The sequence below is a fragment of the Yinghuangia aomiensis genome (assembly GCF_039542225.1).
Taxonomy (GTDB): domain Bacteria; phylum Actinomycetota; class Actinomycetes; order Streptomycetales; family Streptomycetaceae; genus Yinghuangia; species Yinghuangia aomiensis.
On record NZ_BAABHS010000026.1, the window covers coordinates 57075 to 110772 of the forward strand.

Below are 53698 nucleotides of genomic sequence, written 5' to 3' on the forward strand. Positions count from 1 at the left end.
AGCGATCACGACGCGCACGGCGCTCGCAGCCTCCATCCCGCAACCCGGGACCCCGTGCCCCGACGGGCACCAGTGTCCCGGATCGCGGAGGCTGCGGGGCGCGCAGGCAGCCGCCGGGCGCGGTCCTCCGCGCCCGGCGGCCTGCGGCTACATCGGCAGCGTCACCGTGACGCGGGTCGGTCCGCCCTTCGGGCTGACCACCTTCAGCGTGCCGCCCACGCCCCGGACGCGTTCGGTGAGGCCGGCCAGGCCCGTGCCGTGCGCCGGGTCCGCGCCGCCGCGGCCGTCGTCCTCGACGACCGCCACCAGCCGGTCGCGCTCCGCGTGCACCGCCACCGACGCCCGCGTCGCGCCGCTGTGCTTGGACACGTTCGTCAGCAGCTCGCTCACGCAGTAGTAAGCCGCCTGCTCCACCGGCGCGCTCGGCCGCGTCGGCAGGTCCACGCCGACCGCCACCGGCACCGTGCACTTCGCGGCCACCGCGGACAGCGCCGCGTCCAGGCCGCGGTCGGTAAGCACCGCCGGATGGATGCCCCGCGCGAGGTCGCGCAGTTCGCGCAGCGCCAGCTTCACCTCGTTGTGCGCCTCGACCACCATGCGCTGCGCGCTCTCCGGGTCGTCGGACATCTTCTCCTTGGCCAGGCCCAGGTCCATCGCCAGCGACACCAGCCGGGCCTGCGCCCCGTCGTGCAGGTCGCGCTCGATCCGCCGCATGTCGGACGCCGCGGTGTCGACCGCCGCGCCGCGGCTCTCGGTCAGGTCCTGCACCTGCTGGGACAGGAACGCCGGGCCGAGCAGGCCGCGCACCATCACCCGGTCCACCCACGCGATGCCGCGGATCACCTGCGGGGTGAGGAACAGCAGCAGCACGCCGACCGCGAACGTCGCGGTCACCCACAGCGGGCCGGTCAGGTAGAAGTCGTCGCCGGGCTGCTTGGGCCCGTCGCCCCACAGCATCGCGCCCGGCTGGTCGGCCGACCGGAACAGCGGCTGGGTCGCCGGATAGCTGATGGTCGCCAGCGTCGCCGACCACAGGGTGACCACCGCGGTGAACGTGAGGATGCTCCACGGCAGCATCAGGAACAGGTAGAGCGCGGCGCGCCAGCCCGTGCCGTCGGCCAGACCGCTCTTGATCCAGCCCCACGCGCCGGGCGTCTTCTGCCTGAACCGCTCCGGCCGCGCGACGTCCTCGTCGAGGAGGGCGCGGGCCCGGCCGCGTTCCATCGCGCCCCAGCCGCGGCACGCCAGGACCACCGCCGCGATCAGCGGCAGTCCGAGCAGGAACAGCGGCGTCAGGCCGATGCCCAGCACGACGAACACGACCACGAAGACGAAGCCGAGGATGCCGACGAACAGATTCAGCATCAGATAAATGGACTCGCCCCAGGTCCGCGCGCTGAACGGGGCACGCCAGAAACCGGGGCGCGGCACCGGGGCGCGGAGTGCGCGGCCGGGCACGGTGGTACCAGCTGTCGACATCGGGCGGTCCTCGCTCGGGGAATCTGCGGACGATCCTTGCAGTACCACTCTCGCGGCCGACGGCCGCCGGTCCCATGGCGCACGTCGGTGTTTCCGTAGTGGGGTTGTCCCTACCCACCCTCGTGCACCCGGGTGGCGGCGCGCCACGGCGCGGCCACGGACGGTGCGGACAGGTCAGGGCCAATCCCCCTAGACTCCCGTGCCACGAAGACAACGCAGACAACGCACACGACACGCCAGGGGACGTACCAAGGTGACCGCACACGGCTACTTCAGTACGTACGCACTCGTCGGACTCGTGTTCCTCGTCGGCTGCGCGTTCGTCGCCGCGGCCTTCGCGGCGAACCGGCTGCTGCGGCCGCACGCGCCGTCGACCGAGAAGCTGATGGCGTACGAATGCGGCGTGGACCCGGTGGGCACGGGTTGGGCCCAGACCCACATCCGGTACTACATCTACGCTTACTTGTACGTGATCTTCGCCGTCGACGCGATCTACCTGTTCCCGTGGGCCACCGTGTTCGCGGACCCCGGGTACGGCGCGACGACCCTCGTCGAGATGTTCGTGTTCGTCGGGTTCCTCGCGATCGGACTGCTGTACGCGTGGCGGAAGGGCGTGCTGACGTGGACGTGACGCGGCGCTCACCCGGGCCGGTGGTGCTCCCGGCCCCCAAACTCGGCCCGCTGTCCCGGCTGGCCCCGGACCCGATCCGGCTGGTGCTCAACTGGGGCCGCAAGTATTCGCTGTGGGTCTTCAACTTCGGACTGGCGTGCTGCGCGATCGAGTTCATCGCGACGTCGATGGCCAAGCACGACTTCATCCGGCTCGGCGTGATCCCGTTCGCGCCCGGCCCCCGGCAGGCCGATCTGATGATCGTGTCGGGGACGGTCACGGACAAGATGGCGCCCGCGATCAAGCGGCTGTACGAGCAGATGCCGGAGCCGAAATACGTCATCTCGTTTGGCTCGTGCGCCAACTGCGGCGGTCCCTACTGGGATTCGTACTGCGTGACCAAGGGCGTCGACCAGATCATCCCGGTCGACGTGTACGTGCCCGGCTGCCCGCCGCGGCCCGAGGCGCTGCTCCAGGGCATCCTCAAGCTCCAGGAGAAGATCGCCGGCGAGTCGCTCGCGGACCGGTACCCGGAGCCGGAGGAGGACGCGGACCCGAAGGCGGGGCGCGGCAACCCGGCGCGGGCGAAGTCCGCCGCCCGCGCGCGGCGGGACAGCGGCGCGGTGCTGTCCGAGGCGGACGGGCCCGGCGGGACGCCGGGGCTGCCCGCCGGGGCGTTCCGGCGGGGCCTGGTCGCCCCGCCCGCGGCGCCGGGCGGTGCGGAGTGACGCCCGAGGAGATCCGCGGCGCGCTCGGCGCGGACACCGCGGTGTCCGACGCGTACGGCCTCGCTACCGCGGACGTGCCCGCCGAGGGGTGGATCGCGGCGCTGACGGCGGCGCGCGACACGCTCGGGCTCACCTTCTTCGACTGGCTGACCGCGGTCGACGAATCGGACGCCTTCACCATCGCCGTGCACGTGTGCGCGGCGCCGGGACCGCGGCTGCTGCTGCGCACCCGGGTCCCGCACGACGCGCCGGTGCTGCCGACCGCGACCGGCGTGTTCGCGGGCGCGGGCTGGCACGAACGCGAGACCGCCGAGATGTTCGGCATCACCTTCGAAGGCCACCCGAACCCGGCCCCGCTGCTGCTCCCCGACGGTTTCGAAGGCCACCCGCTCCGCAAGGACTTCGTGCTGGCCTCCCGCGTGGCCAAGCCCTGGCCCGGCGCCAAGGAGCCCGGCGAGTCCGACCACGCCCCGGCCGGCGCCCGCTCCCCGGGCCGCCGCCGGATACTGCCTCCCGGCGTCCCGGACGCCTCCGAGTGGGGCCCGCAGGCCACCCCCCGCCCGGCAGCCCCCGAACCGTCGACGGGCCCGGACACACCCGACGCGCCCGCGCGCCCGGAGCGCCCCCGCCGCACCCGAAGCGCGGGCGAGGGCTCGGCGACCCAGCGGGGGAGCGGCGAGGCACCGCCGCAGCCTCCGACGGCGCCGGAACCCCCGGCCGCCCCGCGGCGCTCCCGCCGCGCGTCGGACGGCTCGGCGAGTCAGGGCGCCACCCCCGGACAACCGCCGGCTCCGGCCGCCCCGACTGCGCACGCCCCGACTCCCGACGTCCCGCCGTCCGGCGGCCCGCCCCGCGGCCGCCGCGCCTCCGACGGCGCCGCGAGCCAACGGGACACTTCGGCGACCCCGGACTCCGGCTCCCCCGCCGAGCCCGCTCCGCCCGACGCCCCCGCCCCCGAACCGTCGGCGCCCGCCGATCCCCGCCGTTCTCGCCGCGCCACCGACGGGTCCGCGACCCAGCGCGGTCCGCAGCCGCCCGCGGATCCCGAGCCCTCTGCCGAACCCGAGTCGCCGCCCGGCCCCGAGGAGGACGCGTGACCTTCCTCGACGTGCTCGTCCGCCTCGTCCTCGTCATGGCCGCCTTTATGGTGCTGCCGCTGCTCATCGGCCAGACCGAGCACAAGGTCATGGGCCACATGCAGGCACGGGTCGGCCCGATCTACGCCGGGGCCTTCCACGGCTGGGCGCAACTGGTCGCCGACGGGGTGAAGTTCGCCCAGAAGGAGGACGTCGTCCCGGCCGGAGCCGACCGGCGGATCTTCAAGCTGGCCCCGGCGATCGCGCTGATCCCGTACCTCGTCGTGCTCATCGCCATCCCGGTCGGGCCCGGCGACCAGGTCGGGCGCGCGATCGACGCCGGGGTGCTGTTCGTGCTCGCGGTCATGGGCATCGGGGTGCTCGGTTCGCTCATGGGCGGCTGGGCGTCCGCCAACAAGTACTCGCTGCTCGGCTCGCTCCGCACCGCCGCGCAGCTGATGTCCTACGAACTCCCCATGCTGCTCGCCGCCGCCAGCGTCGCGATGGCCGCCGGCACCCTGTCGCTCCCCGGCATCCTCGGCCAATGGGAGGCCTGGTGGCTCCCGTGGCAGGCGATCGGCGGCGTGGTCTTCTTCACCGCGGGCCTCGCCGAGCTGCAGCGTCCGCCGTTCGACATGCCGGTCGCCGACTCGGAGATCATCTTCGGCGCGTACACCGAGTACACCGGCCTCCGCTTCGCGCTCTTCCTCCTCGCCGAGTACGCCGGGATCCTCGTCCTGTGTGCCCTCACCACGGTGCTGTTCCTCGGCGGCTGGCACGGCCCCGGCTCGGAGCACCTCGGCTGGCTGTGGACGCTCGTCAAGACCGGGATCCTCGCCTTCGTGGTGATCTGGCTGCGGGTCAGCTACCCGCGGCTGCGCGAGGACCAGCTCCAGAAGCTCGCGTGGACCGGCCTCATCCCGCTCGCGCTCGCGCAATTGGTGCTCACCGGCGTCGTGAGGGTGGCGATCGCATGACCAGGAAGATCCCCGGTTCCGGGCTCGCCAAAGGCCTCGCCGTCACGCTCCGGACCATGACGAAGCGTTCCGTCACCCAGGGCTATCCCGAAGTCGCGCCCGAGCTGCCGCCCCGGTCCCGCGGCGTCATCGCGCTGTTCGAGGAGAACTGCACGGTCTGCATGCTGTGCGCCCGCGAGTGCCCCGACTGGTGCATCTACATCGACTCGCACAAGGAAGTCGTGCCCGCGAAGGAGCCCGGCGCCCGCGACCGCACGCGCAACGTCCTCGACCGCTTCGCCATCGACTTCGCGCTGTGCATGTACTGCGGGATCTGCGTCGAGGTCTGCCCGTTCGACGCCCTCTTCTGGTCGCCCGAGTTCGAATACGCGACCGACGACATCCGCGCGCTGACCCACGAGCGGGACACGCTGCGCGCCTGGATGTGGACCGTGCCCGCGCCGCCCGCGCTCGACGAGCGGGCCGAGGAACCCAAGGAGTTCGCGATGGCCCGCCGCGCGGCGGAGAAACTCGCGAAGGAACGTCAAGCCGGCCCCGGGACGGGGGAGGAGGCGTGACCGCCGTCGCCCGCGCCGCCGCCGACGTCTCCGGCCGCGGCGGCCCCGGCTTCCTGTCCCCGACCGGCGCGGAGATCGCGTTCGTGCTCATCGGCCTGGTCGTGCTCGGCGCCGCGCTGCTGGTGGTGACCACACAGCAGGTCGTGCACGCCGCCCTGTGGCTGGTCGTCACCCTCGGCGGGCTCGCCGCCGAGTACCTGCTGCTGACCGCCGAGTTCATCGCGTGGGTGCAGGTGCTCATCTACATCGGCGCGGTCGTCGTCCTGCTGCTGTTCGGGCTGATGCTCACCCGGGCGCCGATCGGCCGCTCGGCCGACGTGGACGCCCCGCAGCGCTGGCCCGCGCTGCTGGTCGCGACCGCGGCCGGGGCGACGCTGCTCACCGTGGTGGTCGACGCCTTCCACGCCACCTATCTCGACCTCGGCGACACCGCCGACGGCAGCGCCCGCGCCAACGGCGAGAGCCTGTTCCGCACCTGGGTCCTGCCGTTCGAAGTGCTGTCCGTGCTGCTGCTCGCCGCGCTCGTCGGCGCCATCGTGCTCTCCCGCGGCCGGGCCGCGGACCGGACGGAGACCGGGGCGGCCGCGGCCGGCCGGGCTCCCGGAAGACCGGGACGGTGACCGGGATGCACCTCGTCTACCCCCTCGTCCTCGCGGTGCTCCTGTTCGCCATCGGCCTCTACGGCGTCCTCGCCCGCCGCAACGCCGTCCTCGTGCTGATGTCCGTCGAACTCATGCTGAACGCGGTCAACATCAACCTCGTCGCGTTCGACATGTGGCTCCGCGACACCCTGCACGCGGGACAGGCGCTCACGCTGTTCGTCATCACCATCGCCGCCGCCGAGATCGGCCTGGGCCTGGCGATCGTGCTCATGGTGTTCCGCAACCGCGCCACGTCGGACGTCTCCGAGCTGCGCGACCTCGCCGAGCCCGGCATCGGCAAGGGCGCGAACGCCCGGAAGGCCCGAAAGACGGGGTCCCGTCGGATCAAGAGCGAGGCCGCATGATCACCGCCGCGGCACTCGCCACCGGCCTCCCGTTCCTCGCCGCCCTGCTCGGACTCGCCGTCGGCCGCCGGAGCCCCGCCGCCGCCCGCGTCCTCGCCGTCCTCCCGCTCGCCGCGGCCGCCGCACTCGCCATCGGCGTGGCCGCGGCGCACGGCGACGGCGGCGTGACCGAGGAAGGCCCCCGGCTCACCCCGACCGGCGCGCTCGGTATCACGCTGTCGCTGCGCATCGACGGCCTCGCGGCGCTCGTCGGCGCGCTGGTCGCGGTGGTGGCACTGCTCGTGCAGATCTACTCGACGGCCTACATGCGCAAGGACGAGCGGTACTCGTCCTACGCCGCGCTGATCTCGCTGTTCAGCTCGGCGATGCTGCTCGTCGTCTACACCGGCGACCTGCTGGTGCTGCTGCTCGGCTGGGAAGTGATGGGCATCTGCTCGTACTTCCTGATCGGGCACTACTGGGAGACGGAAGTCGCCCGGGCCGCCGCCGTGAAGGCGTTCCTCGTCACCAAGCTGGGCGACGTGCCGTTCCTCATCGGCATCCTCGTGCTCGGCGCGGGCAGCGGCTCGTTCCGCATCGGCGCGATCGTCGACAACGTGCCGCCCAGTGGCTCGGCCTACGTCACCGCGGGCGCGATCCTCATGCTCGGCGGCGTCGCCGGAAAGTCCGCCCAAGTACCGCTGCAGACCTGGCTTCCGGACGCCATGACCGGCCCGACCCCGGTCAGTGCGCTCATCCACGCCGCGACCATGGTCGCCGCGGGCGTGTACGTCGTCGCCCGGCTCTACCCGGTCTACCTCGCCTCCACCGCCGCGCTCATGGTGCTCGCCGTGATGGCCGCGGTCACCATGGTGTTCTCGGCGCTGGCGGCGTTCGCCCAGGACGACCTCAAGCGCGTGCTCGCCTGGTCCACGGTCAGCCAGCTCGCCTACATGACCGGTGGCCTGGCCGCGGGCGGCCGCGACGCCGCGGTGTTCCACCTGCTGACCCACGGGGCCTTCAAGGCCCTGCTGTTCCTCGCCGCGGGCGTGGTCATCCACCTCGCGGGCAGCGGCCGCATCAGCGACATGGGCGGCCTGCGGCACCGGTCCCCGACGGTCTTCTGGACGACGACCGCCGGGCTCGCCGCCCTGGTCGGCGTTCCGCCGCTGTCCGGCTTCTTCAGCAAGGAAGCCGTCATCGGCGCGGCCGAACACACCGCCCTGGACTCCCCCGTGGGAGGACCCCCGGCCGCGGCCGGCTGGCTCGTCCTGATCGCCGCCCTGCTCACCGCGGCCGTCACCGCCGCGTACGCGACCCGGGTGTGGCTGCGCGTGTTCTTCGGCGAAAGCCGCGCCCCGCGCGGCGAACCCGCCAACCACGACGTGCCGGAACGTGCCGCCGAAGCACCGGCACCGCACGGCGAAGTCCCCGCCGCGATGCGCTGGCCGCTCATCGTGCTCGCCGTCCCGACGGTGTTCCTCGGCGTCATCGGGCTGTCCACCGCGTGGCTGCCGGAATGGCTCGGCGACGCCGACGGACGTCCGTACCGCGGCAGCACCGCCGACGCGGGGCTGCTGCTGGAGAACCAGGCCTACTACGACCTCGTGCCGCGCCTCGGCACCTCGCTCGTCGCCGTCGCGCTGCTGGCCCTCGGCGCGGGCGTCGTCTACGCGGTCTGGCGGCGCGACCCCGCCGCCGACCCCGCGCGGCTGCTCGGCCCGGTGCGCGTCCCCGCCGAACGCGGCTTCTACGCCGACCGCTTCCAGAACGCCGCCGTCGTCCGGCCGGTGTGGGCGTTGTCCCGGGTGATCCGCTTCGTCGACACCGCCGTCGTCGACGCCTCCGTGCGCGGCGCCGCGGACGGCGCCTGGCGCACGGGCGGCCGCCTGCGGCGCACGCAGAACGGAAACGTCCAGGTGTACTTGGCCGGCCTGCTCACCGGAATCGTGATCCTCGCGGTGGCCGTGGCGGTGAACGCATGAGGTACATCCTCCTCGCCGCCCTCGCCCTCCCGTTTCTCGGCGCCGCCGTACTGGTGCTGCGCCCGGTAGGCGACCGCGCCGCCCGCCGCTTCGGCGTCGCGGTCACCGGCGCGACGCTCGCGCTGACCGTCGCATTGGCCGCCGGCTTCGACCGGCACGACGCCCGCGGCATGCAGTTCGCCACGGACTGGGTGTGGGCGTCGTCGCTGGACCTGCACTTCCACGTCGGCATCGACGGGATCTCGCTGCCGCTGGTGCTGCTGACCGCGCTGCTGACGTTCCTGGTCGCCGTCCACAGCCTGGGGACAATCCCGGACGGCGGCAGCGCCCGCGCCTACGTCGCCCTCGTGCTGGTGCTGGAGACCGGCGTGCTCGGCACCTTCGCCGCGCTCGACCTGATCCTGTTCTTCCTGTTCTTCGAGGTCGTACTGATCCCCATGTACTTCCTCATCGCCCGCTGGGGCACCCCGGGCGAACGCGGCCCGGCCGCCGTCAAGTTCCTGCTGTACACCGTGCTCGGGTCCGCGGTCATGCTGCTCGGCTTCCTGCTCGTGCAGGCGCACACCGGCACATTCGACATCACCGCGCTCGCCGCCGCGCACGGCAGCGGCATGTCGCGCGGCGTGCAGATCCTCGCGTTCCTCGCGATCGGCCTCGGCCTCGCGGTCAAGGTCCCGATGTGGCCGCTGCACACCTGGCTCCCCGACGCGCACACCGCGGCGCCGACCGGGGGATCGGTGCTGCTCGCCGGAGTGCTGCTCAAGATGGGCACATACGGCCTGATCCGCATCGCCGTCCCCGCCCTGCCCCAAGGCGCCGACGAATTCGCGCCCTACCTGGCCGCGTTCGGCACCGTCGGGATCGTGTACGGCTCGCTGGTCTGCCTCGCGCTGCTGCGCAGCCCGGACGGCGACCTCAAACGGATCATCGCGTACTCGTCGGTCGGCCACATGGGCTTCGCGCTCCTCGGCATCGCGACCCTCACCCCGCAGGGCATCAACGGCGCCCTGTTCGTCAACATCGGCCACGGGCTCGTCACCGGGCTCCTGTTCTTCCTCGCCGGCGCGGTCAAAGACCGCAGCGGCACCGCCCTGCTCGCCCGCATCGGCGGCAGCCTGTACGCCCGCGCCCCGCGCCTCGGCGGCCTGCTCGCGTTCGCCGCGGTGGCCGGACTCGGCCTGCCGGGCCTCGCCGGGTTCTGGGGCGAACTCCTCGCGATGTACGGCGCCTACCAGCCGGCCGCGGGCCTGAGCCACGGCCTCTACTGGGTGCTGCTCGCCGCGGCCGGCACCGGCACGGTGCTGACCGCCGCCTACATGCTCGGCCTGGTCCGCACTGTCTGCGCCGGGCCCGGCCGGCACGCCGACGGCTTCACCCCGCTGCCCGACGTCGGCCGCGTCGATGTCGCGGCCTGGGGCCCGCTGGTAGCGCTGACCGTCGTCGCGGGCCTGTGGCCCGCCTCCGTCCTCGCCGTCACCGATCCGGCCGTCCGCGCACTCCTGGGAGGCGGGGCATGACCCTCGGCTCGGCATCGCTCGTCCAGGGCATCGACTGGGCGGCCATCGCGCCGCCGCTCGCCGTCGCGGCGGCCGCGCTCGCCGTGCTGCTGGCCGACCTGTTCCTGTCCGGGCCGAGCAAGGTGTGGCTCGCGTGGCTGTCGCTCGGGGGCCTCGTCGCCGCGTTGGCGCTGCTGCTGCCGCTGCGCGGGGAGCACCGGGCGACGTTCTGCGCGCCCGGGCCGGAGCCGGGCGGGTGCTCGTACGTCGTCGGCGACTTCACCCTCGTGCTGCAGCTCGTCCTGCTCGGCTCGGCAGCCGTCGTCGTGCTGCTGTCCATGCCGATGACCGCACCGCGGCCGTGGGCCGACGAACACGACGCGGAAGCGGGCGTGCCCGGCGGCGAGTACCACTTCCTGCTGCTCGCGTCGGTGGCCGGCGCGGTCACCCTCGCCGCGGCGCGCGACCTGGTCACGCTGGTCGTGGCGCTGGAGACGCTGTCGCTGCCCGCGTTCGCGCTCATCGGACTGCGGCGCAGCGTCCTCGGCGGCGAAGCGGCGCTCAAGTACTTCCTGATGTCCGTGGCCTCCACCGCCGTGCTGCTGTTCGGCGCGAGCCTGCTCTACGGCGCGACCGGGACGATGTACCTCGACCGCATGGCGGCCGCCCTGTCCGCGGTCGACCCGCAGCTGAAGACGGTTGCCGCGACGGGGGCCGCGCTGACCCTGGCGGGTTTCGCGTTCAAGGTCGCCGCGGTGCCCTTCCACTTCTGGGTGCCGGACACCTACCGCGGCGCCCCCGTGCCGGTGGCCGCCTACCTGTCGGTGGTGTCCAAGACGGCGGGCTTCGCGGGCCTGCTGCTGGTCGCCGGGATCGGACTGCGGCCCTACGCCCACGTGTGGGGGCCCGCGATGGCGGTGCTGGCCGCGCTCACCATGACCGTGGGCAACGTCGTCGCGGTCCGCGTGGCCACCGGCTCCGGCGACGTGGTCCGGTTGCTCGCCTGGTCGTCGATCGCCCAATCGGGCTACGTCTTGGTCCCGTTCGGCACCGCGGCCGGCCACGGCGCGGACCTGGCCGACCGGTTGCCCGCATCGGTCGCCTACCTCGCGGTCTACGCGGTCATGAACCTCGGTGCTTTCGCCGTCGTCACCGCGGTGCTGCGGGACCGCCCGACCGGCGTCCTCGCCGACTACCGCGGCCTGCTGCGCGCCCGGCCGCCGCTGGCCCTGGCGATGGGGTTCTTCCTGCTCTGCCTGGCCGGGCTCCCGCCGGGGCTCATGGGCCTGTTCGCCAAGGTGACCGTCTTCCAGTCGGTCGTCGCGGGCGGCACCGGCTGGCTCGCGGTGGTGATGGCCGTCAACGTCGCCATCGGCCTCTACTACTACCTCGTCTGGACGGCGCAACTCTTCGCACCGCCCGTGCCGTCGGCTCCCGCGGTCGAGGGAACCTTGGGCGCGTCCGGTGCGTTGCGCGTACCGACGCCCTTCGCGGTCGCCATCGGACTGGCGTTCGGACTGGGCGTGGTGCTGTCGGTCGCCCCGCAGATCGTGCTGCGGGTGCTGACAGTGCCGGGGCTGCTGGGCTGACGTAGCTGCCCGCCCGCCCTGCCGCGGCCCGGCCCGCGGCGGGTGCGGCCCGGGTGGCGGAGCCCGCCGACGAGTCAGGCGTGACGCCGCGTCTGTGGGGGAACCATACGATTTGTTCCTTCGTTGATCGGACAACCGATCCGTACGATCCGAGAGGACTCGCCGTGCACCGCCAGCACAACGGGCTGAAGACCGCCGTCCTGCTCGGCGCCCTGTCCGCGGTCATCCTCCTCATCGGCAGCGCCTTCGGGCGGACCGGCCTGATCATCGCGTTCATCGTCGCCCTGGGCACCAACGCCTACGCGTACTTCAACAGCGACAAGATCGCCCTGCGGTCGATGCGCGCCCGCCCGGTCAGCGAGGCGGAGAACCCGGAGCTGTACCGGATCGTCCGCGAGCTGTCGACGCAGTCCCGCCAGCCGATGCCGCGCCTCTACATCTCGCCGACCGAGGCGCCCAACGCCTTCGCCACCGGCCGCAACCCGCGCAACGCCGCGGTCTGCTGCACCACGGGCATCCTGCGCATCCTCGACGAACGCGAACTCCGCGGCGTGCTCGGCCACGAACTCTCGCACGTCTACAACCGCGACATCCTCATCGCGTCCGTCGCCGGCGCGCTGGCCAGCGTGATCATGTTCCTGGTCAACTTCGCGTGGCTCATCCCGATCGGCCGCAGCAACGACGACGACGGCCCCGGCCTCCTCGGCATGCTGCTGATGATGATCCTCGGCCCGATCGCCGCCTCGCTGATCCAACTCGCCATCAGCCGCAGCCGCGAGTACCAGGCCGACGCGTCCGGCGCCCAGCTCACCGGCGACCCGCTCGCCCTCGCCAGCGCGCTGCGCAAGCTCGAGGCCGGCACCCAGGCGCGCCCGCTGCCCGCCGAGCCGAGCATCCAGTCGACCAGCGCGTTCATGATCGCCAACCCGTTCCGGGCCGGCCAGGGCCTGACCAAGATGTTCTCGACCCACCCGCCGATGGCGGAGCGCATCGCCCGTCTGGAGTCGATGGCGGGGCGGTGATCGGTGCGTTGGCCGGGGCGACGGCCGGGCTCCGGCCGGGCTCCGGTCCGGCGGGTGGTCGGGGGGTTGACCCGGTCGGTGGTCGGCGGGGCGGGTTTTCTTCCGGGACCTGCTTGGTCGCGCACTATTCGGGGCATTCCTCACCAGTGCCTGGACGATCACCGACGCGAAAGCCGTGAGGCGCCATGAAGACCGTGCTCAACATCATCTGGCTCGTGCTGTGCGGCTTTTGGATGGCCATCAGCTACGCGGTCGCAGGACTCATCTGCTTCGTGCTGTTCTTCCTGGTGATCACCATCCCGTTCGGCATCGCGGCCTTCCGGATGGCGTCCTACGCCCTGTGGCCGTTCGGCCGCACGGTGGTCCGGAAGCAGTCGGCGGGCGTCGGCTCGATGCTCGGCAACATCCTGTGGATCATCCTGTTCGGCTGGTGGCTCGCCATCGGCCACCTGGTGACCGGCCTTGCCCTGTGCATCACCATCATCGGAATCCCGCTCGGCATTGCCAGCTTCAAGATGATTCCGATCTCTTTGACCCCCTTGGGCCATGACATCGTGTCGGCGAACGGAACCGGCTATGCGACGTACTAGGCACGCAAAACCCCTGGTCAACGCGGTTGGCCGGAACCTGCGGGAGAACGCCCGGCCCTGCAACGGCACGCAGGGGACCCCGGCGGATGCCCGGTGGGGATCACCCTGACAGCCGGGAGCGGAGACGGCCGGGATCGTTTCGTTCGCGATGATGCCGATTCCGATCCCGATCCCGATCCCGGTTCCGATCTCGCCGACGCCGCTGGGCCGCGACATCGTCTCGACCGGGGCCACCTGCGGTCGCTATACGGCTGAGGCGGTCGGGGAGCGGGCTTCGGCGGGCTTGAGTCCCTCTGGTCCCTCGTCTCCGCCGTCTCCGCCTTCTCCATCATCTCCGTTCAGGTCTGGCTGTCGGCTCTGTCGGCGCTGTCGGGTCTGCCGGGTCCCTCGGGAGGGTTCCGTCCGTGTGCCTTCCGGGTGAACGCGTTCCCCGTCCGCTGAACCGCGGCGGCGGAGCTGCCGATAGTCCGCCCATACACCAGTCGCGCCCCCGCCCCGGCGGGGCAGCCGGCCCGGAGGTATGCCGTGACCGCAACCGTGAGCGTCATCGTCCCGACGCGCGACCGCCCGGCGGCGCTCGCCGACGCGCTGCGCAGCATCGTCCTGCAGGACGTGCCCGGAACGGAGATCGTGGTCGTCAACGACGGCGGGGGAGACATCGCCGCGGCGTTGCCGCTGGGCGCGCCGGGCGTGACGGTCCGCGTCGTCTCCCACCCGCGGCCGCGCGGCCAGGGCGCGGCACGGAACGCCGGGCTCGAACTGGCGTCCGGCCGGTTCGTGGCGTTCCTGGACGACGACGACCTGTACCTGCCCGGCCACCTGGACCGCGCGCTGACCGCGCTCGACGCGTCCGGCGCGGACGTGATGTACGCGGACTGCCTGCTGGCGGGCGGCCGGTGCGAGCCCGGGAAGCTGCCGGAGGCGTCGCCGTACCGCTACGACTTCGCGTTCGACCCGGGCGTCCTCGCGGTGGCGAACTTCGTGCCGACGTCCGCGGTGGTGTGCCGCAACCCGGCGGTGCACGGGCCCGCGTCGTGGTTCCGCTTCGACCCGGAACTCCCGGTCCTCGTCGACTGGTCGCTGTGGCTCCGGCTGATCCACGACCGCGGCTGGTGCTTCGAACGCGTCCCGGAGCCGGGCGTGGTGTTCCACCGCCGGACCGACGACGTCGCGGTCAGCGGGCGGACGGACGCCCACCTGGAGTACCTCGGCCGCTACGAGGACGCGTACCGCACGGTCATCGCCCGCTGGCCGGTCACCCCGGGCAGCCGGGTGGCGCGTTTCCGGTCGCTGTTCCTCGAGACGTTCCAGATCGGCCAGACCCTGCTGGCCACCGGACAGCGCATGGTGCCGTTCGCCTACGAGGGCGCCCTGCGTGTCCTGTACGACGCCTTCACCGGGCGCCTCGACGAAGCCCTGGTCACCACCCGCACCGAAGCGGTGCTCTCCGGCACCGAGACGGTCCTGTCCCCGTTCACCCCCGGCTCCACAACAACCCGCCCCCCTCAGGCCGCCGGCACCGCGGGGTAGGGCGGCGGGCGGCCTGAGGGGGCGGGGTTGAAGCTTCTCTACCGGTAGTTCAACGGCTGGTTCAACGGCGCTACCCGTACCTCAAAAGCGCGTACGGGCCGTCGGGCCCCGACTTACCGGTAGTTGACGAACTGCAGGGCGAAGTCCAAGTCCTTGCCCTTGAGTAGCGCGATGATCTCCTGGAGATCGTCGCGGCTCTTCGAGCTGACGCGCAGCTCGTCGCCCTGGATCTGGGCCTTGATGCTCTTCGGGCCCTCGTCCCGGATGATCTTGGACACCTTCTTGGCGTTCTCCTGCGAGATGCCTTCCTGCATGGACCCGGAGATCTTGTACTCCTTGCCGGACAGGCGGGGCTCGCCGGCCTCGAAGGCCTTGAGCGAGATACCGCGCTTGACCAGCTTCGTCTGGAACACGTCGAGGATCGCGTTGACCCGCTCCTCGGTGTTGGCGCGCATCTCGATCTGCTCGCCCGACCAGCCGATGTGCGCCCCGACGTTCTTGAAGTCGAACCGCTGCGAAATCTCCTTCGCCGCCTGGTTCAGGGCGTTGTCGACCTCCTGGCGGTCGACCTTGGACACGATGTCGAAAGAGGAGTCAGCCAAGGGTCAGCATCGCTTTCTGTGAGACCGGCCGCGAACCCGCCCGGACGACGGGCACCCGCACCCGCACCCGGCCCGGAACCCCAAGGCCCCGCACCCACCGGACACGCGGTCCCCCAGCGTATCCAGCCCACCCCACCACCCGCGGCTCCGGCACAACCACACGACGGACTCCGCCTGCTTCACCGCCGCGCCCCACGGCCCCACACCCCGCCGACCGCCCCCAACGGCTGCAGCGCACCCCTCCCGACCTGCGATCCCCACCGCTCCCCGCGCGCCTCCCCACACCCCGGCAAACCGAGTGGCGAAGCACCCCTCCCCGTCCGCTATTGTTATCCCCGTCGCCGCAACGCGGGGACATCCCGGCGGGTTGCCCGAGTGGCCAAAGGGAGCAGACTGTAAATCTGTCGGCTGATGCCTACGCAGGTTCGAACCCTGCACCCGCCACCCCTTACGAAACAGCCTCTGACCAGCACGTATGGTCAGGGGCTGTTCTCGTTTCCGCACTCCGCGACACCCCGTCAGCCCCATGGAATGCCCGTGGTTGACCGCTCCTGACCCCTCGTTCTGGCACGCATCTGGCACGCGACTGGCACGGCCCATGCCCGGCCGGCGGCGACGCCAGAGGCCAACGAGACGTCACCCCGTACCCCGGTCCACGGCATGCCGGGGACCGGGTGGCATGCCGTGGGTCTGCGCGCAGGGCAGCGCAACGCCACCACCAAGGTGATGCGTACGCGACGCAAGCCAGCAGCTCGCGGTGAGCGGCCAACGTCACCCCGCTGGAACAAGCGCGCCCCGGCCGCGGCCGCCAGGCCGCGCGGCGCCCCCAGGCGCCTCGCCGCTCTGCTGTGACTCTAGGCGCCTCAACCCGTGTGTTCCTCAGCCCAACGCCCGATGTCCGTGTACATCTCGTCAGGCGTGTCAGGGAAGGGCCTGCGGCCGATCGCCATGAACACTTGGTCGTAGCGGGTCCCGAGTTTCCACAGCGCCCACTGGTCCAGATCCGTGTCGCAGAAGCGACGCAAGAGCAAGACAAGCTGGACCAGTTCCTGGTCGGAGAGTCGCCCTGAAGTTGGCTGGCCTGGGTACATGCCGACGAGGCTAGGCCGCCGAGCGCTGATGGTCCGCGCCGGGCTCCGCATCCGCGTGAGCGAAAGGATTTCTGATCCGTAGCTCGCGTGAGATCGTTCGGGAGCTGCCGCATCCCCGCAGTGTCGACCCGAGACGGTCGGCGCGACTGCGGTTCCTGCTGCACAGCGCAATCGACACACGGATCCCAGGCTCGGCACGTCAGCTCCGTCGCCCTTTTTACCTCGACCCCGACCGGCCACCCCGCCAGACATCACCAGATCCGTGCCTCAGTACTCGGTCTATCCGCTCTATTGCATCCTCCATGGCTTGCGTTCTTTCCGCAGGGTGAATTTCGTCAAGCCTTGACAGTAGTCGATTTATTTCTTCGAGCACCCGCATCGAGGACTCTTCCCGTTGCAACATTCTGCGCCCAGTATCTTCATCATCGACTTTTGCCTCGATGCGGCGAATTCTCCCCAGGACTTCACCGAACATGCTTTCGGCGCTGCGGGCAGGCACTTCTTCCTGATCAAGCTCCGTGAATTTATTTCGCGCTTCGTTTAGCTTTGCTTCAAGCTGGGGCCACATCGCATCAAACAATCCATCCAGAGGGGGATCTGGGACGGGGCGATCAGTTGCGGCGTTCACATCGTGCACCAATGAATGAATCCCCTCTCTATTGAGCTGCACGCCTTGGAAATTGGATAGCGGTCCGGTCACATCGACCGCGTTCAAGTTGACGTAAACAGGGACGACTCGTGCTGCCTCTATGCTTTTGGCGAGAGCGCCAGCTTCGAAATTTACCCACGGGGCTTTCACGTTCTGGCGAGTCAAACACACCATGCCGAAATTGATGTCGTCAAGCTCTCGACTGATACGGTCAAACCATCGCTGCCCCGCCGATATGTCATGGCTGGACAGCCAGAAATCAACGGACTGCAAAATTGGAGTAGCCCAGGACTTCAACTCCTTGGCAACTTCCCGGCTCAGATCACCAGACCAAGAGATGAAGACTTTCATGCTGCCCTCCTGGTTTTCCCGGGCCGGTTCTTTCTATCGTCTCTCCGGCAGGGGGAACTTGCACTGTGGACCTGAGCCCACCTCGACGCAGGCCGGTGACCTGCAGCCCGGAGCGTGGGCAGCTCGGCAACACGACCGTGAGGCGATGCTGGGCGTGCACCGGTTCCGACGCGCGGCCTACGGTTCACCGAGCCCTTGGCTGCGGGGCGCCGACCTCGGTGCGCGGAGGTGACTAAAGCTCGGCGCGAACGCCAAGCGTTGGTGCACCATGGTGGATCAGGACCGGACGACTGTCTCGCCATTCTGCAAGTGCGCCATGCGAACGAGCGGTCAGCGGTCAATCCTTGGTCGCGTGATTTTGCTGGAGGCCTTGTGGAAATACCGAAACGCCGGCCGAAGATAAGTAGCGATGAAATTTCCAAAGGTAGGCGTGAGCGCGATATAGCATGTTTAAGTCATTGGCAGGAATTGTTGGCGGGCGAGATCGCCGGCAACGAAGGTTTCATAGCGAAATGGGGTGATGATCCGAATCGGGGGATGCGTGGCCTGTGCGCCCTCCGTGAGGAGCGTTTGGTGAAGCTTCGGTCGCAGCTGGAACTATTTCGTCGTGGCCTTGATCCGGGTCGCCCCAGACTTTTTCGTGGGCGGGTGCTGCTGGAATTAAGATGCGCGCCCAAGGGTCATAATTTGGCCCGCGTTTACCCCACGTCGCATAACCCTGTGTTTGTTCCCTCCGTTGCGTGCAGTCGACTAATCAAGCTGGATGCGGACGAGCGTCGGATTCGGCGTGATCGCGATAGGGTAACGCGGATTCTGGATCCGGTGCGAGAAACTAGGGACCAATGGATTGAGGAGTTCTTTGACTGGCAATCCTATGATGCTGCTGTTAGTAGTGACCTCTCGAACGATGAACTGGCTAAAAAGCAGCGTGATTGCACTTCGTACGATATAAGCGGACTAGCCACGTTGATGGAGTCTCATCGGCGATGGTCGGTGGAGACTGTCAATGGCTTGGTTCGGCCTTCCTGGTTCTTGTACTGCCGGTGTGGTCTAGGTGCGGTCGCGACTGCGGAGGTCATGGAAGCCCTGGACTCGGGAGCGAGACACCTAACGGTGTAGCTGGTTCGTAGTACCATGGCTGCCCAACTCAATGATCTGCCCGAGCCGATGCGGCCGAAGATCCTGCCAGCCGATTGGGCACGGCGCAGGCTCCCGAAGGGGATAGCTGCGCTATGCCATCCGACTTGTTGCTCTCTGTCTTGCTTACAGCCGGCGCTGTGGGCCTGTCCCGACTCATCTTGTTTGTCGTTGCGGTAGTGGCTCACCTGCGCTGGCGAATGAGGGTCTCGGACCTTGAGAAACTGCTCCGCGCATCTGCCGTACGGCAACCGGCGCTTCCTCGTCGTCGGCAGCAAGTCTTGCTGCCTCCGGATGAACCTGCGGCGTAGTCCGGCCGCTGCGGGGCCCGCCGTGACCGGCGTCCACGCCGCACGCGCGGCGGGTCCCGCAGCGGCACGCCGTCAGGCGTGCCGCCTTGATCCAGTAGAGACCAATTCGGCAATGATCGTTGGCTGCTTCTGACGCTGTGGTGGGTGCGGGCGTACCGGGTAACGTCGCGGTCATGGCGGACAGCGGGGAGTCAGGGACCGGGTTCACGGCGGAGACTGCGGCCGGCGTCTTGGCCGTGGCGTGTGCGGATGCCGGGTTAAGCGCGGTTGGGGCGTCGATGATGCGGCTGGGGGAGAACGCGGTCTTCCGGCTTGCTGATCCGGTGGTTGTGCGGATCGGGCGGTCTGCGGATCGGCTCGATGAAGCACAGCGCACGGTCGGTGTGGCCCGGTGGCTGACGGAGACGGACTACCCCGCGGTGCGGCTGGTGCCGGGAGTTCGGCAGCCGGCGGTTGTCGATGGGCGGGTCGTGACGTTCTGGCGGCTGGTGGCTGCGGAGGAGCGGTACGCGGACGTCGTGCAGTTCGCGGAGTTGATGCGGCGGTTGCACTGGTTAGAGGAACCGCCCTCGCTCGGGCTGCCGTACGTTGATCCGCTCGGGCCGACGCTGCGGCGGCTGGGGGAGCTTGGTCACCTCGCCGAGGATGACCGGGAGTTCCTGCGGCAGCGTGCCGAGTCGCTGGGCAAGCGGTATGACGGGCTTGAGTTCGTGTTGCCGTTCGGCATGATCCACGGGGATGCGAACGTGGGTAATGCGCTGCTCGATGAGTCCGGGCGGGCGGTGCTAATCGACCTGGACGGCTTCGAGCTGGGGCCGCGCGAGTGGGATCTCACGCTGACCGCGATGTACTACGAGCGGTACGGCTGGCACACGCGGACCGAGTACGAATCATTCGTGCGGGCCTACGGCTTCGACGTCATGAACTGGTACGGGTACCCGGTCCTCGCGGACATCCGGGAGCTGTCCATGGTCGTCTGGCTGGCGCAGAACGCCGACCACGATGCGCGGGCGGAGACCGAACTGCAACGGCGGATCTCCGACTTGCGGACCGGCGGGGACCGGCACGGCTGGCAGCCGTTCTAGCGGCTCAGGCGCTGTGCTGCCACAGCCGGTGAGTCTGGGCCTGGTCGAGGAATTCGGCAACGGCAGCGTTGCCGTCGAAGCGGTCGAGTCGGGCCCGGAACTCGTTGAGATACGCGACGCAGCGGGCCGACTTGAGCTGTCGGCCTAGGTCGAGGGCCTCCATGGCAGCGCGGCATGCCTGCTCGGGTTCGCCGCGGTCGAGTAGCGAGTCTGCGAGGACCATCGTGGCGAAGAAGTCGGAGCGGACGTACTTGCCGTCCGTGCCTCCCAGACAGAGTTCGGCGTACGAGGTTGCCTGGCCGGCCTGCGACAGGTCGCGGAAGCAGTGGCCGAACTCGGCGGACAGCTCTGCCTCGTCGAAGTAGCCGATGAACTCCGGATCCTCGCCGGGGTTGTGGCGGTCGAACGTCGACATGGCGGCGGAGAGTGCGGCGGAACAGCCGGCGTCGTCGCCGAGTCGGGCCAGGGCGCGGGCTTCCATGGCGTGGAACTGTGCGGACATGGTGGCGGTGCCATGGCGTTGGGTGCCAAGCAAGGCGGCGCGGGCAAGGTTGGCGGCCTCGGCGTAGCGGCCCAGGAACGTCGCCTGGTGGCTCATGGCGGAGAGGATGCTCCCGGCCAAGCGGCGGTCGTCAGCGGTCTGAGCAAGGCGGAGCGCCTGCACGAAGTAGCGTTGCGCCAAGCCGTGATGGCCGGAGTCGTAGCTCATCCACGCGGCCAAGAGGGTGCCTTCGGCGACCGTGGCGAACAGCGCGCGGCCTACGTGCTCGGTCGACCGGGCGTTCAGTAACTCGCGGACGTCGGAGTCCAGGTACTGCACGAGCGCGCGGCGGCCGTGTCCGCCCCCGAACCGGTTGTCCATGTCGACGAACATGTCGACGGTGGCGCGGATTGCTTCGACGTCGGACATGCCGACCTCGGTCCGCTCGCGGGGCTGGGGGAGCACCACACCTGACGGGGCGACAAGCCAGGCGAATGGCGCTGACTGCCAGGCGCTGAGATCGGGTGTGGCGCTTAGCAGCTCTCCGGAGTCGTGGAGGTCTGCGCGCCACAAGCGGCTGATCTCGTCCACGCTGTCATCGGCGGTCGCCGGGTACGCGACAGACGGAAGCTCGGTCCCCGATGGTGGGTCGCCAAGCCCGAGCATGTGAGCGGGCTTGCCGTAGGCCTTGACCAGATAGGACACGTACTCGGTCGGGTAGGCGTGGCCATTCTCCCAACGCGCGATGTTCCGCTTGAGCGTCTCGTCCGCGGGGATCGTGCGGTGTTCCTCGGCGGCGGCCTGGCGCAGGGCGTAGATCAGCCGCGTCTTTGACCATTCGCGCCGTTCGCGCTCGGCGCGTAAGAGTTCCGGTCGGTACGTCGGTGTGTTTGTCACCCGTGTATCGCCTCCCCCGAAGCGGCGTCCGTGGCGTCACGGCCACGTGTGGGTCATCTTCGCTATGCCGTAGCAAACCAGTCAAAGGGGTTGGGGTGACACGGGCGTGTCATCCCCTGTCGCCCCTTGTCATCTGTGGGTGCCCCGGGTCTGGAACTGATGGTGGAGGGGACCGGTCGGAAGGTCCGCCGGCACTCGGGAGACTCAGATGACGAAGCGTCACATCACCCGGGCCCCCAGCGTCTCCGGTGGTCCGCCTCGGTGGCTGACGGCGGCCGCGGACGATCCGGCGGAAGTTCGGGCGCATTGGCGCGACGAACCGTCGGAACCGCGGCTGTTGTCGACGGGGCGGACGTTCGATGCCGTGGTGGTGTCCGATGACCTGGGCGTCCGGACGCTGGAGGGGTATCGGGCTTTCGCGGCTCCGCCGCTGCCGACGGTGATTGACCACCGCACGCGCAAGGTTGCGTTTCTGATCGCGCCGCATGGTCTCGACTTCTGGGCGGCGACGATCGGATACCTGAGGGGTGAACCGTCGTACCGGTACTTGGGCGAGGGTGACTTCGTGCTTGTGCCGGGGGCCGCGCCGGAGGTCGGGGCGCGTCTTCAGTGGCTGTGTCCGCCGACTGCGCGGCCGGAACTGAACGCGGGCGCCATCGTCATGTTGGCGGGGCACTTGGTTGCCGCGTCGCGGCGTCTGGCTCGGGAGGCGATGCAGCATGCCGAGTGACGACTTCTCGTCCGACGCGGCCACTTGGTCGCCGATCGACACGGGCGCCTGGTACGAAGCGCGGGAGTCAACGGCGCTCCTGCGTGACGTCCTGGTCGCGGCCGGTCTGGCGGAGGAACTGCCGTACCTGCGGGCCGACGTCAACGCGTTCGGGCACGGCTTTGTCGAGCTGGGGCGCACCTCTCCGGCGGCGGCGAAGCGGCTTGCCGCGCTGCTCGCGTTGGGCTTGTCGGACGGCCGTCCGCTCCGTTCCATCGACAACGAAAACGACTGAGGAAAGGTCGAGTTGATGCGCATCGCTGCCGACAACGAACGCACCTGCGCGCCGCGTGCCGAGGTGTTCCACGACGGCATCCCGTACGTCAGCGGCTGGCGGGATGCCGACGCGGCCACACGAGAACTCGCGGACGCGCTGATGGCGGCCGGGCTCGCGGTCGGCTTCGGTGCGCTGAAGGCGGACGTGAACGTCCACGGTGACGGCTTGGTCAGCCTCGGGGCCGTACCGGCTGATGTCGTCGCCCGCCTCGCCGACCTGGTCACGCGTGGGCTCTGCGCCGAGATGGCGCGCCTTGCTGCGTAGAGCCACCTGGACTCCGGCTCGCCTCGCGTTCCCCCCGTGCGCGACGCGCTGAGCCGGAAACAGCGGACCCCCTCCCATGCCGCCACGCGGGAGGGGGTCCGCCTTTTCGTGTCACGCGTACCGGTAGGTGATTTCAAGGTCGTCCCCCGGGAGCTTGAACTCCTCCAGCACAAGCGGGCGTTCGTCCTGGTTCAGCGTGACGCGCAAGACCTGGAACAGCGGTACGCCCTCGGCGAGTCTGAGCGTGGTTGCCTCGTCCGGCATCGGCATGCGGGTGCGGACGTGCTCCGCCCAGTGGAGTTCATGCCCAACGGTCTCCAGCGCGGTGAACAGCGCGGGCGCCGGCGGCGGGGCGGTCTCCGCGTACGGCGTGCCGATAAGGACGGAGAACGGGACGTACGTACGGTGCGTCTGGCGCAACCGCCCGTGTTCCGCGGTTTGCAGCTCGTCATAGGTGAACATCGGCTCGCCCGGCGGGACGTGCAAGAGGTCCGCCAGGACCAGGGGCGCATCGGTGCGCGTGGCGGTCGGTTCACCGTGCACAGTCCAGCGGATCGCGTCGATCTCGACGTACCGGCCGTCAGACTCGCGCCGGAGTCCGCGCGGGCGCGTGATGTTCGGGCGGGCGTGAGGGGAGCGCACGAATGTGCCGCGGCCCATGGAAGCCTCGACCAATCCGGCGGCCCGGAGTTCGCCGATCCCCTGGCGAACCGTCGGCCGGGTCACGCCGAACTCCTTCGCCAAGACCTCTTCGCCGGGCAGGGCCTGGCCGGCCAAGTACGTCCCGTCCAAGATCCGTTCGCGCAGGTGATCGGCAATCTCGCGGTACTTCGGCTTCTTTCCCGCCTGTGGCATTGCCGCCTCCGTCGACTCGTCCCGCGCCTGGCTCGATCCCGGTAAGCATCTCGCGCGCCAAGCCACTTGACAACCCGTACTACAGGTGTCCATCCTGAATTGCACCTGTAGTACAGGTGGACGCCTGGTCGGTCCGGGTGTTGTCGAGCTGAGGGAGACCAGCGGGTTATGGCGATCAAGGGTGCGATTCCGGTGGCGTTCGGTGACGTGTTCCCGGTGGGGGCGTTCGCGACGAAGGTCGAGCCGGTGTCCGACTTCGAAGCGTCCAAGGGTGGTCAGCAGGTTCAGGCGCGGGACAAGGCGTCCGGGCTGCCGATGTGGGCGGTCACGGTGTCCGACCCCGACCCGGAGGCGCGCGAGGGTTCGGTGAAGGTGAAGATCCCCGCGTCCGTGGCGCCGGTGCTGCCGGACGAACTGCCGGGGCTGCCGTTCCGGCCGGTGGAGTTCGAGGGGCTGACGGTCACGCCGTGGGTGAACGGGTCGGGGCGACTCGCGTACTCGTTCCGGGCGGCTGGACTGCGGGCCCCGATGGCGGCGGGGAAGCCGGCGGCCAAGACGGGCTGACGTTACGTACGTGTGTTCGTGCGGGATCCCGGCGTCTTGGTTACTTGGCGGTTCCCCGGCGCCGGGATCCCCCCGATCAACAGACCTGACGATCTTTGAAGGGGTGTTCCCATCATGCACAAGTCCACGGGGGTGGACTGGCGGAAGCCCGCGTATGTCGCGGGTGCGATCTTCGTTCTCTACCTGGCGGCGGATCTGAAGTTCGGGCCTGGCGGCTCGTTCCTCGTCGCGGCGGCGTTCATCTTCGCCAGCGTCGGCCTGGCCTGGTGGTGGTACTTCTCGTTCGCTGGCCGTGTCCGGCGCGGCTGGCCGCTGCTGGCCAAGGCGATCGGGTTGTGGCAGCAGGACCCGATCAAGCGGATCAACGAGGAATTCTCCTACGCCTGGCCGGTGATCAGCCGGATCAAGCGGGAGCCCAACGGCTACAGCGTCCGCGTCCTGCTGCTGCCGGGGCAGACCCCGGACAACATCGCGGACCATACGGAAGGGATCGCGCACACCTGGCGCGTGTTCCGCGTCGATGCCTCGTCCCCGAGTCGGGGCGTCGTGCTGCTGCGGGCCTGGGTGTCCGACCCGTTGGACAAGCCGTTCGGGCCCGCCGCGATGGGCATGCCCGGCCTGCCTGGGGTCCGGGACCGTGAGCCGGTCAAAGCGCCTGCTCCGGCGCGGTATGACTCGGTGGCCCTGGGGCGGTGTGACGACGGCTCGCCGTGGGTGCTTCGGCTCCACGGCACGCACGTGATGGTCGCGGGCGTCACGGGCGCCGGTAAGGGCTCGATTCTGTGGGGTGTCACCCGTGGCCTGTTGCCGGCGGCCCGTGCGGGGCTGGTCGAGCTGTGGGCGCTCGATCCGAAGCGGATGGAACTCTCCTACGGCCGTGCGCTCTTTCAGCGGTACTCCAGTGACGCGGCCGAAATGGTCGAGATGCTGGAAGACGCCGTACGCGAGATGTCGGCGCGGGCGCACCGGTTCGCAGGCAAGGTCCGCAAGCACGAACCCTCGGCGGACTGCCCGTTCGTCGTGGTCATGGTCGATGAGCTGGCGTTCCTCACGGCCTACCAGCCGGACCGGGACCTGCGGAAGCGCGCGGACGCGGCCATTGCCACCCTGACCAGCCAGGGCCGCTCCGTCGGGTTCTGCGTCCTGGGTGCGCTCCAGGACCCGCGTAAAGAGGTCATGAACCTGCGGAACCTGTTCCCGGACCGGATCGCGCTCCGCCTCGACGAACCGGCGCAGGTGGACATGGTGCTCGGCCTCGGTGCCCGGGACCGCGGCGCGACGGCGGACCTGATCTCGCCGATTCCGGACGTGGGCGCGGGCGTGGGCTACGTGAAGCGGGAGACGCACCCGGAACCGGTGCGGGTGCGCGCGGCGTACGTCTCGGACTCGGACATTGACGCGATGGTGCGGGACTACACGCTCGGGGGTGCGGCATGACCGGCAACGACAACCGGGCCGATGTCGCTCGTGGCGTGATCGTGCTGCGCTGCCTGGCGGACTTCCTCGCCGCGCGACGGGGCCTGCCGGACGTGATCGGCGTTCAGATCAACTGGTCGCACGCCGATCGGGTCTGGGGTGTCCTGGCACAGCTGGCGGTCGACGCGGGTCTGTCGGAGGTCGAGCGGTGGGCGCTGGCGCTCGATGACGCGGTGGTCACCTCGCAGGAGGTCGACGGTCCGCGGGGGCCCTACACCTCGTACGACGCGGCTGGGACCGTCCACGGGCACCCGGTGACCGTGTGGACGCACGTTCGCCACAAGGAAGCACGGTGAGCCCGACCACGCGGGCGGAGCGAGCCCGCATGCCGCTCGCCAAGGAGGTTGTGCGGGCCGCTGCGCTCGAACACGGGGTGTGCATCCGCCCGATCGCGCTGCGGCGCACGGACGTGGTGACCGGTCAGATTGAGATCATCGACGTTCCGTGTGGGGCGACGCTGGCGAGCGTCTGCCCGACCTGTGCGGAGCGCAAGCGGCAGCTTCGGATGGCGCAGTGCCGTGAGGGATGGCACCTGACCGAGGAACCGGCCCTCGACGCGGACGAACCCAACGACTGGCAGCGCGCCTTGGTCGAAATCCGCGCGGACGTCACCAAGGAACACGACGCGGCCGGCGGCCCGGAACGCGAACAGCTCGCCGCGGACCTGGCGGCGCTCGATGACGAGATCACCCGCGCCGGGGTGCGGGGCAACGTCGACCCGGACAAGCCCAACCGGCGGACCCGTTCCACCCGGCGCCGCCAGGACGTGGCGGACCTGCCCCGGCGTCCGGTCGAAGCTCGGACGGTCGGCAAGGCGTACACGGGCCCGGATGGGAAGACCTTCCGGCCCTCGTTGTTCGTCACGCTCACCCTGCCGTCGTACGGCCGGGTCCGCTCGGACGGGACACCCGTCGACCCGACGACGTACGACTACCGGCGCGCTGCTCGTGACGCGCTGCACTTCTCGAAGCTGGTGGACCGGTTCATTCAGAACCTGCGGCGCCTGGTCGGCTTCGACGTTCAGTACTTCGCCGCGGTCGAACCCCAACGGCGGCTTGCTCCGCATGTCCACCTGGCGATCCGGGGCACGGTCTCCCGAACCGAACTCCGTCAGGTCGCCGCGGCGACGTATCAACAGGTCTGGTGGCCGCAGTGCGACGAACCGGCCTACGGCGACGACGCGGCGCCGGTGTGGGATGCGGATCTCGGCGCCTACGTCGACCCGGACACCGGGGCCCCATTGGCGACCTGGGATGAAGCCTTGGATGACCTCGATGCGGACCCGGCAGCGGAACCCGTGCACGTGGCCCGGTTCGGCGTCCAGGTCGACGCGAAAGGCGTCCTCGTCGGCTCCGACGACGCCAAGCGCTGCATCCGGTACCTGGCGAAGTACCTCAACAAGTCGGCTCACGAGTGCCATGAACCGGCGGGCGACACCGAACGGGCGCACGTCGACCGGCTCATGGATGAACTGCGCTACGAGCCGTGCTCGCCCGGGTGCGCGAACTGGCTCCGCTACGGCGTGCAGCCCAAGAACGCCCGCGCCAGCATGCGACCCGGCCACTGCAAAGCCAAGGCCCACCGCCGAACCCATCTCGGCTACGGCGGCCGACGGGTCCTCGTCTCGCGCAAGTGGTCCGGCAAGACCCTCGCGGATCACAAGCACGAACGGCGGGCCTGGGTTCTCGATCTCCTCGGCGAGATGGACGGCGGTACCGACCCGGATCGCTACATGTGGGAGCACGTCCGACCGAGTGACCCGGACGTGCCCTCGATCTCCCATCGCCTCCTCCGTGCGGTCGCCGAACGGGTCCGCTGGCGCGGGGCCCTCGACGCGGCCAAGGCGCGCGCCGACGGACAGCTCGGAGATTCGGCAATCACGGGGAGGGCCGCATGACGGCAAAGGCGAAGGTGATGGGGCCGCTGTTGACGGTCCCGCAGGTCGCCGAACGGCTGAACGTAGGGGAGCGCTTCGTCCGGCGGCTGATCGCTGAGCGACGCATCACGTTCGTGCGCGTCGGGCGACACGTTCGGATCGAGCAAGCGGCCGTTGACGCGTACATCGCGTCCGGCGTGGTCGAGATGGTCATCGTTCGGGGGAGGGCCGCGTAATGGCGAACAACAAGGGCAACCGGCGTCGCTTCGGGGCCGTTCGCAAGCTGCCCTCCGGGCGCTACCAGGCGCGGTACCCCAGGCCGGACGGTCAGATGCGTCCCGCCGACAAGACCTTCCCGGACAAGACGACGGCCGAACGGTGGTTGGTCCGCAAGGAAGCCGAGATCCTCGAAGGTCGTTGGCGCGACCCGGATGACGGCAAGCTGACGGTTGAGCAATGGGGCGAGCGCTGGTTCGCGGCGGCCAGTCCGGAACTGAAGCCCAAGACCCGCGCCTTGTACTCGGGCCTGATCCGGCTGTGGATCAACCCGCGTCTCGGCTCGTACCTCGTCCGCGACGTTCGGCCCATCACGGTCGCGGAGTGGATCGCGGGCCTGCACAAGGCCAAGTTGAGCGCGTCGCGGATCCGGACCGCGTACCGGGTGTTCGCCCAGATCATGCAATCCGCGGCCGATAACGACCTGATTTCCATGACGCCGTGCCGCGGGATCAAGCTCCCTCGCCTCCCGGAACCTGAGCCGCGCATCCTGACCGACGCGGAGGTCGAGCGCCTCGTCTCGGCAACGAACGCGCCGCACGACCTCCTGGTCAAGCTGCTCGTCTTCGCCGGCCTCCGCATCGGGGAAGCCTTCGCGCTGCGGCGCTCCGACGTCGACGTTGACGGCGGCTGCATCACCGTTGACGAGTCGCTCGCCGAGATCTCCGGCAAACAGATCTTCGACACCCCGAAGAACCACCAAGTCCGCCGGATCACGCTCCCGGCCTTCCTTGTCCGGGAGCTGGGAACGCACCTCGACCGTAACGTCGGCAAGGCTGGTTCAGCCCTGCTCTTCGTCGGCCGAACCGGCAAGGCACTGCATTACAACGCCTGGCGTACGGCCCACTTCGACCCGGCGGTCGAGCGTGCTGGGCTGAAGGACGTCACGCCGCACGCGCTTCGGGCGACGCATGCCACCTGGGTGGCGGACCGGCACGGGGTGATGGCGGCGGCGGCACGCCTCGGCCACTCGAACGCGAGCGTGACGACGCGGCACTACGCTCGGGCTGTCGACGGTCGAGACGCCGAGATCGCCAAGAAGCTGGATGCGGAGCACACTCGCATGCTGGCTGCGGACTACTGCGGTGACCCGCAAGCCGTTCCTGATGAGGTTCGCAGTGGTCATAAAGACGGTGAACAGCAGAATGAACGCCATCTGGCACAGAACTGGCACGACGACGATGATGGCGGCGCGGCCGGGGCACTGGTACCCGTCTGATCTGCACCCGAGCACAGACCAACCGAGATCGTCTTTCAGTCTGTAAATCTGTCGGCTGATGCCTACGCAGGTTCGAACCCTGCACCCGCCACCCCTTACGAAACAGCCTCTGACCAGCATGTTCGCGGTCAGAGGCTCTTTCGTTTCCGGCATGTTGAGGGCCTATCCGAGATGGGTGGCTTGTCTCACTTTGTCTCACCGTTTTCCACAGGTGGATCAAGGTCTGTGGAACATACGTGGAATGCGAGCAGAGCGTCAGGCGCCCGATCGCTGGTCAGCTCGGTGCCTAAGTGGTCTTCCGGAAGACCACCATCCCGTACGGGCTCGTGACGTTCCGGAAGGCGTCTTATGCCTCTCCAGCGCGCCACTGCTTCATCGCGTCAGCGATTCGTCGGTTCGCCTGGTCCACGACGCCGAGCATGCACTTGGCGTAGACCCGCAGCAGCACGTTGACGCTGTGGCCGGCGCGCCGCGCGACCTCCATGGGGTCGACGCCGGAGTTCAACCACAGCGACACGCACGCGTGGCGCAGGTCGTATGGACGCTTGGCGAGCGGCGAGCCTTGCTGGTCAGACGTGAGGGCGTGCTTGCGTGCAGTCGCCCACACCTCGCCGTAGCCGCTCTCTTGCACGAGCCCGCCCCGGGCGGTGCGGAACAGTCGACCGTCGGGCGCGGTCCCATGCAGGTAGATGTGCCACCGCAGCATGGCAACCAGCTCAGGCGGGATGGGGACCGGTCGCGTGGCCTTCTTCGCGCGGCCCTTGAGTGTCCGCTTGTCGTGCGACTGCCGGTCGTCGGTCCACATCTTCCCGACACGCGGCCGCGACTCGCGGAGGTTGAGCGTGCCCCACCCGCGTTTCGGCAGCACGCAGTCACCCTTCATCAGCCACACGACCTCGGCCGGACGCATGGCCGCGTGGTACATGCACCCGAAGAACGCCGCCAAGTGCCGACCCCGCGCGCTCTGCGCGTACACGGCGTGAAGCAGGGCGTCCGCTTGGCGGGGGTTGACCACGCTTGCAGGCTCGACCTGTTCAGCAGTCTTCGGGGCCGTCCATTGCACGGCACTCAGCGGGTTCGCAGTCAGCCTCCGCAGTTCCACGGCAAACCCAAGCGCGTTGTGGAAAATCGCGCGCTTGCGCTGGACGGTGGAGGCGGCCGCCGAGCCGCCGTCGAGCCGCTTCGTGAACGCCGTCAGGACCTTCCGAATGATCAGGGGGTCGTCGAGGGCGCTCATCGGGAGGGCATGTTTCTCAACCCATCGGAGCGTCTCGGCGACGTCCTCAGGCGGTTCCTCGTCCCAGCGGTGGAGGTTGAAAGCCCAGCCGTAGAGCGCGAGTCGGAGCGCTTCGGCGGAGGGTTTGCCTCGACCATGGCCCAGCAATGCCGGCGTCGCCGTGGCGAGCGCATCAGCCCACGTTGTACGGGTCTTCGCCGGGGCATCAGGCCACTTCATCTCGACGTAGTCCCGGGCGTGGCGATACCACGAGACGTCGTCGAGAGCGCGAGCCTCCGGCATCGGTAGACCGGACGTCTCGTCGAACGCAGTCCCGTCCTGCACGTACTTCATCAACTCGGCGCGACGGTTGTCCGCGAGCCCCTTCGTCTTGAAGGATTTCGAGAACGGGGTGTCGCCGACTTTCCAACGGACTTCGTACACCGTGCCTTTCGCGCGCGGGTGCACGCGCATTTCCCAGATTCGGACCTTGAATGTCGGCTTCAGCAAGACTCGTCTCCCATGGGTCGGGCCCGGTACGGATGTGCTCCGTACCGGGCCCGTGTGGTGTCGTGCGGGTTGTCAGTCGGCGAGTGCCGCCCACCACGCGTCCAAGTCCACCTGCCGAATGCGGAGTTGACCGTTCGGCAGCTTCTTGAACTTCGGGGCGGTGCCCTTGGCGCGCATGCGGTAGTACGACGCTCGGGAGATGCCCAGCTCCGTCAGCAGCTCGGGCAGCTTCATCGTCCTGGGGCGACTCATCAACCACTCCTGTGGCGGGTATGGCAGGGGCGCGGCCCCCGCTTCTGAGGTCCGCTACATCCGCTACATCTGCTACATCGCAGGTCAGAGGCATGATCGATGTAGCAGATGGGTGCGGATGTAGCGGATGAATGCGCTACGAGACCTCGCCGCGCGTGTAGCGGATGGCGCGGCGTGTAGCAGATGAGGTGGGGCTGTCCGCTACATCGATCACGGGCTTGACCTGCGATGTAGCGGACGTAGCGGATGTAGCGCTTCTCAGGAGAGGGGCGGGCAGTACCGCGCCCATGCGTCGGACAGGTCGCTCGCGTAGTAGCCGCGGACGACCATCCCGGATGTGGTGCGGATGTTTCGCGCAATGATCGGGGAGTTGTCGGCTGTGACGTACTCCTTGAGCCAACGGGCGAGCCCGCGGGCGTCGAGGGGGCGTCCGTCCATGTCGCCCCACGGCGCGTCGTCCATGGCGGTCAACGCGCTGATGATGCTTGCGGTGGGCATGCGGTCGGCTCCGTCAAACACGGTGTCGCGCAGGTCAGTCAGCAGCCGGATCCCCACTGAGCCTTTGTCGTTGGCCGCGCTCGCGGTCACCAATTCCAGGCAGGCGGCGCGGGCCCGTTCGGGCCAGTCCCCGCCAGCAGCGTCCGCAACCGCAATGAGCGGTTCCCAGACATCGGCCGGACGGTCAATGACGCCCTCGGGCATCACGGGCCATGCCTCCGCGACTTGCTCACGAACGGTGTCGGCCCACTCAGCCAAGCGGCCGCGCAGTGCATGTCCCTCCGCGGTGTGGAGTCGGTCCCGGAACGGCTCGACGTGCTCGTTCGGTGCGCGTCGGCGCATGCGGATGATGACCGAGCGGGTCAGCACCGTGTCAGGCAGGGAGCCGAGCCCGGCGAGTGCGACCGCGCAGAAGCACCGGAACTGCACCACGGTCACGTTTCCGCCTTCTCCGGTGCACCGCGGGATGACGCCGGCGCGCTTGTGGCCAGCGTTCAACCACCCGCGCAGTTCCTCATTTCCGCTGGCCTTGGGCCCGTACACGGCGTCGACTTCATCGAAGAGCACGGTGGGACGCTCGCCGAGGTCCACGCCGACCGAGCGGAACAGCGCGGCCGCAGACGGGGTGACGACAGGCATTGCCCGAGGAACGAGCGTCTCCACGATCTCCAGCGCCCGCGACTTCCCCGACCCTGGCTCGGGTGAGAGGAAAGCAAGCCGCGGTGTAGACCCAAAGCAGTCCAGCAAATGCGCGTGCGCGTCCCACAACGTCACGGCCACGTAGGCCGCTTCCAGCGGGAACACGTTGAATCGACGATGGAAGGCCTCGACCTCATCAAGCACGGCGGAGCCGTCGACTCGCGGTCCGGTGTCCACGGGAGGAAGAGCGCTCTTAAGGGGCGGGGTATTGGGCTCGGTCACGCCGCCCCCTTGCGGTTGTTGCGGATCGACCAGTCAAGCGCGCTTCGGAGGGACGGAATGCTCTCGGCGTCAGACAGCCCGGCTGCCGCCGCTGCCTCCTTAAGAGCGTCTTCCACCACTGCGCGCGGGATGTCGTCGGATACGACGAGCCGTCCCAAAGCCCGCGCGGCCCGGACAAGCGCGGTGTTACGGGTGCCTTCGGGCGCGTTCGCCACGTTGGCCGTCTCGTTGCGCAAGGCCGTCGCCGCGTAGGCGGACGCAACACGCACCGCGCCAAGAGCCACAGGCCCTCGGACGGGCCCGGGAACGGGCTGCAGGATGCCCAGCAGCCATGCCGGGAGCGGCGCCACGTCGACGTCTCGCGCGACCGTGTACGGACGGCCGTCGACAACGCTGCCAGCGGCAATCACGTAGCCCCGTCGGGCCCGGGTGTCGACCTTCCACCCGAGCTTTTCGACCGTGCTCGGCAGTGCCGGTCCGGGCGGTGCAGCGAAGTACAGGTGCATGCCGCCGGATCGGGTGGTGACGGCGAATGTCCGGTCCGGGAAGGGCTGTCCCGCGTTCTTCGCCAAGGCCGTGAGCACGTCGGCGCCGTGGCGGACGTTCAGGCCCGACCACGGCTCCTTCTTCGGCTTGTCCTCGGCGTGCTTGGGCATGTCGAGGTCCACGACAACCAAGCGGCTCGGCTCGGTCACGATGCCGATGTTGAACGGCGCGCGTTCCCAGTGACGCGCGATCAGCGCGCGGTCGGTGCTCGCCCGGTCGGGCCAGTCACGGATTGCCGGTTCCTTGCCGCCGGGCACGAGCGGGACAACGTGCCACCCCCGCGCTGCCCACGCGAGAGCGGCCGCTTTGAACGGGTTGCGGTCCGCGACCGCTTCCGTCGGGCGCTTGGCTTCGTCGAGGGCGGCCTCGGCACACAGCTTGTGCGAGTGCCGACGATCGTCGTCGAGGAGGTTCGTCGGCCGGCCGCAGTGCACACACGGCGCGGGACGGCCCGACCAATGCGAGTTGTCGCGCCAATTGAGTGAGGTCATGTCCGCTTCCCCTCACGCGGCCAGGACGGACATCGCGAAATACGCCGCGACGGCACGTCCGATGTGGTGGGTGTATGCGGGCGGGATGGCTTCGGCGAGTTCGCGCCGGACGTTCGTCCAGTCGATGCCCATGGCGGTCTGCCATTGGGCAACGGTGCCTTTGCCGCCGCCTTCGCCGTAGACCGCGAAGTACGGGCCCTCGAACCATTCGCCGTGCCGCATCCCGGCGACGCGGCCGCGGTGCTTGCGGTGCGCCGGTTGCGGGACGGACAGGCCGTGAATTTCAAAGAGCCGGTGTCGGATGACGGCGAGTCCGAACATCTCGCCGCACAGGCGCAGGTCTCGGCGCAGTTCGGCGCCGGCGACGTTCTCGATGACGAACGGCACCCGGGCCGCGGTGAGCACGTCACGGGTCGGGCCGATCAGTCGCGGGTAGGTGCGGCCTTTGTTGGTGCCTTTCGTCAGCGCGCACGCGTCCTGGCAGGGTGGGGAGGCGTGGACGAAGTCGAAGAGGTGCGCGTTCGCGGCGGCGTATTCGATCGCGTCCGCCTGCACGAACACATCGCCGCAGTAGTTCGGTTGCGGGGCGATGTCCACGCCGGTCACGTGGAACCCGGCGAGTTGGTAGCCGCGTGCGGCGCCGCCGGCGCAGCAGAACAGGTCCAGCACTCGCGGCCGGACGTCGGGTCGGTGCATGCTGAAGGTCTCCGATCTGCCCCGTGAGGGGCGGGTAAGAGACCCGGGGCGCCCGCTTCCGCCAAGAAGAGTTCGGGCGCCCCGGGGCGTGTTCAGAACGGCGGGTTGTCCTCGGCGGCGCCCGTCTTCGCGGGAGCCCAGCCGTCGCCCGGGCCGTTGGCCCACGGGTCGTCGCTCGTGCTGCTGTTGCGCGGCGTGCCGTTGCTGCGGTTGGCCTTGGTGAGGGTGGCGGTCGCCCACGTCAGCGACGGGCCGATGTCCTCCAGTTCGAGGACGACGCGGGAGCGGACCTCACCGGACGTCTCGTCCTTCCAGCGGTGCGTGCGAACGGTGCCGGTCGCGATGACGCGGTCGCCCTTGTGCAGGGACTCGGCCACATGCTCGCCGAGGGCACGCCACGCGGTGGTGTCCCAGAACGTCGTCTCGCCGTCGCTCCACTGGTTCGACTGCTGGTCGAACTTGCGCGGGGTGACCGCGATGGAGAACCGGGCGAAGAACGCGCCCGAGGCCGTGAAGCCCGCGTCCGGGTCCCGCGTGAGGTTGCCGGTCACGGTGATGTGCGTCGAGTTCGTGCCCACGATGCTGACTCCTTGTCAGTCGTCGGTGTGCTCGGATGCGATGCGGGAGGGCAGTCCTTCCGGCCGTCCCCCGCGGCCCCGGAAGCCAACGGGCTTCCGGGGCCACGGCGAGCGGCGGGTTAGGCAGCGTCGACGACGGGAGTGCCTGATCGGCAGGCCCAGGGCGAGCAGCCGTCCGGGTCTCCGTCTTCCATGAGCTGGTCGGCGACCGCATCGAACAGATCGACCTGTCGCGACTTCCATTCGCCGCGGGTGACACGGTCGATCGGTGCTTCGTCGAGCGGCACCATCGCGCGGTGCAGGTACGCCTTGCCACGCAGCGTCTTGCCCTTGGCGTTCGCGCTGGCGCCGCCGCCGCGTATCGCGTGGTCGAACGTGACGGCGTCGGCGAACTCGTCGGGGTTCTCGTCGCGCATGCGACGCCATCGTGCGTTGCCGCTGAACGGGCAACCAATGCATGCGCTCTTCGGGGTGTCGCCAAGGCCGTTGGTCGTCAGGTAGCGGCGGCAGTCGTTGCGTGACATGCCCAGGTCGAGCAGCGGGAACTTGTTCCGCGCGTACTGCACGTCCGCGTCCTTGGCTCGCTCGAACTCGTCGATGCTGATGCCGATCGACTGGTTGACGTGCCTGCCAGCGGGGGCCCTACCGATCGAGCCGTCTTCGGAAACCTTCGCGCCAAGCAAGGCACGGACCGCTGCCTTGATCGGCTTGAGCTTGTACTCGTTCGTGCACTGTCGTCGGGCCAGCCCGCCACTGCCGTCCGGGTTCTTGACGAACAGCGGCATGGATGCGAACCGGTGTTCCGGGTTCAACGCGTCGTCCCGGATGTTCCCGCGGCCGACACGCAGGATGGGGATCCCGGCCGGCTGTGCAATTTCTCGGTCGATGCGGTCCAAGTGTTTGTAGACCGAAGCGGGTTCCCAACCCGTGTCGGCGAACACCGCCGCGTCGTACTTCGGGATGACGCCCTCGGCCGACAACAACAGCAGCGCGGTCGACTGGACACCCGCGCCGAGCGACAGCACCCGCGGCGTGGCCGTCACCGGCCGCGTCCCGTCAGGCTGGACATTTCACGGTGGTTCATGAGCATGCTGGGGCTCTCCTGTACTCGCTAGCGGACACAGGGGCCCCGGGGCAGCCGGCTCTTCTTGGCGGTTGGGACGGCCGCCCCGGGGTGAGATCAGACCTTCAGCTCGGCAACCTCGTTCGCGCGGTCGTTGAAGAGCGTCCGGTGGTAGACCGTGGCGACGACGACGCGCTTGTTGGTGCGGTGTTCGGACGAGAGCAGGCTCTGTCCCTTGGTCAGCGCGGCCGCGTCGTTCGGCTCGCTGTAGTACTTGCTGCCGTGGCTGCTGCCCGCGGCGTCCTTGAACTCGATGTAGAACTCGGCCATGGCGGAGCGACCCTCCTCGGGTTTTGGTGACGTTGGGTGAGGTGTGCGTGAGCGTGCGCACGCTGGTGTGCGCGGGCGCGTGCGGGCCTTTATGCGGGCGCGTACGCGGGTGCGGGGGTGTGCGTGCCGTGCGCACTGTGCGCACGGTTTCGGCGCACAGTTACGCGGCGTAGCCCTCGACCGGGACGATTTCGTAGCGTCCGGCGGTCGGCGTTTCGCGGAGACGGCCCTCGTCGGCGAGCCGGTTGAGGGTCCGGGACACCCACGAACGGGAACGTCCCTGCCACTGCCGGGTAATGTTCCGCGGGCCGATCTCCGTGTGGCCGGCGGCCTCCAGGGTGTCGACCAGCGCGAGGAGTTCGGCGTACGCCTCGTCCTCGTTCAGCTCGCGCCGCGGGAATGGCGACGTCTCGCCGAGGGCGATCGACTCGGCGCCGTCCGGCAGCGGCGGCAACTCCTCGTCGGGGTCGACGACAAGCCCGTCATCGTCGCCGGACGCGTGCATAGCGGCTGCAAGCTGCGCGTCGTCCATCGCGGCGAGTTCGCCATCCGAGTAGTGGTGGCGCGGCTGGTCGTCGTCGCCGATGTTGAACGGCGTGTCCACGATTTCAGCCTCCGGCAGCCGGTCCGGTGTGCGGTCGCGCAAGGTGATGTCGGCGCGTGGGGCCGGGACGCCGGCGCGGGCTTCCCGGGCCTTGGTCGTGGCCTGCGCGCGGTATGCCGCGTACACCGATCCCGCCGCGCGGGCGGTGACGCGGTCGGCCGTGGCGCGGATGCCCTTGTAGATCGCGATGAGTTCGCGGATCTCTCGGCGTCCGTCCTCACTCGGGTCGAGCCGGAACGTGCGGTTCGGCATGACCCAACGGCCGAGGGTGCGGCCGGGGCTCTGGAGGTAGCAGGAGCCCGGCTTGCTGTTCTTCCACGCCTGCGGGTTCGCCCCGGCCTCGATCGTCTCGTCGTTGAGGACGAACGTCGCGTCCACGGGCTTCTGGCAGCCGAACATGAAGCCCGTGCCGAACTCCGACCGGACGTCGGTGTCCATGTTCGTGCCCGAAGCGCGCTGGAGGCTGACCGACAGGATGACGCCGGCGGACCGGGCCTGCTGTGCGATCGGCTTGAGGTTCGGGTTGTCCGACACCGTGCTGTCGGCCGCCTCCTCGAAGTGCGCGACCACGAGCGGGATGCGGTGCTTCGTCCAGCACTCCGGGACCCACTGCTTGTAGCCGAGGCGCCCGAGCTGATCGGCGCGGGCCCGAATGACATGCGGCAACGCTTCGAGCATCGCCTCGACACCCTTCGGCGTCGTCTCCACCCAGTCGAGGCCGCACTCGATGTCGCCGAGGGTCTGACGTCCCTTCGACGGGTCGCCGACCCACAGCAGCACATCCGAACGCGTGAGGACTTCCAGCGCCAAGACGAGGAACGCCTCGGACTTGCCCGAGCCGTTCATGCCCGCCCACAGGATGTGGCTCGCGTTGCGCGGCACGTCCGGGTCGCCCGGGAGGTAGAACTCCAGCGGGAGCCCGTCCTCGCAGACACCCATGACGATCGGCTTGGCGACCGATCCGCCGGGCACAGACGGCCCGGGCCACGGCATCGGCTTCTTCAGCACGTCCTGAGCGACCAGCGACATGGTCACGCGCGAGTGGTCGTCCGGGTCGGCGGTCATGCGGACCGCTGTCGCCGGGATGCCAGCCGCCGAGGCGATGAGCCCGGCCTTGTTCTGCGCGTCGGCCGCGGTCATCTTGCCGCGTTCAAGCTGGAGGGTCGCCTCAACGCGGGAACCCTCAACACTGCCCTTGACGACGTTGGCCTTGGCCATGCCAACCATGTCGAGCAGCTTGTCTCCGCCCGCCGCGTCGGCCTCGGCGGAGTTGCGGAGCGCGTACCGGACGTTCCACGACAGGGCGAGACCCGCCCCGCCGATCGCGTACATCGTGCCGACACCGCCAGTCAGCGGACCGGCCACGGTGCCCGCGGTGACGTACGCGGTCGCGGCCGCCACGGTCACCGTGGCGTGCCCGCGCAGACGCGGCGAACGCCGGGACGCTTCCTGCCACGTCGCGGCCGTAACCGCCGTCGACGCGGCGCCCATGACCGCGGTCGCCGCGGTGTTGTCCTCGAAGTGCGCGTGACCGAGCGCCGCGGCACCGCCGAGGACGCCGACGATCAGCCACGGCGGGAGGAACGGCGCGGTACGCGCGGCAACCCACTTGGCCATCTGGGCGCCGACGTCCGCGCTCTCCTTGCGGAGGGAGTTGCTTGCTGTCATTGCTCCGGTAGTCCTCTCGGAGTCGTCGGGGCGATCAGGACGCGAACGTGAACTTCGGCGCCGGCCTCTTGTGGCCGGCCGCCTCCAGCTCGGGCGCGAAGTGCTTGAGGAACGCCGCGTAGCACTGAGCCATGCGCGCAGCCGCGGCCTTGGACTCCTCGGCCGCGATGTCGACGTGCCGCGCGATGGTGAACGCGCGGACGCGGGCCCCGCCGGGCACGTTCGAGTTCAGGACGGGGATTTCCTTGAGCACCGCGCGCAGCAGCTCGGAGCCGATCGCGAGGTCAACGGAGACGTCGCGCAGCAGCTCACGGCCGGCGTTGGTGTACGTGCGGATGGACTCCGGGTTGATGAACTCCGGGTCCATCAGGATCTGACGGGCGTTGCCGAGGGCACGGCGAGCCATAAGGCAGTCCTCCAAGAAGAAGCGGGGTCCGGTCGAGTCCGGACCCCGCACGAGAGATGTGGCTGTGCTTGCGCGGCCGTCAGGCGGCCTTGGCGACCTCGGCGGCCGTGCGGTTCACCTTGCGCCGCAGCGCCCGGCGCTCCTCGACGGTCAGCCCGCCGCGGATGGTGTGCTCGTCGTGCTCCTCCAGCGCCGCAACGAGGCAGTCACGGCGGACCGGGCAGGACCGGCACAGAGACTTCGCCGCGCGCTCGCGCATCTCGCGGGCCGCGTCGGACTCGCGGACGTCGTCCGGCTCGCTGAACCACTCGGCGTACGCGCTGCCGCCGCTGGTGTCGCGGCAGGCCGCCGCGTTCTGCCAGCGTTCGCGCGGACCGATCGCGGTCTTGTTGACGTTCATCGGGGTGTCGCCTCCTCGGCGGTGGTGGTGCCGGACTGGACAGGAAGAGTCAGGACGGTCGCCCCGCCGACGTAGCGCCGCTTGGCCTCGTCGAGGGCGTCCTTGGCGGTGTCGTAGCGGCAGCCGAGCGCCTGCTGAGCCGCGCGGTAGGACACGTCGCCGCGGTGATCGCGGAGCAGTTGCAGCGCGGCCGCGACGTGATCCCGCGAGCCGTTGGCGGACGCTGGCGCGGCCGGTTTCGCGGCCGGACGCGGCGCCTTGCGGGGAGCGGCCGCGGTCGGCCGCGACGGTGCGGCGGGTGCTTCCCGGGGAGCGCGCTCGGTCGTCGCCGAGACTGCTTCCGGAAGCACCGGAGCGACGTCGGCCGGGAGCGTTTCCGGGTGCTTCCCGTGCTGGTCAGCGGGGTGGGAAGCGCTTCCGTCGTGCAGGAGTTCATGCACCCGCCACAGGACGACGGGAGCGAGTCCAGCAACCGCGATGCGAATCACGATGTGCACCCACCCGCCGGGAAGCACCGGCAGCAGATGCACCGTGACGTTCGTCAGCACCATGACCGTGATCGCCCATCCGACTTCCTGTCGGCGCCGGAACGCGGCGATCACGTACGCGTCGATGCACACCGGACCGAACGCGGCGAAGAAGCCGAAGCCCGCCCAGGTGTACAGGTGGTACTCGCCGGACGCGGTCAACGCGACCGCGGCGAGAAGCGCGACGAACGGGAGCACGCGCCCGAGGACGTTCGTGCGCCACCGCAACCGGTCAAGCTTCGTGGCGAGTTCGGCGCGCGACTCGTCGGCGGCCGCGCGGATCGCCTCGGCCTCGTGAAGCGCGGCCGAGGCCCGGTCCCGCTCGGCTTGTGCTTCGCGGGTGGCTTCGGCGGTGATCCGGGTTGCGGCCGTTCGTGCCTGAGCGCGCAAGGCGTCTGCGGCTGCCTCGGCTTCGGCGCGAACGCGCTCAGCTTCGGTGTTCGCGGTCACGGCCGCCTCGTCAGCCCGCCGCTTGGCCTCGTCGACGATGCCGCTCGCTGCCGCGTGTGCGTCGTCGACGATGCGCTTGGTCTCGCCGCGGGCCTCGTCGACGAGGGCCTGAGCGCGTTGCTTGTCGCTCTCGGCTTCGTCGAGGACGCGCGCGGCGTAGGTGTCGGCCGTACCGCGAACACGCGCCGCGGTCGCCGAAGCGTCCTCGCGGACCGTGTCCGCGGTGCTCCGGGCCTCGGCAACGATCGTCTCGGCGGTTTGCCGAGCCCGCGCCACGAACTCTCGCCCCGCGACGGTCTGTTGCCGGGCTTCGTCGCGAGCGATCGCGGCGGCCGTCTCCGCCTGCTTGAGCACGGCCTCGGCGGAACGCCGATCGGCGGCCGCTTCGGCACGTACGCGGTCGGCCTCGGCTTCCGCTTGGACCAACAGCTCACGCGCGGCGTGTTCGGCTTCGTCCACAACCTGTGTGGCGTGAGCCTTGGCATCCAGCGCGGCCGTCAATCCGGTCGGCTCGGGCGTCCATAACGGCGCGGGCCCCGGGGTCGCCATCTGTGCCAGGCTCGGCGGCCGCTTCACTCCCCACCGCCGAAGAGCCCCGCGGCTTGTCGCCAGGCCGCGGCTTCCGTGCGGTGCTCGTACTCGTCCCACGTGCGCGTGTCCCAGCCCTCGGCCGGTCCGTACCGCGCCTCCAGCTCGGCGACGAGCGTCGTCATCCTGCCTACCTGCTGACGGAAGCGCAGCAGCCGGTTGACCGCCTCGTCCGCCAGCGCGTAGGCGCCAGCCGTGCCCGCGGCCGGCTCGGCCTGGCGAATCAGCGTCACAGCCATCGCGCACCGCCGATCCGGCCGCCGCGCAGCTGCGCGCCGTACGCACAGACGCGGTAACCGCCGCTCGGCCGGCCGACGCTTGGCGACGGTCGCGACTTCGAGGCCGCCAAAACCAACGTGGTCGCGTAGGCCGCCGACTCGACGTCCTTGCGCCACAGGTCGGACAGCACGTCGTACGCGACATCCAGCCGCGCCGCGCGCTCCGACTCCGACTCGACCGCGGGCCCCATGAACAGAACCGGGTCGATGCCGAGCACCAACTCGGCGTATTCGGTCCCCGACGTCGCCGGGGAAGCCGCAACAATGGTTCGCAAGTCGCTCTCCTCTTCTTCAGGAGGTGACCCACGGGGCGGCCGCCGGACCTTGGCCGGACGGCGACCGCCCCGGCGCACCTCAGTGCGCCTCGCCACGTATGACGAGTGGCCATGACCCCCGACCCGCGACCGGGATCGGCGCGGATCGAGGACCAAAAGCACTCGTGTCTGTGGTCATTCGTCACTCTGTTGAGTTCTCAAGGAACGCGCTGTCCCGACGGGCGTGCGGCGCGCCAATGCCGCCTTCCCTGCCGGTCGCTCGGTCTCGGCGCCATGCAGAAGTGCAGCTCAGAGCAGACACAGCGACCCGAAGACCGCTACGTCACTGCCTCACTAGTGAGGTAGTGACGTCACCGTAGCGCGACAACTCCGACTGCCGCAATACCTCACTAGGGAAGTCGCCCTACGATGGCTCGCATGGGCATTGATCCGACCGACCCGCGGCCGCCGTCGCGGCAGATCGCCGACGAGTTGCGCGAGCAGATCGTCAGCGGAGACCTTGAGCCGGGGCAGCCGCTGCCCTCGGAAAGTTCGCTGGTCGCGACGTATGGAACGTCGCCGACGACCGCGCGGCAGGCCGTACGCCTGCTGAAGGAAGAGGGCCTGGTCGTCTCCGAGCGCGGCCGCGGCGTGTTCGTGAAGAAGCAGCCACCCACCATCCACATGGGCTCGCACCGCTTCTCACGCAAAACGCGCGCCGAGGGCAAGGCAGCGTTCGAGGCGGAGATAGAGGCCCAGGGACGTCGCTGGGGCCAAGAGATCCTGGAACTTGCCGACGTCCCCGCGCCGAAGTGGGTCGCCGAGTGGTTCGGCATCGAGCCGGGCACTGAGGTGTTCGTACGGCGCCGACGCAACTGGGTCGACGACGAACCCACGCAGATCGCCGACAGCTACTACCAACTGCCGACCGTCCAGGACACCGCGATCCGCACCGAGGACACGGGCCCCGGAGGCAGCTACGCACGCCTTGAGGAGAAAGGCCACCGGCTGGAGCGCTTCCGCGAGGAAATCGCGATCCGCATGCCGTCGCCCGATGAGACCAAGGCTCTCCGCCTGTCGCCCGGCATCCCCGTGGCCGAACTCCGGCGCATCGCGTTCACCGCGGAAGGCCCCGTGGAAGTACTGACGTCAGTGGTCGCCGGCGACCGCCACGTGTTCTGCTACGAGTTCCCCGCACCCGAGTAGACAGGAAGAACCTTGCAGGTCACCTACACCAGCGTTCCGACGCCGGGCGGGATCAACGACGACTTCGTCATCGCGGGGGAACGGTTCGTCGTCGTCCTCGACGGAGCAACGCAACTCAGCGAGTCCGGGTGCATCCACGACGTCCCATGGCTGGTCAAGCGCCTCGGGACCCAACTGGCGACCGCCATCGTGACCGAGCCGGATGCATCGTTGACGTCCATCCTGGCCGGCGCCATCGAACGCGTCTGCGCCATGCACGCCGACACCTGCGACCTGACGAACACGAGTAGCCCGTCCACCACGGTCGCGCTCCTGCGCCACCAGGGCGAGACGGTGGACTACCTCGTCCTGTGTGACTCGCCGCTCGTCATCGAGACCACGGACGGCAAGGTCCAGGCGTACACCGACGACGCGACGAAGCACCTTCCCGGCTACACACAGGATGACCTGCGCAAGACCCGCAACCAGCCCGGAGGGTTCTGGGTCGCCAGCACCAAGCCCGAGGCCGCCGAACACGCGGTCATCGGCTCCCTCAACGCCGCGGACGTCCGCCGCGCGGCCCTGATGACCGACGGCATGTCCCGCCTCGTCGAGCGCTACGGTTGGTCGTGGTCCCGCGTCATGGACGTCGCCGAAGCCGAGGGCCCCGCCGCCGCCGTCGCCGCAGTCCGCGAAGCCGAGAACGCCACCGCCCCCGGCACCTTCCGCGGCAAGCAGTACGACGACGCCACCATCGCGCTGTGCCGCGAGTTCATCTCATGACCGAATCCGCCAAGCACTCCGTCAGCGTCGCTGGCGTCATCGTCAACGACGAGGGCCAAGTCCTCCTCATCCGCCGCCGCGATAACGGCCATTGGGAACCGCCAGGCGGAGTTCTTGAAATAGACGAGACCATCGCAGACGGCCTACAGCGCGAAGTATTTGAGGAGTCGGGCCTCAGTGTCGAGCCGATTCGACTTACAGGAATCTACAAGAATATGAAGCTTGGCGTCTTGGCCTTGGTATTCCTGTGTCGAATCGTGTCCGGCAAACTGGCCTTGAATCCTGAGGTCAGTGATTTCCGCTGGGCAAGGCGAAGCGAGATAGAGAATCTTATGACCGCAACGTTCGCACGACGCGTCACAGATGCGCTCGACGGTGACCGCACAGCCTCCGTCCGGTCTCACAATGGACGCAATTTTGTGTAAACAAAGCAGAGAGTTCCATTTCTAGTCATTCCCATATTCAGGCTCCCGATAGTCCTCGGAGTCACCTTCGGTCTCGAAAGTAGTTGGCAGGCCAGCCTGCTCAATTAGCTCATATCGATCGAGCACCAGTTGGCAATTCCTGCAGCTAAAATACTCTGCCGCCACGATAATGTTGACTATTACCTCATAGTCTTCTTCATCCACTTGGACAAGTTCCGCCGAAGTGTCAGTTATGTCATCCCCTTCGATAGTCCCGTTCGATCCACACGCAGGGCAAGATTGAATCCCACGGTGAGTGAATCCGATACTGCGGTCAAGGCCAGGCTTCCACTCCGCCGCGATGCGCGCGGGCAGGGTCCCATCCAGGTGTTGGGAAAGTCGCTGCTTAGCGCGCTCGATTAGCATTTCAGTTCTGTGTTCGACGTTCTTTGCATTCTGGTCAAGGTGCGCCATTACAGTAGGCTCGCGGTCGTCGCCTACAAACTCTTCGATATCACGGTCAAGCGCATTGACAAGAATGGATGCCTGAGCCCAGTAGCGGGCCCACCAGACGTTTGACGGCACGGCCAGAAATCCGACAGCACTCCCATGGAGATACTCGTTGCGTGCGCTTGTAATGATGGATGCTTCCTTCAGATTGAAGGGTTTAAAAGCCCTCTGGCAGCGCGCAAAAAGGGTCTTTGCTCGAACCGAGATAAATCGTGCGTCACCTTCAACCAGGCCACTCGCGATCAGGAGATTCCCCCCGTCCTCGGTCGGTTCAGCGATAAGAAGAGGAGAAACACGAGACAAGGCTGATTTTGCGAGCAATTCTAGCGCAAGGGCTGCCCAGAGGGCTTTCTCATCGAAAGTCCTGGAGGAATCTTCGTCCATGGCTCTGTTGATGAATAGTTTGGCCTTGACCCACAGCGCACCGTGGTCGTACGGAGCTGTCACGCCGCACCTCTTTTCAGAGAAAGGCAGACGCGTTGCAACTCTCGGTTCGGATCTTCGGTTGCGGCTGGTCTACCGTGGAGAACGCGCCGATTGTCCAGAAGAAGAAATTTCTCCGGCTCGTCCCAAGAGATTTCAATCGCACGCTCAGCCAGGCCTGCGAAGTAATCGACGGTTCTGCGTGAGCGCGAGTCGCACGGCGTCATGCATCCCGGATCGTAACGATATCTATTCCCTTCATATGCCGGGGCAAAGAAACTGTCATGACCATTTTGCACCAGAAATATTCCGTGCGTCATATGAATCCGTGCTGAATACCCGGGGCTTAGGTCCCCTATCAATGGGAGAACCTTTGTGGGGATTTCGTTCACGCCGCCACAATGGAGTGCGATCAAATCCGGGGGGTTGGCTAGATGCGCTCCATCAGTATGTAGGGGCTGATCACCCTTGCCGTATACCGCACTGAGGGAGGGGGCGTGGGCCTCGCGCGCATCGTGCGGCTTCAGGGTGGAAATCGGCGGACCACCCCGACGAATAGGTACTTCTTGATACCCAAGCCTGTCGGCCTCCCAGCGAACCAGGGAGAACGAGAGGGTACCTACCGCCCACCCGTCCTTCTTGCACTGGTCGAGCATCCGTGCGAAAGGCAGCATGAAGACTGTTGTACTCCGAACTTCACGTATGTGCCGCAGGATTTGCCTAAGTCACTGGGCCCTGCTCTGAACATCACGATGCATATGAGTGCAAAAGGCGGCAAATGGCGGCGTCTGGGTGCCAGAACCAAACCCGACGCCGCGCACATGCCCCACGGCCCTCATCAGCGCCGGCGTCCCCCGGCCTCTTCGAGCGCAAATTAGACGAGTCCCAACCCTGTATCCGCGATGGGCGGCATTGAGATTGGAACGGCGCGCGGCGGAAGAAGTGCACTCAGTGCAACAGCGATTTCACCACTAAAGCTCGACTTCGAGTCCCTGAGAGCACGGGCGACCAACTCGCAGTACGCGCGCACCTCCATCCCCACGGTCCTCGCAGCCTGGGGAACCAGCTGTTTACCAGGAACGAGAGCAAGAAAAGTCTCGAATCCTTCGCCCGCAAACGCGGATTCGACGCGAGCCTTCTCTTCGGCAAGGAATCCTTGTGGGGAGAAGTCCCAGTTGCCGACATCAAATAGAGTCGGAATCTCCTTATTGAGAGCTTCTACGCTCTTACCGCGCTTTGCGGCGCCAGAAATAACCTTAACGATATTTGGTTCCATCCGCGCTTTCCAGCGCTCAATTACGAGGGCTGCCTTCTGCTGATCGGTCACAGTCGCCCGCAAAGACTCAAGGTAGGAACCGGTGTCAAACGGAAGCGACAAGTGATTTGCCACGGCCTGGACCACCTGGGGGTGAGCGAAGATACTCTCAATCTCGTGCACCGGAAGTACATGCACATCAAGTGCATCAATAAAGGCATCCGGATGGTAATCGCGATCGATAATTCCTACCGATTCAAGCGAGTGTGCAATTCCCGAATCCCGCAGAGCATCAACACAACGCAGGACATTCTTCGAACTACCCACTGGCTTCACTACGGTGTCTGCACCGTTGAACCAAGACTTGTAAAGTTGTGCATCCCAACTAGATTCTTCGCCCTCGCAAAAGACGATGCGCGAGGCATAGAAAGACAGAGAAGCTGCACCGAGCAAGGCGGCGCCTAGATCCTCGGGAATTTGCCCGTCCAGTTCAAGAACTCGCAACCCTGCCGCGGGGCTGGCGATGACGAAGCGCGCCTCCCGCCGACTTACTGCGAAAGTCAAGTCGTGGGTCACGTAGACAAAACGAACGTCCGTCCGTGCGTCTTCCAGGGCATCCCACAGACGCACAGCCAGTAGTGAATGAAAGTGAGTCTCTGGCTCGTCCACCACAAGGATCCCCGGCTCGGCACTGAAGACACGAGCGGCGACAAAGAGTGCAGCCTTCTCGCCGTCGCTCATCTGATTGCCGCTATATTCAACACTGACGCCGCTTGCCATGTTCTCAACGGTGGGGTTCCAATCCTTCCAACGCAGCCGCCGCCCTGGAAAGATCTTCCCCCAAACTTCTTCGACTCTTCGCGGGGGGGTTACTTCTGGCGGCTCTTTATTCTCGGGGTCATCCCAATAGCGCTCTGCAAACCTCTTGTTTGCCATTGCATCCTCAGCGAGCATCGTTGAGAGCATGTAGTCGAACTCCAAAGTGAGCTCCCAATGAGAGGCGCGAGCTTGCGACCTTTGGCTGTTGAAGTTATTCAAAGCAGTGTTGAATCCCATTGCGGGAACCTCGGGCGCGACACGCGTATTACGCAATGCGTTAATATAATCAATCGGCATGGATGCGTTGATATTACGACTTTGCCTAGTCTTGCCACTGCCGTTGGGGCCGATGACAACGACAGGCTCCCGACCTGGAAGATTGGTACCGCCGGGGAGCTGAATCTCATAACTCATGCCAATACAATAACCCGATCAGCCTTGGGATGCTTCTATTGTTGCAAGTCGGACCAACTTTCTGATTCGATCAAAGCGTTCGCAGAATCAATCCATAGTGATCACAGCGCTAGAACCGGTCGCGAAGCCAACTATCCCTGAGGCCGTTCGGCTTCGGTGCCACGTCTCCAGGACGGGGCATATGTGGGGCAGTGCGCCTGCCGCAACCCGACGGGTCTACGGAGCCCCTGGTCAGAGCTGGGTTGCGGAGCGCCCCTCCCCTGTCCGGCGAGGAGAGCGGGCCCCTCAACAACACCCGGGATCAGGCTTGGTGATGCTACGCACCCCGTTGCCTGGGATCCTTCGTCGCGTCGTGGTTTCAGCATGGGCGCGGGGAGGCCGGGTCGTTGGCGGGGTTGCTGCGTGTGGGTGACGTCTTTCGGTATGCGTCGAGCAAGGACGCGGTACCGGCGGATGTGGATGGGTTTCGGAACTTCTGGCATGTGACGGACACGCCGGGCCGCAAGAAGGTGCTTCTTGAGTCGGGGATCAACAGCATCGCCGAGGTGGCTGCGGTGGACGGTCCGCGTCGGGCGGCAGTGCTGATCCGGTCGAGTCCGTGGAAGGCTGGCAGCGAGCAGACGCCGTGGCATGACGTGTTCAGTCTCGAGGTGGGGCATGTCCGCTACTTCGGGGACCACAAGCCGGGGCTTGCCGTTCCCGTCGGGCAGACGAAGGGCAACGGTGCGCTGTTGCGGGCGTTCGAGCGACATCGTGCGCCGACGGCGGACGTGCGCCGGTTCGCGGAGCCGTTGTTGGTGTTCCGGGCCGTGCGGCGTGGTCGTAGTCCGAAGGGGCATGTTGAGTTCTGCGGTGTCGGGTTGGTGGAGCGGGCGGAGCGTCTGGTCCAGTGGGCGGGCGAGGAACGCGACACGTTCACGAACTACGTATACGACTTCGCGATGTTGGACCTGTCCGCCGAGGACGACTGTCTTGACTGGCGGTGGGTCGAGGCCAGGCGCGACCCAGCTGTCAGTGTCGACGCCGCGTTGAAGTTGGCGCCGGCGGCGTGGCGCGAGTGGGTCGGGAAGGGGCATGCGGCGTTGCCCAGGGTTCGGCGGCGAGTGGCTCGCTCGCGGATAGTGAAGATAAGGGATCAGAAGCCGCCGTCAGGGTCGCCCGAGGCTGCCGATCTGCGGATGATTCACCGGTTCTTCAACAACCGGAAGCACGACTTCGAGGCCGTGGCTTCGGCAGTTGCCGGGCGGATTCTCGGCGACGGGGCGTCCTACCGGGAAGGCTGGCTGACCCGTCGGTCCGGTGACGGCGGCGCGGACTTCATCGGCCGCGTCGACGTGGGGCGCGGCACGGCGGGCGCCAGTCTCGTCGTGTTGGGGCAGGCGAAGTGTGTGACCCCGGAGACGTCGATCAGTGCCGAGCAGATCGCGCGGATAGTGGCCAGACTTCAGCGGGGCTGGATCGGCGTGTACGTCACGACGGGCTACTTCTCCGAGGCCGCGCAGATGGAGATGGTCGAGGACCGGTACCCCATCTCGCTCGTGAACGGCCGCGAACTCGCGGGCGAACTGCGATCCATGGCCAACGAGGACCACAACGGCGACTTGGTTGCCTGTCTCGAACACCTCAGGGCCAACCAAGCCGCCGTCGTCACCGAACGGCGGCCGGAGGAAGTTCTCTTGCTGTAGATCCCGAGTGCCGGTGCCCGCGGAATCGTCGTGGAACGCGTCCGCGCCCGACCGTAGGTTTCAGCAGTTGACGCAGGTCAGAGCAGGGCGGGAGTGACGGCTCGATCTCGCTGTAAATCTGTCGGCTGATGCCTACGCAGGTTCGAACCCTGCACCCGCCACCCCTTACGAAACAGCCTCTGACCAGCACGTATGGTCGGGGGCTGTTCTCGTTTGCGCCCTCCGCGACACCCCGCCAGCCCCATGGAATGCCCGTGGCTGACCGCTCCTGACCCCTCGTTCTGGCACGCGACTGGCACACGGCCCACGCCCCGCCGGCGGCAACGTCAGCGGCCAACGAGACGCCCTTGATCCAGTAGAGATCGATTCGGCAGTGATCAGCGGGCGGCGTCGGATGCGGCACCAGGCGGCGGTGGCGTCGTCCTTGGACTTGCCGCGGGGCTGGCGGGAGCCGTCCGAGTCGGAGTTTTCGGCCGACAGCGGTTCACGGCTTCCGAGCCGGTCGCGGGTGCTCCGATGGACGAAGACCTGGCGCTAAATGCAGCTTCGGCGTGGCTGGTTGCTGTCGGGGCATGGGGCGGGTTTGGGTGAGGTATGGAGGTCACCTATGCCACGGCGCCGGCGCCCGGGCGGGGGAATGAGGACTTTGTTGTTGCCGGGGAGCGGTTTGTCGTTGTGCTCGACGGGGCTACGCCGGTGGGGGAGTCCGGGTGTGGGCACGGGGTGCCGTGGCTGGTGGCGCGGCTGGGGATGCAGCTGGCTGTCGGGATCGTCAGCGGGGTGGGGGAGCCGCTCGCGGCGATCCTGGCCGAGGCGATCGAGCAGGTGTGCGGCATGCATGCCGACAGCTGTGACCTCGGGCATCCGGACAGTCCGTCCAGCACGGTGACGATGCTTCGGTGGGAGGGCGGGACGGTGGATTACCTGGTTCTGTGCGACTCGCCGCTCGTGATCGAGGGCGGCGATGGCAGCCTGCGGACCTACGTCGACGACGCGACCGCGCACCTTGTCAGCCGTACGCGGGACGATGTGCGGAAGCTGCGCAATCGGCCCGGTGGGTTCTGGGTTGCCAGTACCGATCCCGCGGCGGCGGAGCACGCACTCACCGGGTCGGTCGATGCCGCCGAGGTTCGTCGGGTGGCGCTCATGACGGACGGGCTGTCGCGGCTCGTCGAGCGCTATGGGTGGACGTGGTCGCGGGTTCTCGACGTCGTCGAAACGGAGGGGCCAGGCGCCGCCGTCCGGGCCGTTCGCGAGGCCGAAGTGGCCACCGTGCCGGGGACGTTCCCCGGGAAGCCGCATGATGACGCCACCATCGCCCTGTGTCGCGCGTTCACGCCGTGATCCGCCTCTGGTCTGAAGGGAAGCCGTCGCCGGGCTGCCTCTGCTGCTCCCGCAAGCCATCCGGCGCGTAAGCCACCGCATATGGTCGGCACCATGCGCACCACTCCCCAGCCGCTCCCTGCCCTCCGTCCCGCCACCCGGGCCGATCTGCCCCGGATCCTGGCGCTGCTCGCGGACGAGGATCGGGTGACCGACCCCGCGGACGTCGTGGTGACCGCGGCATACGAGCGCGCGTTCGCGGCCATCGATGCCGACCCGCGCAACGAGCTGCTGGTGCTGACCCGCGCAACCGGCGACCCGGCAGACGAAGGCGAAAACCAAGGCGAAATCCAAGGCCAACACCAAGACCAAGACCAAGACGCCATCCTCGGCTGCCTTCAAGCGACCTACATCCCCGGTCTCGGAAAGGGCGGTGCGGAGCGGGTGTTGCTCGAAGCGGTGCGGATTCGGGCGGATGTCCGCGGTGGCGGGCTCGGCCGGACGCTGATGGAGTTGGCGATCGAGCGGGCCCGGGTGCGCGGTTGCGCGCTCGTCCAACTGACCAGCAACAAGCGCCGTACGGACGCGCACCGCTTCTACGCCGGTCTCGGCTTCGTCCGCAGCCACGACGGCTTCAAGCTCACCCTCGACAGCTGACGGCGAAGCAGCCCAACCGCCCAACCGCCCAGCCCCCAACCCCACCCAATTCCCCGCCAACCCCATGCAACCCCCGCCCGGCCCCAGCACGTCTCCACGGAAAAGTCCCCGGGTGAAGGGATGGTGGGCGTGATGGCGGCGAGGAAGTCCGTACGGGCGTTCGTGTCGGCGGCGTTCGTGGCCATGGTGGTGACCGCGCTCGGCGTGGCCGCCCCCAGCGCGATGGCGGTACGCGACGGGCGCGATGTCGCCGCCGGAGAGGCGCCGTTCACGGTGGCGCTGATGACCGCGGACGGTGTGCAGCTTTGCGGCGGCACGCTGGTGGCGCCGGCCAAGGTGCTGACCGCGGCGCACTGCGTGACCGCGGTGGACAAGCCGACCGACATCCGGGTCGTCGCCGGACGCGTCGACTACACCGCCACCGGCGGCCAGACCCGGCGCGTGACCGCGGCGCGGATCCACCCGAAGTTCGACCAGGGCACGCTGACTTACGACGCCGCCGTCCTCACCCTCAACCGTCCCCTGCCGTACCGGACTTTGCCGATCGCCCGCGCGCAGGACGGCGCCCTGTACGACGTCGGCCGCAAGGCCGCCGTCTACGGCTGGGGCACCCTCGCCGACGGCGTGCCGACCACGCTGATGCAGCGCACCACGCTCGTCCTCTCCCCGGTCGCCGCATGCGACCCGTACACGTTCCCGGGCGACACCGCCGCCACGAAGGTCTGCGGGCTGCCGCCGAAGGCAAATCCGAACACGAGCATCTGCCGCGGCGACTCCGGCGGGCCGCTCGTCGAGAACGGCAAGCTCATCGGCATCGTCTCCTCGGGCAACAAGTACTGCGGGACGGAACAGCCCCGCTCGGCGTTCACCCGCGCGAGTGCGGTGGTGAAGGGGCTGGACCTGTAACCCCCCAGAGCCCAGCCGACGGCCGCAGCCGACGAGCCCAGCCGACGCCTCCAACCGCCCGACACACACCCCCACCCACCCATCCCTCCATTTCCCCCCAACCCCACCCCCACCCGATCACCCCCGATCCCCGCCCGATCACGATCCCGCCCCGGCGGATCACCATCGCGCTCCATTCCATCCCCCGTGCGCAGTCGCCCGGCCCGCCGCCGATCGTGTTGGATACTCGAATCCCTGCATCGCACACGACACTTGGCGGATCTTGCGTGGACACCGTGGACGAGTTAGCCGATTCCTGCCGTGCCCATGTGGGGCCGGTCGACGTCGACGCCGTACGGCCGCGCCTCGACGGGGGCCGGGTCGCCTTCGTCCGGGCGCGTGACGGCCGCCGGTTCGTCGTCAAGCAGCACGGCACGGACGAGGGCTTCGCCCGCGAGCTGCGGGCGTACCGGGACTGGCTGCCGCAGCTCGGCGAAGCCGTCCCGCAGCTGGTCGCCGCCGAGCCCGACCGGCGCCGGCTGCTGCTCACACATGTCGACGGCGAGAACGCCACCGACGTGCCCGCGGACAGCCTGCGCGAAGAGCTGGCGCACGAGCGGGCGGGCGCGTTCCTGGCCCGGCTGCACCGCGTCGTCCCGTCGGAGGTGTCGCGGACGTTCGGCGCCGAGCTGGCCGCCCGGCTCGCCGCGCGCCTGCCGCGGCTGCAGACCGCGGCCGCGATCACCGCGCGGGAACGTGCCGCGCTGGAACGGTACGCCGAGCGGATCGGCCGCCTCGACGCGGTCGAAGTCGGCGTCTGCCACCTCGACTTCAGTCCGCGGAACTGGCTGATCCGGCCCTACGGCGCGGTCGCCGTCGTGGACTTCGAGCACACCAAGCGCGACGCGCTGACCCGCGACCTGTGCCGTCTTGCCCACCGGTCGTGGCGCGGCCGCCCACACCTCCGGATGGCCTTCTTCCGCGGCTACCGCCGACGCCTGACCCCCAACCAGGAACACCAACTCGCGCTGTACGCCGGGCTCGAAGCGGTCACCGCACTATCCCTCGGCATGGACGTGGGGGACCCGGGGATGCTGCAGATCGGCCGCAGACTGGTCGCCGAGGTGACAGGAAACGCGTGACGGCGCGCCCGCAGACAAGCACCCGCCCGTCGCAACTCCGCTGGTAGCAAATCCGCTGCTCGCAACTACGCCCGTCGCAACCCCGACCCCCGCAACCCCGACCCCCGCAACCCCGACCCCCGCAACCCCCACCCCTCAGACCCGGACGCCCCTCACACTCCCCGCCAAATGTTGTCGTAAGCCGCCTGCTCGATATCCCGCCGCTGCCGTACCGCCTTGAGTTCCGTCGCCGCGTCGCCGACCGCGGCCAGCACGATGTCCGCCGGATCGCGCGGCACGGCCCCATCCGCGACAGGCTCCGCGACGGCATCGGCGGCACCGGCAGGATCACCGACGGCACCGGCATCGCGGACGCCCGCCGCCGCGGCGAGCCCGGCCAGCACGGGCTCGCCGGCGGCCCGGCGTGCCTCTGCCGCCCGACGGTCCGGTGTGTCGGCGAGGGTGACGTTGCCGCTGCGGAAGGGCAGGCGGTGCCGCTGCCGGGTGAGCTGGCCGTCCTCCTCGAAGGCGGCCAGGTAGGCGGAGGCGAGGTCGCGGCCGCGGCGCCACAGCCAGTCCTCGACCGATTCGTACGGCGGACTGTCGACCAGCGCGGCCCCGGCCTGCTCCAGCAGCAGGTCCGCGTTCGGCACCCGCAGCCGCGGCACGATCCGGTCGCCGTCCAGGACGACGGTCTCGTCGGCGAGCAGGTCGAGCAGCTCGGCGCCCGCCAACGCGAGCGAAAGCTCGCCGTGCGGCACCGGATGCTCGGGCTCGGCGGCAATCGCGGTGATCATCAGGTCGCGTGCTGTGGTCATCGAGGACTCCACGTGGGGGACGGCCCGCGGCGGCAGGCGGGGCACCGGACTCGCCCTTACGAGCCTAGGCCGCGTCCCAGGTCCCGTCCGCCCGACACCACCGGACACGCCACCGTGGTCCTCAACCGCCGTCCTCAACCGGCGAGCCTCCGCCGACCCGCCGAGCCTCCGCCGACCCGCCGACCCGCCGATCCCACCCACACAACACCAAGAACCGACCACGGCCCCCCCGCACCACCCCACCCCGGGTTTTCACCACAGCCCCCTCGGGCACCAACCCCAAACCGCCCCGCCCCCCCCCCCCCCCCCCCCCCCCCCCCCCCCCCCCCCCCCCCC

55 protein-coding genes, 1 tRNA gene and 1 pseudogene (1 of these 57 running past the window's edge) are annotated in these 53698 nt (G+C 68.7%); 32 read left to right on the forward strand and 25 right to left on the reverse strand.

Annotated features, from left to right (window positions below; all coding sequences use genetic code 11):
- Together ABEA93_RS30000 and ABEA93_RS30005 are read right to left on the reverse strand one after the other, a co-directional pair.
- Positions 1 to 36, reverse strand: partial view of a response regulator transcription factor gene (locus ABEA93_RS30000; RefSeq protein WP_345678975.1) — the 5' end (the start) only. 627 nt of this gene lie to the left of the window's left edge; the window shows 36 of its 663 coding nt (coding positions 1-36); its start codon is at positions 34 to 36; its stop codon lies off the left edge, out of view.
- Positions 37 to 147: 111 nt separating this feature from the next.
- Entirely contained in the window at positions 148 to 1479 is a 1332-nt protein-coding gene (locus ABEA93_RS30005; protein ID WP_345678976.1) for a sensor histidine kinase, read from the reverse strand.
- 253 nt (positions 1480 to 1732) lie between these two features.
- Here ABEA93_RS30005 and ABEA93_RS30010 point away from each other — a divergent pair, with 253 nt between their 5' ends.
- The 13 genes and pseudogenes from ABEA93_RS30010 to ABEA93_RS30070 all read left to right on the forward strand — a co-directional run bounded on the left by ABEA93_RS30010 (position 1733) and on the right by ABEA93_RS30070 (position 14624).
- Complete coding sequence (locus ABEA93_RS30010) at positions 1733 to 2110, forward strand: NADH-quinone oxidoreductase subunit A (protein ID WP_345678977.1); 378 nt, start codon at positions 1733 to 1735, stop codon at positions 2108 to 2110.
- Positions 2101 to 2620: pseudogene (locus ABEA93_RS30015) on the forward strand (NADH-quinone oxidoreductase subunit B); the annotation flags it as partial. The gene ABEA93_RS30010 and the pseudogene ABEA93_RS30015, both read left to right, overlap by 10 nt.
- A gap of 193 nt (positions 2621 to 2813) precedes the next feature.
- Positions 2814 to 3914, forward strand: a complete 1101-nt coding sequence (locus ABEA93_RS30020) for an NADH-quinone oxidoreductase subunit C (RefSeq protein ID WP_345678979.1) — start codon at positions 2814 to 2816, stop codon at positions 3912 to 3914.
- Positions 3915 to 3949: 35 nt separating this feature from the next.
- Positions 3950 to 4870: a complex I subunit 1/NuoH family protein gene (locus ABEA93_RS30025; RefSeq protein WP_345679032.1), complete on the forward strand. Its 921-nt coding sequence runs from the start codon at positions 3950 to 3952 to the stop codon at positions 4868 to 4870.
- A complete protein-coding gene (locus tag ABEA93_RS30030; RefSeq protein ID WP_345678980.1) occupies positions 4867 to 5427 on the forward strand; it encodes a NuoI/complex I 23 kDa subunit family protein in 561 nt (186 codons plus the stop codon). Before ABEA93_RS30025 ends, ABEA93_RS30030 begins: the two co-directional genes overlap by 4 nt.
- Complete coding sequence (locus ABEA93_RS30035) at positions 5424 to 6047, forward strand: NADH-quinone oxidoreductase subunit J family protein (protein WP_345678981.1); 624 nt, start codon at positions 5424 to 5426, stop codon at positions 6045 to 6047. The genes ABEA93_RS30030 and ABEA93_RS30035 overlap by 4 nt, the downstream gene beginning before the upstream one ends.
- Before the next feature lie 5 nt (positions 6048 to 6052).
- On the forward strand, positions 6053 to 6433 hold the full coding sequence (nuoK, locus tag ABEA93_RS30040; protein ID WP_345679033.1) for an NADH-quinone oxidoreductase subunit NuoK: 381 nt from the start codon (positions 6053 to 6055) through the stop codon (positions 6431 to 6433).
- A complete protein-coding gene (locus tag ABEA93_RS30045) occupies positions 6430 to 8397 on the forward strand; it encodes an NADH-quinone oxidoreductase subunit 5 family protein (protein WP_345678982.1) in 1968 nt (655 codons plus the stop codon). Before nuoK ends, ABEA93_RS30045 begins: the two co-directional genes overlap by 4 nt.
- Positions 8394 to 9914 carry a complex I subunit 4 family protein gene (locus ABEA93_RS30050; RefSeq protein ID WP_345678983.1) on the forward strand — a complete coding sequence of 507 codons (1521 nt, stop codon included), beginning with the start codon at positions 8394 to 8396 and terminating at the stop codon, positions 9912 to 9914. Before ABEA93_RS30045 ends, ABEA93_RS30050 begins: the two co-directional genes overlap by 4 nt.
- Positions 9911 to 11482, forward strand: coding sequence for an NADH-quinone oxidoreductase subunit N (locus ABEA93_RS30055; protein WP_345678984.1), 1572 nt, complete (start codon positions 9911 to 9913; stop codon positions 11480 to 11482). Before ABEA93_RS30050 ends, ABEA93_RS30055 begins: the two co-directional genes overlap by 4 nt.
- Before the next feature lie 164 nt (positions 11483 to 11646).
- Complete coding sequence (gene htpX / locus ABEA93_RS30060) at positions 11647 to 12504, forward strand: zinc metalloprotease HtpX (RefSeq protein ID WP_345678985.1); 858 nt, start codon at positions 11647 to 11649, stop codon at positions 12502 to 12504.
- A 185-nt stretch (positions 12505 to 12689) separates the two neighbouring features.
- Positions 12690 to 13094, forward strand: a complete 405-nt coding sequence (locus ABEA93_RS30065) for a YccF domain-containing protein (protein ID WP_345678986.1) — start codon at positions 12690 to 12692, stop codon at positions 13092 to 13094.
- Positions 13095 to 13619: 525 nt separating this feature from the next.
- On the forward strand, positions 13620 to 14624 hold the full coding sequence (locus ABEA93_RS30070; protein ID WP_345678987.1) for a glycosyltransferase family 2 protein: 1005 nt from the start codon (positions 13620 to 13622) through the stop codon (positions 14622 to 14624).
- 113 nt (positions 14625 to 14737) lie between these two features.
- Here ABEA93_RS30070 and ABEA93_RS30075 read toward each other — a convergent pair whose 3' ends face one another.
- Entirely contained in the window at positions 14738 to 15226 is a 489-nt protein-coding gene (locus ABEA93_RS30075) for a YajQ family cyclic di-GMP-binding protein (protein ID WP_345678988.1), read from the reverse strand.
- Positions 15227 to 15587: 361 nt separating this feature from the next.
- Between ABEA93_RS30075 and ABEA93_RS30080 the strand changes: the two genes are divergently transcribed.
- Positions 15588 to 15670 (forward strand) — tRNA-Tyr (locus tag ABEA93_RS30080).
- Between the two features lie 419 nt (positions 15671 to 16089).
- On the opposite strand, the gene ABEA93_RS30085 is transcribed toward ABEA93_RS30080, so the two are convergent.
- Together ABEA93_RS30085 and ABEA93_RS30090 are read right to left on the reverse strand one after the other, a co-directional pair.
- The gene (locus ABEA93_RS30085) at positions 16090 to 16317 is read right to left on the reverse strand and encodes a hypothetical protein (RefSeq protein WP_345678989.1); all 228 of its coding nucleotides are present in this window, start codon (positions 16315 to 16317) and stop codon (positions 16090 to 16092) included.
- Between the two features lie 217 nt (positions 16318 to 16534).
- On the reverse strand, positions 16535 to 17317 hold the full coding sequence (locus tag ABEA93_RS30090; protein ID WP_345678990.1) for a toll/interleukin-1 receptor domain-containing protein: 783 nt from the start codon (positions 17315 to 17317) through the stop codon (positions 16535 to 16537).
- Between the two features lie 1621 nt (positions 17318 to 18938).
- On the opposite strand from ABEA93_RS30090, the gene ABEA93_RS30095 reads away from it, so the two are divergent.
- Positions 18939 to 19850, forward strand: coding sequence for a phosphotransferase (locus ABEA93_RS30095; RefSeq protein WP_345678991.1), 912 nt, complete (start codon positions 18939 to 18941; stop codon positions 19848 to 19850).
- 4 nt (positions 19851 to 19854) lie between these two features.
- On the opposite strand, the gene ABEA93_RS30100 is transcribed toward ABEA93_RS30095, so the two are convergent.
- Positions 19855 to 21228: an NsdA family TPR-like regulatory protein gene (locus tag ABEA93_RS30100; protein ID WP_345678992.1), complete on the reverse strand. Its 1374-nt coding sequence runs from the start codon at positions 21226 to 21228 to the stop codon at positions 19855 to 19857.
- 208 nt (positions 21229 to 21436) lie between these two features.
- On the opposite strand from ABEA93_RS30100, the gene ABEA93_RS30105 reads away from it, so the two are divergent.
- The 3 genes from ABEA93_RS30105 to ABEA93_RS30115 are packed head-to-tail and all read left to right on the forward strand — an operon-like array spanning position 21437 to position 22538.
- Positions 21437 to 21958: a bifunctional DNA primase/polymerase gene (locus ABEA93_RS30105; protein WP_345678993.1), complete on the forward strand. Its 522-nt coding sequence runs from the start codon at positions 21437 to 21439 to the stop codon at positions 21956 to 21958.
- Entirely contained in the window at positions 21948 to 22232 is a 285-nt protein-coding gene (locus ABEA93_RS30110) for a hypothetical protein (RefSeq protein WP_345678994.1), read from the forward strand. Before ABEA93_RS30105 ends, ABEA93_RS30110 begins: the two co-directional genes overlap by 11 nt.
- A gap of 15 nt (positions 22233 to 22247) precedes the next feature.
- Positions 22248 to 22538 (forward strand): hypothetical protein, encoded by a 291-nt coding sequence (locus ABEA93_RS30115; RefSeq protein WP_345678995.1) that lies wholly within the window; start codon positions 22248 to 22250, stop codon positions 22536 to 22538.
- Positions 22539 to 22649: 111 nt separating this feature from the next.
- Here the strand turns inward: ABEA93_RS30115 and ABEA93_RS30120 are convergent, their stop codons facing one another.
- A complete protein-coding gene (locus tag ABEA93_RS30120) occupies positions 22650 to 23393 on the reverse strand; it encodes a GntR family transcriptional regulator (RefSeq protein ID WP_345678996.1) in 744 nt (247 codons plus the stop codon).
- Between the two features lie 168 nt (positions 23394 to 23561).
- On the opposite strand from ABEA93_RS30120, the gene ABEA93_RS30125 reads away from it, so the two are divergent.
- The 6 genes from ABEA93_RS30125 to ABEA93_RS30150 all read left to right on the forward strand — a co-directional run bounded on the left by ABEA93_RS30125 (position 23562) and on the right by ABEA93_RS30150 (position 28804).
- Positions 23562 to 23957 carry a plasmid replication, integration and excision activator gene (locus ABEA93_RS30125; RefSeq protein ID WP_345678997.1) on the forward strand — a complete coding sequence of 132 codons (396 nt, stop codon included), beginning with the start codon at positions 23562 to 23564 and terminating at the stop codon, positions 23955 to 23957.
- A 114-nt stretch (positions 23958 to 24071) separates the two neighbouring features.
- Complete coding sequence (locus ABEA93_RS30130; RefSeq protein ID WP_345678998.1) at positions 24072 to 25394, forward strand: FtsK/SpoIIIE domain-containing protein; 1323 nt, start codon at positions 24072 to 24074, stop codon at positions 25392 to 25394.
- Positions 25391 to 25729, forward strand: coding sequence for a hypothetical protein (locus ABEA93_RS30135; RefSeq protein ID WP_345678999.1), 339 nt, complete (start codon positions 25391 to 25393; stop codon positions 25727 to 25729). Before ABEA93_RS30130 ends, ABEA93_RS30135 begins: the two co-directional genes overlap by 4 nt.
- Positions 25726 to 27330 carry a replication initiator gene (locus ABEA93_RS30140; protein WP_345679000.1) on the forward strand — a complete coding sequence of 535 codons (1605 nt, stop codon included), beginning with the start codon at positions 25726 to 25728 and terminating at the stop codon, positions 27328 to 27330. Before ABEA93_RS30135 ends, ABEA93_RS30140 begins: the two co-directional genes overlap by 4 nt.
- Positions 27327 to 27545, forward strand: coding sequence for a helix-turn-helix domain-containing protein (locus ABEA93_RS30145; RefSeq protein WP_345679001.1), 219 nt, complete (start codon positions 27327 to 27329; stop codon positions 27543 to 27545). Before ABEA93_RS30140 ends, ABEA93_RS30145 begins: the two co-directional genes overlap by 4 nt.
- Positions 27545 to 28804, forward strand: coding sequence for a tyrosine-type recombinase/integrase (locus tag ABEA93_RS30150; protein WP_345679002.1), 1260 nt, complete (start codon positions 27545 to 27547; stop codon positions 28802 to 28804). Before ABEA93_RS30145 ends, ABEA93_RS30150 begins: the two co-directional genes overlap by 1 nt.
- Positions 28805 to 29150: 346 nt before the next feature.
- Here the strand turns inward: ABEA93_RS30150 and ABEA93_RS30155 are convergent, their stop codons facing one another.
- From ABEA93_RS30155 to ABEA93_RS30220, 14 genes are all read right to left on the reverse strand, one after another.
- Positions 29151 to 30527, reverse strand: a complete 1377-nt coding sequence (locus ABEA93_RS30155; RefSeq protein ID WP_345679034.1) for a tyrosine-type recombinase/integrase — start codon at positions 30525 to 30527, stop codon at positions 29151 to 29153.
- A gap of 75 nt (positions 30528 to 30602) precedes the next feature.
- Complete coding sequence (locus tag ABEA93_RS30160) at positions 30603 to 30782, reverse strand: helix-turn-helix transcriptional regulator (RefSeq protein WP_345679003.1); 180 nt, start codon at positions 30780 to 30782, stop codon at positions 30603 to 30605.
- 258 nt (positions 30783 to 31040) lie between these two features.
- Positions 31041 to 32201 (reverse strand): DUF3631 domain-containing protein, encoded by a 1161-nt coding sequence (locus tag ABEA93_RS30165; RefSeq protein WP_345679004.1) that lies wholly within the window; start codon positions 32199 to 32201, stop codon positions 31041 to 31043.
- Positions 32198 to 33124: a bifunctional DNA primase/polymerase gene (locus tag ABEA93_RS30170; RefSeq protein ID WP_425585168.1), complete on the reverse strand. Its 927-nt coding sequence runs from the start codon at positions 33122 to 33124 to the stop codon at positions 32198 to 32200. The genes ABEA93_RS30165 and ABEA93_RS30170 overlap by 4 nt, the downstream gene beginning before the upstream one ends.
- Positions 33125 to 33250: 126 nt before the next feature.
- Positions 33251 to 33934: a DNA cytosine methyltransferase gene (locus tag ABEA93_RS30175; protein WP_345679006.1), complete on the reverse strand. Its 684-nt coding sequence runs from the start codon at positions 33932 to 33934 to the stop codon at positions 33251 to 33253.
- A 92-nt stretch (positions 33935 to 34026) separates the two neighbouring features.
- Positions 34027 to 34512, reverse strand: coding sequence for a single-stranded DNA-binding protein (ssb, locus tag ABEA93_RS30180; RefSeq protein ID WP_345679007.1), 486 nt, complete (start codon positions 34510 to 34512; stop codon positions 34027 to 34029).
- A 119-nt stretch (positions 34513 to 34631) separates the two neighbouring features.
- Positions 34632 to 35537, reverse strand: coding sequence for a hypothetical protein (locus tag ABEA93_RS30185; RefSeq protein ID WP_345679008.1), 906 nt, complete (start codon positions 35535 to 35537; stop codon positions 34632 to 34634).
- Positions 35538 to 35692: 155 nt separating this feature from the next.
- On the reverse strand, positions 35693 to 35905 hold the full coding sequence (locus tag ABEA93_RS30190) for a hypothetical protein (protein ID WP_345679009.1): 213 nt from the start codon (positions 35903 to 35905) through the stop codon (positions 35693 to 35695).
- Positions 35906 to 36065: 160 nt separating this feature from the next.
- Positions 36066 to 38177: a hypothetical protein gene (locus ABEA93_RS30195; RefSeq protein ID WP_345679010.1), complete on the reverse strand. Its 2112-nt coding sequence runs from the start codon at positions 38175 to 38177 to the stop codon at positions 36066 to 36068.
- Positions 38178 to 38211: 34 nt separating this feature from the next.
- Positions 38212 to 38583, reverse strand: coding sequence for a plasmid transfer protein TraA (gene traA / locus ABEA93_RS30200; protein ID WP_345679011.1), 372 nt, complete (start codon positions 38581 to 38583; stop codon positions 38212 to 38214).
- A 79-nt stretch (positions 38584 to 38662) separates the two neighbouring features.
- Positions 38663 to 38983, reverse strand: a complete 321-nt coding sequence (locus ABEA93_RS30205) for a WhiB family transcriptional regulator (RefSeq protein ID WP_425585163.1) — start codon at positions 38981 to 38983, stop codon at positions 38663 to 38665.
- Positions 38980 to 40509 carry a hypothetical protein gene (locus ABEA93_RS30210; RefSeq protein ID WP_345679012.1) on the reverse strand — a complete coding sequence of 510 codons (1530 nt, stop codon included), beginning with the start codon at positions 40507 to 40509 and terminating at the stop codon, positions 38980 to 38982. The genes ABEA93_RS30205 and ABEA93_RS30210 overlap by 4 nt, the downstream gene beginning before the upstream one ends.
- Before the next feature lie 23 nt (positions 40510 to 40532).
- Positions 40533 to 40787: a hypothetical protein gene (locus ABEA93_RS30215; RefSeq protein WP_345679013.1), complete on the reverse strand. Its 255-nt coding sequence runs from the start codon at positions 40785 to 40787 to the stop codon at positions 40533 to 40535.
- Entirely contained in the window at positions 40778 to 41101 is a 324-nt protein-coding gene (locus tag ABEA93_RS30220) for a hypothetical protein (RefSeq protein WP_345679014.1), read from the reverse strand. The genes ABEA93_RS30215 and ABEA93_RS30220 overlap by 10 nt, the downstream gene beginning before the upstream one ends.
- Before the next feature lie 417 nt (positions 41102 to 41518).
- Here ABEA93_RS30220 and ABEA93_RS30225 point away from each other — a divergent pair, with 417 nt between their 5' ends.
- The 3 genes from ABEA93_RS30225 to ABEA93_RS30235 are packed head-to-tail and all read left to right on the forward strand — an operon-like array spanning position 41519 to position 43473.
- Entirely contained in the window at positions 41519 to 42286 is a 768-nt protein-coding gene (locus ABEA93_RS30225; RefSeq protein WP_345679015.1) for a GntR family transcriptional regulator, read from the forward strand.
- 12 nt (positions 42287 to 42298) lie between these two features.
- Entirely contained in the window at positions 42299 to 43048 is a 750-nt protein-coding gene (locus tag ABEA93_RS30230) for a protein phosphatase 2C domain-containing protein (protein ID WP_345679016.1), read from the forward strand.
- Positions 43045 to 43473, forward strand: coding sequence for an NUDIX hydrolase (locus tag ABEA93_RS30235; protein WP_345679017.1), 429 nt, complete (start codon positions 43045 to 43047; stop codon positions 43471 to 43473). Before ABEA93_RS30230 ends, ABEA93_RS30235 begins: the two co-directional genes overlap by 4 nt.
- Before the next feature lie 21 nt (positions 43474 to 43494).
- On the opposite strand, the gene ABEA93_RS30240 is transcribed toward ABEA93_RS30235, so the two are convergent.
- From ABEA93_RS30240 to ABEA93_RS30250, 3 genes are all read right to left on the reverse strand, one after another.
- Positions 43495 to 44409, reverse strand: a complete 915-nt coding sequence (locus tag ABEA93_RS30240; RefSeq protein WP_345679018.1) for a hypothetical protein — start codon at positions 44407 to 44409, stop codon at positions 43495 to 43497.
- Entirely contained in the window at positions 44406 to 45059 is a 654-nt protein-coding gene (locus ABEA93_RS30245; protein ID WP_345679019.1) for a Fe(II)-2OG oxygenase family protein, read from the reverse strand. The genes ABEA93_RS30240 and ABEA93_RS30245 overlap by 4 nt, the downstream gene beginning before the upstream one ends.
- 200 nt (positions 45060 to 45259) lie before the next feature.
- On the reverse strand, positions 45260 to 46873 hold the full coding sequence (locus ABEA93_RS30250) for an ATP-dependent nuclease (RefSeq protein WP_345679020.1): 1614 nt from the start codon (positions 46871 to 46873) through the stop codon (positions 45260 to 45262).
- A 404-nt stretch (positions 46874 to 47277) separates the two neighbouring features.
- Here ABEA93_RS30250 and ABEA93_RS30255 point away from each other — a divergent pair, with 404 nt between their 5' ends.
- From ABEA93_RS30255 to ABEA93_RS30275, 5 genes are all read left to right on the forward strand, one after another.
- Entirely contained in the window at positions 47278 to 48558 is a 1281-nt protein-coding gene (locus tag ABEA93_RS30255; RefSeq protein WP_345679021.1) for a restriction endonuclease, read from the forward strand.
- Between the two features lie 594 nt (positions 48559 to 49152).
- A complete protein-coding gene (locus ABEA93_RS30260) occupies positions 49153 to 49902 on the forward strand; it encodes a protein phosphatase 2C domain-containing protein (protein ID WP_345679022.1) in 750 nt (249 codons plus the stop codon).
- Between the two features lie 93 nt (positions 49903 to 49995).
- Complete coding sequence (locus ABEA93_RS30265; RefSeq protein ID WP_345679023.1) at positions 49996 to 50538, forward strand: GNAT family N-acetyltransferase; 543 nt, start codon at positions 49996 to 49998, stop codon at positions 50536 to 50538.
- A 132-nt stretch (positions 50539 to 50670) separates the two neighbouring features.
- Positions 50671 to 51444, forward strand: coding sequence for a S1 family peptidase (locus ABEA93_RS30270; RefSeq protein ID WP_345679024.1), 774 nt, complete (start codon positions 50671 to 50673; stop codon positions 51442 to 51444).
- Positions 51445 to 51710: 266 nt separating this feature from the next.
- Positions 51711 to 52565 carry a phosphotransferase gene (locus ABEA93_RS30275; protein ID WP_345679025.1) on the forward strand — a complete coding sequence of 285 codons (855 nt, stop codon included), beginning with the start codon at positions 51711 to 51713 and terminating at the stop codon, positions 52563 to 52565.
- A 152-nt stretch (positions 52566 to 52717) separates the two neighbouring features.
- Here ABEA93_RS30275 and ABEA93_RS30280 read toward each other — a convergent pair whose 3' ends face one another.
- A complete protein-coding gene (locus ABEA93_RS30280) occupies positions 52718 to 53362 on the reverse strand; it encodes a GPP34 family phosphoprotein (protein WP_345679026.1) in 645 nt (214 codons plus the stop codon).
- Positions 53363 to 53698 lie beyond the last annotated feature (336 nt).

Bases quoted from the DNA above. Each gene is read 5' to 3' on its own strand.
- ABEA93_RS30005 (WP_345678976.1), bottom strand. From the start codon at position 1,479: ATGTCGACAGCTGGTACCACCGTGCCCGGCCGCGCACTCCGCGCCCCG.
- ABEA93_RS30025 (WP_345679032.1), top strand. From the start codon at position 3,950: ATGGCCGCCTTTATGGTGCTGCCGCTGCTCATCGGCCAGACCGAGCAC.
- ABEA93_RS30030 (WP_345678980.1), top strand. From the start codon at position 4,867: ATGACCAGGAAGATCCCCGGTTCCGGGCTCGCCAAAGGCCTCGCCGTC.
- nuoK (WP_345679033.1), top strand. From the start codon at position 6,053: ATGCACCTCGTCTACCCCCTCGTCCTCGCGGTGCTCCTGTTCGCCATC.
- ABEA93_RS30045 (WP_345678982.1), top strand. From the start codon at position 6,430: ATGATCACCGCCGCGGCACTCGCCACCGGCCTCCCGTTCCTCGCCGCC.
- ABEA93_RS30050 (WP_345678983.1), top strand. From the start codon at position 8,394: ATGAGGTACATCCTCCTCGCCGCCCTCGCCCTCCCGTTTCTCGGCGCC.
- ABEA93_RS30055 (WP_345678984.1), top strand. From the start codon at position 9,911: ATGACCCTCGGCTCGGCATCGCTCGTCCAGGGCATCGACTGGGCGGCC.
- ABEA93_RS30065 (WP_345678986.1), top strand. From the start codon at position 12,690: ATGAAGACCGTGCTCAACATCATCTGGCTCGTGCTGTGCGGCTTTTGG.
- ABEA93_RS30085 (WP_345678989.1), bottom strand. From the start codon at position 16,317: ATGTACCCAGGCCAGCCAACTTCAGGGCGACTCTCCGACCAGGAACTG.
- ABEA93_RS30090 (WP_345678990.1), bottom strand. From the start codon at position 17,317: ATGAAAGTCTTCATCTCTTGGTCTGGTGATCTGAGCCGGGAAGTTGCC.
- ABEA93_RS30095 (WP_345678991.1), top strand. From the start codon at position 18,939: ATGGCGGACAGCGGGGAGTCAGGGACCGGGTTCACGGCGGAGACTGCG.
- ABEA93_RS30105 (WP_345678993.1), top strand. From the start codon at position 21,437: ATGACGAAGCGTCACATCACCCGGGCCCCCAGCGTCTCCGGTGGTCCG.
- ABEA93_RS30110 (WP_345678994.1), top strand. From the start codon at position 21,948: ATGCCGAGTGACGACTTCTCGTCCGACGCGGCCACTTGGTCGCCGATC.
- ABEA93_RS30115 (WP_345678995.1), top strand. From the start codon at position 22,248: ATGCGCATCGCTGCCGACAACGAACGCACCTGCGCGCCGCGTGCCGAG.
- ABEA93_RS30120 (WP_345678996.1), bottom strand. From the start codon at position 23,393: ATGCCACAGGCGGGAAAGAAGCCGAAGTACCGCGAGATTGCCGATCAC.
- ABEA93_RS30125 (WP_345678997.1), top strand. From the start codon at position 23,562: ATGGCGATCAAGGGTGCGATTCCGGTGGCGTTCGGTGACGTGTTCCCG.
- ABEA93_RS30130 (WP_345678998.1), top strand. From the start codon at position 24,072: ATGCACAAGTCCACGGGGGTGGACTGGCGGAAGCCCGCGTATGTCGCG.
- ABEA93_RS30135 (WP_345678999.1), top strand. From the start codon at position 25,391: ATGACCGGCAACGACAACCGGGCCGATGTCGCTCGTGGCGTGATCGTG.
- ABEA93_RS30145 (WP_345679001.1), top strand. From the start codon at position 27,327: ATGACGGCAAAGGCGAAGGTGATGGGGCCGCTGTTGACGGTCCCGCAG.
- ABEA93_RS30150 (WP_345679002.1), top strand. From the start codon at position 27,545: ATGGCGAACAACAAGGGCAACCGGCGTCGCTTCGGGGCCGTTCGCAAG.
- ABEA93_RS30160 (WP_345679003.1), bottom strand. From the start codon at position 30,782: ATGAGTCGCCCCAGGACGATGAAGCTGCCCGAGCTGCTGACGGAGCTG.
- ABEA93_RS30175 (WP_345679006.1), bottom strand. From the start codon at position 33,934: ATGCACCGACCCGACGTCCGGCCGCGAGTGCTGGACCTGTTCTGCTGC.
- ABEA93_RS30190 (WP_345679009.1), bottom strand. From the start codon at position 35,905: ATGGCCGAGTTCTACATCGAGTTCAAGGACGCCGCGGGCAGCAGCCAC.
- ABEA93_RS30195 (WP_345679010.1), bottom strand. From the start codon at position 38,177: ATGACAGCAAGCAACTCCCTCCGCAAGGAGAGCGCGGACGTCGGCGCC.
- traA (WP_345679011.1), bottom strand. From the start codon at position 38,583: ATGGCTCGCCGTGCCCTCGGCAACGCCCGTCAGATCCTGATGGACCCG.
- ABEA93_RS30205 (WP_425585163.1), bottom strand. From the start codon at position 38,983: ATGAACGTCAACAAGACCGCGATCGGTCCGCGCGAACGCTGGCAGAAC.
- ABEA93_RS30210 (WP_345679012.1), bottom strand. From the start codon at position 40,509: ATGGCGACCCCGGGGCCCGCGCCGTTATGGACGCCCGAGCCGACCGGA.
- ABEA93_RS30215 (WP_345679013.1), bottom strand. From the start codon at position 40,787: ATGGCTGTGACGCTGATTCGCCAGGCCGAGCCGGCCGCGGGCACGGCT.
- ABEA93_RS30225 (WP_345679015.1), top strand. From the start codon at position 41,519: ATGGGCATTGATCCGACCGACCCGCGGCCGCCGTCGCGGCAGATCGCC.
- ABEA93_RS30235 (WP_345679017.1), top strand. From the start codon at position 43,045: ATGACCGAATCCGCCAAGCACTCCGTCAGCGTCGCTGGCGTCATCGTC.
- ABEA93_RS30245 (WP_345679019.1), bottom strand. From the start codon at position 45,059: ATGCTGCCTTTCGCACGGATGCTCGACCAGTGCAAGAAGGACGGGTGG.
- ABEA93_RS30250 (WP_345679020.1), bottom strand. From the start codon at position 46,873: ATGAGTTATGAGATTCAGCTCCCCGGCGGTACCAATCTTCCAGGTCGG.
- ABEA93_RS30260 (WP_345679022.1), top strand. From the start codon at position 49,153: ATGGAGGTCACCTATGCCACGGCGCCGGCGCCCGGGCGGGGGAATGAG.
- ABEA93_RS30265 (WP_345679023.1), top strand. From the start codon at position 49,996: ATGCGCACCACTCCCCAGCCGCTCCCTGCCCTCCGTCCCGCCACCCGG.
- ABEA93_RS30270 (WP_345679024.1), top strand. From the start codon at position 50,671: ATGGCGGCGAGGAAGTCCGTACGGGCGTTCGTGTCGGCGGCGTTCGTG.
- ABEA93_RS30280 (WP_345679026.1), bottom strand. From the start codon at position 53,362: ATGACCACAGCACGCGACCTGATGATCACCGCGATTGCCGCCGAGCCC.